53 protein-coding genes and 2 tRNA genes (2 of these 55 running past the window's edge) are annotated in these 55,857 nt (G+C 74.5%); 36 read left to right on the plus strand and 19 right to left on the minus strand.

The window, feature by feature from the left end; translation table 11 throughout:
* Both FJR00_RS02525 and FJR00_RS02530 read left to right on the plus strand, forming a co-directional pair.
* Positions 1 to 767, plus strand: partial view of a 4-(cytidine 5'-diphospho)-2-C-methyl-D-erythritol kinase gene (locus FJR00_RS02525; RefSeq protein WP_141337322.1) — the 3' portion only. 244 nt of this gene lie to the left of the window's left edge; the window shows 767 of its 1,011 coding nt (coding positions 245-1,011); its start codon lies off the left edge, out of view; its stop codon occupies positions 765 to 767.
* Entirely contained in the window at positions 767 to 2,632 is a 1,866-nt protein-coding gene (locus FJR00_RS02530) for an ABC-F family ATP-binding cassette domain-containing protein (protein ID WP_141337323.1), read from the plus strand. The genes FJR00_RS02525 and FJR00_RS02530 overlap by 1 nt, the downstream gene beginning before the upstream one ends.
* 24 nt (positions 2,633 to 2,656) lie before the next feature.
* Here the strand turns inward: FJR00_RS02530 and FJR00_RS02535 are convergent, their stop codons facing one another.
* The 6 genes from FJR00_RS02535 to FJR00_RS02560 all read right to left on the minus strand — a co-directional run bounded on the left by FJR00_RS02535 (position 2,657) and on the right by FJR00_RS02560 (position 7,239).
* Complete coding sequence (locus tag FJR00_RS02535) at positions 2,657 to 4,324, minus strand: ABC transporter permease (protein ID WP_141337324.1); 1,668 nt, start codon at positions 4,322 to 4,324, stop codon at positions 2,657 to 2,659.
* 1 nt (position 4,325) lies between these two features.
* A complete protein-coding gene (locus FJR00_RS02540; protein ID WP_141337325.1) occupies positions 4,326 to 5,246 on the minus strand; it encodes an ABC transporter ATP-binding protein in 921 nt (306 codons plus the stop codon).
* Positions 5,243 to 5,866: a TetR/AcrR family transcriptional regulator gene (locus FJR00_RS02545; protein ID WP_141337326.1), complete on the minus strand. Its 624-nt coding sequence runs from the start codon at positions 5,864 to 5,866 to the stop codon at positions 5,243 to 5,245. The genes FJR00_RS02540 and FJR00_RS02545 overlap by 4 nt, the downstream gene beginning before the upstream one ends.
* A gap of 88 nt (positions 5,867 to 5,954) precedes the next feature.
* Positions 5,955 to 6,473 (minus strand): MarR family winged helix-turn-helix transcriptional regulator, encoded by a 519-nt coding sequence (locus tag FJR00_RS02550; RefSeq protein ID WP_141337327.1) that lies wholly within the window; start codon positions 6,471 to 6,473, stop codon positions 5,955 to 5,957.
* Positions 6,474 to 6,502: 29 nt separating this feature from the next.
* Positions 6,503 to 6,581: transfer RNA gene (locus FJR00_RS02555), tRNA-Gln, on the minus strand.
* A gap of 43 nt (positions 6,582 to 6,624) precedes the next feature.
* Positions 6,625 to 7,239, minus strand: a complete 615-nt coding sequence (locus tag FJR00_RS02560) for a TetR/AcrR family transcriptional regulator (RefSeq protein WP_141337382.1) — start codon at positions 7,237 to 7,239, stop codon at positions 6,625 to 6,627.
* Between the two features lie 99 nt (positions 7,240 to 7,338).
* Here FJR00_RS02560 and glmU point away from each other — a divergent pair, with 99 nt between their 5' ends.
* From glmU to pth, 4 genes are all read left to right on the plus strand, one after another.
* Positions 7,339 to 8,892: a bifunctional UDP-N-acetylglucosamine diphosphorylase/glucosamine-1-phosphate N-acetyltransferase GlmU gene (gene glmU, locus FJR00_RS02565; RefSeq protein ID WP_141337328.1), complete on the plus strand. Its 1,554-nt coding sequence runs from the start codon at positions 7,339 to 7,341 to the stop codon at positions 8,890 to 8,892.
* Positions 8,892 to 9,875 carry a ribose-phosphate diphosphokinase gene (locus FJR00_RS02570; protein WP_141337329.1) on the plus strand — a complete coding sequence of 328 codons (984 nt, stop codon included), beginning with the start codon at positions 8,892 to 8,894 and terminating at the stop codon, positions 9,873 to 9,875. Before glmU ends, FJR00_RS02570 begins: the two co-directional genes overlap by 1 nt.
* A gap of 224 nt (positions 9,876 to 10,099) precedes the next feature.
* Positions 10,100 to 10,789, plus strand: a complete 690-nt coding sequence (locus FJR00_RS02575) for a 50S ribosomal protein L25/general stress protein Ctc (protein ID WP_141337330.1) — start codon at positions 10,100 to 10,102, stop codon at positions 10,787 to 10,789.
* A gap of 98 nt (positions 10,790 to 10,887) precedes the next feature.
* Positions 10,888 to 11,484, plus strand: coding sequence for an aminoacyl-tRNA hydrolase (gene pth / locus FJR00_RS02580; RefSeq protein WP_141337383.1), 597 nt, complete (start codon positions 10,888 to 10,890; stop codon positions 11,482 to 11,484).
* A 63-nt stretch (positions 11,485 to 11,547) separates the two neighbouring features.
* Here the strand turns inward: pth and FJR00_RS02585 are convergent, their stop codons facing one another.
* Positions 11,548 to 12,267: a PspA/IM30 family protein gene (locus FJR00_RS02585; RefSeq protein WP_075957481.1), complete on the minus strand. Its 720-nt coding sequence runs from the start codon at positions 12,265 to 12,267 to the stop codon at positions 11,548 to 11,550.
* 64 nt (positions 12,268 to 12,331) lie between these two features.
* Positions 12,332 to 14,407 carry a TPM domain-containing protein gene (locus tag FJR00_RS16480; protein WP_181409460.1) on the minus strand — a complete coding sequence of 692 codons (2,076 nt, stop codon included), beginning with the start codon at positions 14,405 to 14,407 and terminating at the stop codon, positions 12,332 to 12,334.
* Positions 14,408 to 14,546: 139 nt separating this feature from the next.
* Between FJR00_RS16480 and mfd the strand changes: the two genes are divergently transcribed.
* The 13 genes from mfd (at position 14,547) to FJR00_RS02655 (ending at position 27,418) form a co-directional block, all read left to right on the plus strand.
* Complete coding sequence (mfd, locus tag FJR00_RS02595) at positions 14,547 to 18,161, plus strand: transcription-repair coupling factor (protein ID WP_141337332.1); 3,615 nt, start codon at positions 14,547 to 14,549, stop codon at positions 18,159 to 18,161.
* Positions 18,162 to 18,204: 43 nt separating this feature from the next.
* Positions 18,205 to 18,741: a hypothetical protein gene (locus FJR00_RS02600; protein ID WP_141337333.1), complete on the plus strand. Its 537-nt coding sequence runs from the start codon at positions 18,205 to 18,207 to the stop codon at positions 18,739 to 18,741.
* Positions 18,714 to 19,763: a MazG family protein gene (locus FJR00_RS02605; protein ID WP_141337334.1), complete on the plus strand. Its 1,050-nt coding sequence runs from the start codon at positions 18,714 to 18,716 to the stop codon at positions 19,761 to 19,763. The genes FJR00_RS02600 and FJR00_RS02605 overlap by 28 nt, the downstream gene beginning before the upstream one ends.
* A 77-nt stretch (positions 19,764 to 19,840) precedes the next feature.
* Positions 19,841 to 21,127, plus strand: a complete 1,287-nt coding sequence (gene eno, locus FJR00_RS02610; protein WP_141337335.1) for a phosphopyruvate hydratase — start codon at positions 19,841 to 19,843, stop codon at positions 21,125 to 21,127.
* Between the two features lie 114 nt (positions 21,128 to 21,241).
* Positions 21,242 to 21,793, plus strand: a complete 552-nt coding sequence (locus FJR00_RS02615) for an FtsB family cell division protein (protein WP_141337336.1) — start codon at positions 21,242 to 21,244, stop codon at positions 21,791 to 21,793.
* Positions 21,790 to 22,509 (plus strand): DUF501 domain-containing protein, encoded by a 720-nt coding sequence (locus FJR00_RS02620; protein WP_141337337.1) that lies wholly within the window; start codon positions 21,790 to 21,792, stop codon positions 22,507 to 22,509. Before FJR00_RS02615 ends, FJR00_RS02620 begins: the two co-directional genes overlap by 4 nt.
* Complete coding sequence (locus FJR00_RS02625) at positions 22,506 to 23,459, plus strand: Ppx/GppA phosphatase family protein (protein ID WP_141337338.1); 954 nt, start codon at positions 22,506 to 22,508, stop codon at positions 23,457 to 23,459. The genes FJR00_RS02620 and FJR00_RS02625 overlap by 4 nt, the downstream gene beginning before the upstream one ends.
* A gap of 11 nt (positions 23,460 to 23,470) precedes the next feature.
* Positions 23,471 to 24,331 (plus strand): uracil-DNA glycosylase, encoded by an 861-nt coding sequence (locus FJR00_RS02630; protein ID WP_141337339.1) that lies wholly within the window; start codon positions 23,471 to 23,473, stop codon positions 24,329 to 24,331.
* A 4-nt stretch (positions 24,332 to 24,335) separates the two neighbouring features.
* Positions 24,336 to 24,412: transfer RNA gene (locus tag FJR00_RS02635), tRNA-Leu, on the plus strand.
* Positions 24,413 to 24,510: 98 nt separating this feature from the next.
* On the plus strand, positions 24,511 to 25,176 hold the full coding sequence (locus FJR00_RS02640; protein WP_075957473.1) for an ArsR/SmtB family transcription factor: 666 nt from the start codon (positions 24,511 to 24,513) through the stop codon (positions 25,174 to 25,176).
* 1 nt (position 25,177) lies between these two features.
* On the plus strand, positions 25,178 to 25,675 hold the full coding sequence (locus FJR00_RS02645) for a hypothetical protein (RefSeq protein ID WP_141337340.1): 498 nt from the start codon (positions 25,178 to 25,180) through the stop codon (positions 25,673 to 25,675).
* Complete coding sequence (locus FJR00_RS02650) at positions 25,668 to 26,468, plus strand: DsbA family protein (RefSeq protein ID WP_141337341.1); 801 nt, start codon at positions 25,668 to 25,670, stop codon at positions 26,466 to 26,468. Before FJR00_RS02645 ends, FJR00_RS02650 begins: the two co-directional genes overlap by 8 nt.
* Positions 26,468 to 27,418 (plus strand): cytochrome c biogenesis CcdA family protein, encoded by a 951-nt coding sequence (locus tag FJR00_RS02655; RefSeq protein WP_141337384.1) that lies wholly within the window; start codon positions 26,468 to 26,470, stop codon positions 27,416 to 27,418. The genes FJR00_RS02650 and FJR00_RS02655 overlap by 1 nt, the downstream gene beginning before the upstream one ends.
* On the opposite strand, the gene FJR00_RS02660 is transcribed toward FJR00_RS02655, so the two are convergent.
* Together FJR00_RS02660 and FJR00_RS02665 are read right to left on the minus strand one after the other, a co-directional pair.
* Positions 27,319 to 28,722 carry a UTP--glucose-1-phosphate uridylyltransferase gene (locus FJR00_RS02660; RefSeq protein ID WP_377465622.1) on the minus strand — a complete coding sequence of 468 codons (1,404 nt, stop codon included), beginning with the start codon at positions 28,720 to 28,722 and terminating at the stop codon, positions 27,319 to 27,321. The genes FJR00_RS02655 and FJR00_RS02660 overlap by 100 nt on opposite strands.
* Positions 28,719 to 31,223: a M14 family zinc carboxypeptidase gene (locus FJR00_RS02665; RefSeq protein WP_141337386.1), complete on the minus strand. Its 2,505-nt coding sequence runs from the start codon at positions 31,221 to 31,223 to the stop codon at positions 28,719 to 28,721. Before FJR00_RS02665 ends, FJR00_RS02660 begins: the two co-directional genes overlap by 4 nt.
* A gap of 250 nt (positions 31,224 to 31,473) precedes the next feature.
* Between FJR00_RS02665 and FJR00_RS02670 the strand changes: the two genes are divergently transcribed.
* Positions 31,474 to 32,355, plus strand: coding sequence for a Bax inhibitor-1/YccA family protein (locus FJR00_RS02670; protein ID WP_141337342.1), 882 nt, complete (start codon positions 31,474 to 31,476; stop codon positions 32,353 to 32,355).
* A 10-nt stretch (positions 32,356 to 32,365) separates the two neighbouring features.
* Positions 32,366 to 32,665 (plus strand): hypothetical protein, encoded by a 300-nt coding sequence (locus tag FJR00_RS02675; protein ID WP_141337343.1) that lies wholly within the window; start codon positions 32,366 to 32,368, stop codon positions 32,663 to 32,665.
* 6 nt (positions 32,666 to 32,671) lie between these two features.
* On the opposite strand, the gene FJR00_RS02680 is transcribed toward FJR00_RS02675, so the two are convergent.
* From FJR00_RS02680 to FJR00_RS02700, 5 genes are all read right to left on the minus strand, one after another.
* Positions 32,672 to 33,649, minus strand: coding sequence for a DUF808 domain-containing protein (locus FJR00_RS02680; RefSeq protein WP_141337344.1), 978 nt, complete (start codon positions 33,647 to 33,649; stop codon positions 32,672 to 32,674).
* A 92-nt stretch (positions 33,650 to 33,741) separates the two neighbouring features.
* A complete protein-coding gene (locus FJR00_RS02685) occupies positions 33,742 to 34,971 on the minus strand; it encodes an acetyl-CoA C-acetyltransferase (RefSeq protein WP_075957466.1) in 1,230 nt (409 codons plus the stop codon).
* A 104-nt stretch (positions 34,972 to 35,075) separates the two neighbouring features.
* Positions 35,076 to 36,062, minus strand: a complete 987-nt coding sequence (locus tag FJR00_RS02690) for an NAD-dependent epimerase/dehydratase family protein (protein WP_075957465.1) — start codon at positions 36,060 to 36,062, stop codon at positions 35,076 to 35,078.
* Positions 36,062 to 38,788 carry an alpha/beta fold hydrolase gene (locus FJR00_RS02695; protein WP_141337345.1) on the minus strand — a complete coding sequence of 909 codons (2,727 nt, stop codon included), beginning with the start codon at positions 38,786 to 38,788 and terminating at the stop codon, positions 36,062 to 36,064. Before FJR00_RS02695 ends, FJR00_RS02690 begins: the two co-directional genes overlap by 1 nt.
* Positions 38,789 to 38,825: 37 nt before the next feature.
* Positions 38,826 to 39,848, minus strand: a complete 1,023-nt coding sequence (locus tag FJR00_RS02700; protein ID WP_181409461.1) for a 3-oxoacyl-ACP synthase III — start codon at positions 39,846 to 39,848, stop codon at positions 38,826 to 38,828.
* 160 nt (positions 39,849 to 40,008) lie between these two features.
* On the opposite strand from FJR00_RS02700, the gene FJR00_RS02705 reads away from it, so the two are divergent.
* Complete coding sequence (locus FJR00_RS02705) at positions 40,009 to 40,914, plus strand: hypothetical protein (RefSeq protein ID WP_141337347.1); 906 nt, start codon at positions 40,009 to 40,011, stop codon at positions 40,912 to 40,914.
* Between the two features lie 25 nt (positions 40,915 to 40,939).
* On the opposite strand, the gene msrA is transcribed toward FJR00_RS02705, so the two are convergent.
* A complete protein-coding gene (gene msrA / locus FJR00_RS02710; RefSeq protein ID WP_075957462.1) occupies positions 40,940 to 41,611 on the minus strand; it encodes a peptide-methionine (S)-S-oxide reductase MsrA in 672 nt (223 codons plus the stop codon).
* Positions 41,612 to 41,667: 56 nt separating this feature from the next.
* Here msrA and FJR00_RS16190 point away from each other — a divergent pair, with 56 nt between their 5' ends.
* From FJR00_RS16190 to greA, 4 genes are all read left to right on the plus strand, one after another.
* Positions 41,668 to 42,000 (plus strand): hypothetical protein, encoded by a 333-nt coding sequence (locus FJR00_RS16190; RefSeq protein WP_075957461.1) that lies wholly within the window; start codon positions 41,668 to 41,670, stop codon positions 41,998 to 42,000.
* Positions 41,997 to 43,397 (plus strand): glutamate mutase L, encoded by a 1,401-nt coding sequence (locus FJR00_RS02720; RefSeq protein ID WP_141337348.1) that lies wholly within the window; start codon positions 41,997 to 41,999, stop codon positions 43,395 to 43,397. The genes FJR00_RS16190 and FJR00_RS02720 overlap by 4 nt, the downstream gene beginning before the upstream one ends.
* Before the next feature lie 4 nt (positions 43,398 to 43,401).
* A complete protein-coding gene (gene ilvA / locus FJR00_RS02725; protein ID WP_181409462.1) occupies positions 43,402 to 44,631 on the plus strand; it encodes a threonine ammonia-lyase in 1,230 nt (409 codons plus the stop codon).
* 140 nt (positions 44,632 to 44,771) lie between these two features.
* Positions 44,772 to 45,266 carry a transcription elongation factor GreA gene (gene greA / locus FJR00_RS02730; protein ID WP_075957460.1) on the plus strand — a complete coding sequence of 165 codons (495 nt, stop codon included), beginning with the start codon at positions 44,772 to 44,774 and terminating at the stop codon, positions 45,264 to 45,266.
* Between the two features lie 12 nt (positions 45,267 to 45,278).
* On the opposite strand, the gene FJR00_RS02735 is transcribed toward greA, so the two are convergent.
* A complete protein-coding gene (locus tag FJR00_RS02735) occupies positions 45,279 to 45,743 on the minus strand; it encodes a DUF4307 domain-containing protein (RefSeq protein WP_181409463.1) in 465 nt (154 codons plus the stop codon).
* A gap of 131 nt (positions 45,744 to 45,874) precedes the next feature.
* Here FJR00_RS02735 and mca point away from each other — a divergent pair, with 131 nt between their 5' ends.
* Positions 45,875 to 46,936, plus strand: a complete 1,062-nt coding sequence (mca, locus tag FJR00_RS02740) for a mycothiol conjugate amidase Mca (protein WP_238330263.1) — start codon at positions 45,875 to 45,877, stop codon at positions 46,934 to 46,936.
* Complete coding sequence (locus FJR00_RS02745) at positions 46,933 to 47,130, plus strand: hypothetical protein (RefSeq protein ID WP_141337350.1); 198 nt, start codon at positions 46,933 to 46,935, stop codon at positions 47,128 to 47,130. Before mca ends, FJR00_RS02745 begins: the two co-directional genes overlap by 4 nt.
* 5 nt (positions 47,131 to 47,135) lie before the next feature.
* On the opposite strand, the gene trhA is transcribed toward FJR00_RS02745, so the two are convergent.
* Positions 47,136 to 47,888, minus strand: a complete 753-nt coding sequence (gene trhA, locus FJR00_RS02750; RefSeq protein ID WP_141337351.1) for a PAQR family membrane homeostasis protein TrhA — start codon at positions 47,886 to 47,888, stop codon at positions 47,136 to 47,138.
* 89 nt (positions 47,889 to 47,977) lie between these two features.
* Here trhA and FJR00_RS02755 point away from each other — a divergent pair, with 89 nt between their 5' ends.
* From FJR00_RS02755 to FJR00_RS02785, 7 genes are all read left to right on the plus strand, one after another.
* Complete coding sequence (locus tag FJR00_RS02755) at positions 47,978 to 48,742, plus strand: isoprenyl transferase (protein WP_075957458.1); 765 nt, start codon at positions 47,978 to 47,980, stop codon at positions 48,740 to 48,742.
* Positions 48,743 to 48,796: 54 nt separating this feature from the next.
* Entirely contained in the window at positions 48,797 to 49,624 is an 828-nt protein-coding gene (locus tag FJR00_RS02760; RefSeq protein WP_141337352.1) for a transporter substrate-binding domain-containing protein, read from the plus strand.
* Between the two features lie 32 nt (positions 49,625 to 49,656).
* Positions 49,657 to 50,451 carry an amino acid ABC transporter permease gene (locus FJR00_RS02765; protein WP_237770039.1) on the plus strand — a complete coding sequence of 265 codons (795 nt, stop codon included), beginning with the start codon at positions 49,657 to 49,659 and terminating at the stop codon, positions 50,449 to 50,451.
* Positions 50,451 to 51,257 (plus strand): amino acid ABC transporter ATP-binding protein, encoded by an 807-nt coding sequence (locus tag FJR00_RS02770; RefSeq protein ID WP_141337353.1) that lies wholly within the window; start codon positions 50,451 to 50,453, stop codon positions 51,255 to 51,257. Before FJR00_RS02765 ends, FJR00_RS02770 begins: the two co-directional genes overlap by 1 nt.
* A 259-nt stretch (positions 51,258 to 51,516) precedes the next feature.
* A complete protein-coding gene (locus FJR00_RS02775; protein WP_141337354.1) occupies positions 51,517 to 52,890 on the plus strand; it encodes a PhoH family protein in 1,374 nt (457 codons plus the stop codon).
* Between the two features lie 179 nt (positions 52,891 to 53,069).
* The gene (locus FJR00_RS15655; protein WP_181409464.1) at positions 53,070 to 53,975 is read left to right on the plus strand and encodes an aggregation-promoting factor C-terminal-like domain-containing protein; all 906 of its coding nucleotides are present in this window, start codon (positions 53,070 to 53,072) and stop codon (positions 53,973 to 53,975) included.
* Between the two features lie 27 nt (positions 53,976 to 54,002).
* The gene (locus FJR00_RS02785; RefSeq protein ID WP_238330264.1) at positions 54,003 to 54,809 is read left to right on the plus strand and encodes a DUF1206 domain-containing protein; all 807 of its coding nucleotides are present in this window, start codon (positions 54,003 to 54,005) and stop codon (positions 54,807 to 54,809) included.
* 16 nt (positions 54,810 to 54,825) lie between these two features.
* Here FJR00_RS02785 and coaA read toward each other — a convergent pair whose 3' ends face one another.
* Positions 54,826 to 55,797, minus strand: a complete 972-nt coding sequence (coaA, locus tag FJR00_RS02790; protein ID WP_141337355.1) for a type I pantothenate kinase — start codon at positions 55,795 to 55,797, stop codon at positions 54,826 to 54,828.
* A 53-nt stretch (positions 55,798 to 55,850) separates the two neighbouring features.
* On the opposite strand from coaA, the gene glmS reads away from it, so the two are divergent.
* On the plus strand, positions 55,851 to 55,857 hold the beginning of the coding sequence (gene glmS / locus FJR00_RS02795; protein WP_141337356.1) for a glutamine--fructose-6-phosphate transaminase (isomerizing). Its footprint extends 1,853 nt past the window's final position; the window shows 7 of its 1,860 coding nt (coding positions 1-7); the start codon lies at positions 55,851 to 55,853; its stop codon lies off the right edge, out of view.

The following is a 55,857-nucleotide window of genomic DNA, read 5'->3' on the forward strand; positions in this document are numbered from 1 at the left end:
CGCTGGCGCGCCGTCGCAGCCGGCGGGCCGGCTCGGGCCCGGTGCGCATCGACATCGACAAGCAGATCCCCGTGGCCGGCGGGATGGCCGGCGGCAGCGCCGACGCCGCCGCCACCCTCGTGGCGTGCCGGGAGCTGTGGGCCATGGACCACGTCGACCAGGACACCCTCGAGGGCGTCGCCGCGGGGCTGGGCTCGGACGTGCCCTTCCTCCTGCGCGGCGGCACGGCCATCGGGTCGGGCCGCGGCGAGCAGGTCACCCCGGTGCTCGCCCGCGGCGAGCTGCACTGGGTGCTGTGGGTCGGGGAGGGGCTGGGCCTGTCCACCCCCGAGGTGTATGCCGAGTGCGACCGGTTGCGTGCGGAGGCGGGCAGCACGGACCTGCCCGTCCCGCAGCCGTCGGGCGAGCTGATGGCCGCGTTGCGGCGGATGGAGACCGACGAGGTGGCCGCCGCCCTGCGCAACGACCTGCAGGCGGCGGCCGTCTCCCTCCAGCCCCTGCTCGGCGAGGTCCTCGACACCGGCCTGGAGCTCGGGGCCCGCGCCGGCATCGTCTCCGGGTCCGGGCCGACCGTGGCCTTCCTCGTCGGGTCCCAGGCCGAGGCGATCGACCTGTCGGTGGGGCTGGCCGCCAACGGGCCGACGGGGGACATCACCAGGGTCGTCGGACCGGTCCCCGGGGCCCAGGTGGTGCAGCACCACCGCACGCCGTCGCCGCCCCCGCCAGGCCCCGTCCGCGGCGGCCCGCTGGGACCGGTGCACGGCTGATGGCACCTCCCGCCAGCCTGGTCGCCCTCGACCGGGCCCGTCTCGTCCTGGGCACCAGCGTGCTCCTCGACGACGTCTCCGTCGGTGTCTCCGACGGCGACCGCATCGGCGTCGTCGGCCGCAACGGCGGCGGCAAGAGCACCCTGCTGGGGGTGCTCACCGGCGCTCGTGAGCTCGACGCCGGCCGGGTCCTGCGGACCGGCGACGTCACCACCGGCCTGCTGGGGCAGACCGACACCCTGCCGCCGGGGGCGACCGTGCGGGAGGTCGTCCTGGGCGACCTCGCCGAGCACGAGTGGGCCGGTGACGCCCGCGTCCGGGAGGTCCTGGAGGGTCTCCTCGGCGGCATCGGCGCGGGCGCGGTCGGCGGCTGGGACGCCGTCGTCGGGCCGATGTCCGGCGGCGAGCGTCGTCGGCTCGCCCTGGCGGCGCTGCTCGTGGCCGACCCGGACCTGCTCGTGCTCGACGAGCCCACCAACCACCTGGACGTGGAAGGCGTCGCCTGGCTCGCGGCATACCTCGCCGGGCGCCGCCCCCGGTCCGGCAACGGCCTCGTCGTCGTCACCCACGACCGGTGGTTCCTCGACGAGGTGAGCACCCGCACGTGGGAGGTCGAGGACGGGCGGGTGCACACGTACGAGGGCGGCTACGCGGCGTACGTGCTGGCCAAGGTGGAGCGTCAGCGGGTGGCCCGGGTCACCGAGGACCGGCGCGCGAACCTGGCGCGCAAGGAGCTGGCCTGGCTGCGGCGGGGCGCCCCGGCACGCACGAGCAAGCCGAGGTTCCGGATCGAGGCCGCGACCGCGCTCATCGAGGGGGAGCCCCCGCCGCGGGACACCGTCGAGCTCGTCCGGTTCGCCACCACGCGGCTCGGCAAGGACGTGCTCGACCTGCTCGACGCCACGGTCACGGTGGGCGACCGGACCCTCCTCGAGGACGTGACCTGGCGGATCGGCCCCGGGGACCGGTACGGGCTCGTCGGGGTCAACGGGGCCGGCAAGTCGACCCTCCTGCGGGTGCTGCAGGGCCAGCACCCGCTGGCCCGGGGCAGGCTCAAGGTCGGCAAGACGGTGCGGATGGCCTGCCTGACCCAGGAGCTGCGCGAGCTGGACCGGGTGGCGGGATGGTCGGTGATCGACTCGATCACCGAGGTGCGCTCCTTCACGGTCATCGGCGGCAAGGAGGTGTCGGCCAGCTCCCTGGCCAAGCGGCTGGGCTTCAGCGGCGGCCGCCAGCAGTCCCGGGTCGGCGACCTGTCCGGCGGGGAGCGGCGCCGGCTCCAGTTCGTCCGGCTCCTCATGGACGAGCCCAACGTGCTGCTCCTGGACGAGCCGACCAACGACCTCGACATCGACACCCTCACCGCCATGGAGGACGTGCTCGACGGCTGGGCGGGCACGCTGGTCGTGGTCTCCCACGACCGCTACCTGCTGGAGCGGATGACCGACCGGCAGCTGGCCCTGCTCGGGGACGGGTCGCTGCGCGACCTGCCGGGCGGGGTGGAGGAGTACCTCCGCCTGCGCCGGCAGCTGCCCGGGCGGAGCGCGCGTCCGGGGGTCACCGCCCCGGCCGGACCGGCGGCCCCGACCGGCGCGGTCGCCGGGAGCGGGGGGACCGCGCCGGCACCGAGGGGCCCGCGCCCCGACGCGGCCGCGGAGCGGGAGGCCCGCAAGACGCTGGCCCGGGTGGAACGGGCGCTGGACCGCATCCACGCCCAGGAGGCCCGGCTCCACGAGCAGATGGCCCAGGCCGCCACCGATCCCGACCGGCTCGCGGCGCTCACCGCGGAGCTGGCCGACCTGACCGACCAGGAGGCCCGGCTCGAGGAGGAGTGGATGGAGGTCTCCGAGGTGCTCGAGGACTGATCCGGGACCGCCGGCGGGGATCGGTCAGGACCGTCCGGCGACCTCGCGGCGACGGAGGCCGACCAGCCCGAGGCCGACGCCGAGGGCGGCCAGCCCCAGCAGCACGAGCAGCGGCGTCAGCTCGACCGCCTCGACGGGCACCTGGGCCGGGTGGCTCAGCGGCGAGAGGTCCACGACCGCCTGCGGCACGTCGAGCAGGGCCGCGAAGGTGCCGGCGAAGACGACCAGGCCCACCATCGCCCAGCCGACCGGCGCCAGCAGCACCGGGGCCCATCCGTGCAGCAGGGCCACCAGGCCGAGGACGGCGAGCACGGCGGGGACGAGGTTGAGGTGCGCCAGGGTGCTGTCCCAGGTCAACGACTCGTCCCCGGTGACGGCCGCGGCCGCCGCGCCGGTCAGGAACCCCGTCACCAGCATGATCAGCGCCGCCCACAGCGCCACCACGGCCAGGTGGGCCCCGGCCCAGGCGGCCCGGCTCGTGGGCGTGGCCAGCACGAGCTCGGCGCGCCCGGCCGCCTCCTCCGCCCGCAGCGACTGCACCGCGTAGACGACGTAGGCGGAGGCGAGCATCGCGCTGAAGACGGACAGGAAGGCGATGTAGCCCAAGGTCATCTGCTCGGCGCCGAACATGGCCTGCATCTCGGCCGGGAGGGCGTCGGCGGAGTCGAGCATCACCTGGGTGAAGGCCCCGTCGATCACCCCGAGGAAGACCGCGGCCGAGCCCCAGGCGAGCAACGGACCCCGCTGCAGCCGCAGGGCCAGGCCCCACGGGGTGCCCAGGGACGGTCCGCCCCGCTCGTGCCCGCGCCGGGGCGGGAGCAGGCCCGCCCCGAGGTCCCGGCGGCCCTGGAGCGCGTAGGCCAGGACGGTCGTGGCCGCCGCGAGGGCGAGCAGGAGCAGCAGCGGCGCCCACCGGTCGAGCACGTAGGGCGCCGACTGGGCGGCCCAGCCGAGGGGGGAGGTCCAGGACAGGGCGCTGCCGCCGACGGCCACCATGTCGCCCAGGGCGCGCAGGGCGAACGCGGCACCGAGCACGAGACCGGCCAGCCCGGCCGCGCCCCGGGAGTAGGCGCTCAGCTGGGCCGCGGCCGCGGTGATCCCGGCGAAGGCCAGCCCGACCAGCGCGACGGCGGACGCCACGACGACCGACCCGGCGACCGGCCAGCCGTTGGCCACGGCCAGCGCGCCGACCACGACAGCCGCCAGCAGGTTGGTGACGACCGCCACGACGAGCGCCGCGGTGAGCGGCGCCTGACGGCCGACCACGTCGGCCCGCACCAGCTCCGAACGCCCGCTCTGCTCCTCGAGCCGGGTGTGCCTGGTGACCAGCATGATGTTCATCAGCGCGGCCAGGAGCAGCAGGTAGAGCAGGTAGCCGGCGGCGAAGAAGCTGGCGTGGGTGGGGTCCTCCATCCCGTAGGCGGGACCGGTGAAGAGCCGGCCCACCGGCTGCTGCACCATCGGGGTCACGGCGGCCAGGTCGGTCTCCGTCGGAGCCAGCTGGGGCAGGGCCGCCCCCAGGTAGACCATGAACAGCCCCAGCCCACCGACCCAGGCGGGCAGCTTGATGCGGTCCCGCCGCAGCATCAGCCGGACCAGCGTCCCGGTGCCCGTCGTGGGCCGGTCCGGTCGGTCCTCCAGGACCGGGTCGGCGGCGCGGTCCTGGCGGTGGCGGGTGGTCGTCGTCCCCATCTCAGGCCACCTCCGCGTCCTCGTCGACGGTGGGCCCGTCGCCGTAGTGCCGCATGAGCAGCTGCTCCAGGGTCGGGGGGTGCGCCACGATGGCGGTGACGCCGAGACCGGCCAGGGCCTGCAGGACCGGTTCGACCCGGTCGCCGTCGACGTCCAGCCTGACCTGGTCGCCGGAGCGCTCGAGCGCATGCACCCCGGGGAGGTCGGCGAGCCCGTCGGCGGGACGTCGCACGGTCGCCACGACCGTGGTGCGGGACAAGTGCCGCAGGTCCTGCAGGGTGCCGCTCTCGGCGACCCGGCCGGCGCGGATGATGGAGACCCGGTCGGCGAGGACCTCCACCTGGGCCAGGATGTGGCTGGAGAGCAGGACCGTGGTGCCCTGCGCCCGGGCCTCGCGGATGCACTCCTGGAAGACGACCTCCATGAGCGGGTCCAGCCCTGCCGTGGGTTCGTCGAGCAGGAGCAGGTCGACCGGGGAGGCGAGCGCGGCGACGAGCGCGACCTTCTGCCTGTTGCCCTTGGAGTAGGTGCGGGCCTTCTTGCCCGGGTCGAGGTCGAAGCGGTCGACGAGCTCGTCGCGACGGGCCCGGTCGGGGGTGCCGCGCAGCCGGGCGAACAGGTCGATGGCCTCGCCGCCGGTGAGGTTGGGCCACAGCTCGACGTCGCCCGGCACGTAGGCCAGCCGCCGGTGCAGCCCGACCGCCTCGTCCCACGGGTCCTGCCCGAAGAGCCGGGCGGTGCCGCCGTCGGCCTGCAGCAGGCCGAGGAGCACGCGGATGGTGGTGGACTTGCCGGCCCCGTTGGGGCCGAGGAAGCCGTGGACCTCGCCGGCCTCGACCTGCAGGTCGAGGCCGTCGAGCGCACGGGTGGAGCCGAAGGTCTTGACGAGTCCCTCGGTGCGGATGACGGGTGCGGAGCTCATGACGGGTCCTTCGGAGGGGTGGTGAGGGCCTCCGGCGTCAGCACGCCGGAGGTGAGAATCTCGGCGGCCGGACGCAGGTAGGGCAGCAGGTCGCCCCCGTCGTCCAGCAGGTCGGCGCCCAGGAGCCGGTGGAGCTGCTCGTGCAGGACCAGCGTCCCCAGGGACCACAGGGTCAGCACGACCATGCGGCCCCGGGGGTCGGCGGTCGGGCGGACCACGCCGCTGCGCTCGGCCTCGGCGGTGTACTCCAGGGCGTCGTCGACCAGGTCGTCCAGCAGGGCGTCCAGGTGGGGACTGCCCTCGACGAGCACCCGGGCCAGGTAGCGCAGCATGGGCCGGGCGTCGTCCATGCCGGCCACGAGCGTGACCAGGTCCATGCCCGGACCGTCGGCCATCGCCCCTGTCTTGGCCTCCCTGATCGTGCGGACCACGTGCTCGTCGCACGCCTCCCGCAGCCCGTCCTTGGTGCCGTAGTGATGGATCACCAGGGCGGGGGAGACCCCGGCGGCGGCCGCGATCACCTTGAGGCTCGTCGACCGGACGCCGTGGCGGCCGAACAGGTCGACGGCCGCCGTGAGGATGCGCTCCCGGGCCGAGGCGGGGGGAGGCTGACTGAACATGCAGTCAGCCTAGGACTGAACGTGCGTTCAGCGCAAGGGGGTGGGGCCGGTGGCTCGAGGGCGTGCTCGAGGGTGCCGGGAAGGGCCCTCAGCGGTCGTCGAAGGGCCGGAGCAGGCGCTTGAGCGCCGTGGCCACGTCGGCCTGCTCGGCCGGGGGAAGCGCGGCGAGGATCTCCCGCTCGCCGGCCACCAGCTCCTCCAAGGCCCCGTCGACGACGTCCCGCCCGGCGGGCGTCAGGCGGACGAGGACCGAGCGCAGGTCGGCCTCGGACGTGGTGCGCTCGACCAGGCCCCGCTCGGCCAGCCGGGCGATCCGGTTGGTCATGGTGCCGCTGGTCACGAGGGTCTGGCGGACCAGCTGGGTCGGGGTGAGCCGGTAGGGCTCCCCGGCGCGCCGCAGGGCGGAGAGCACGTCGAACTCCCACGACTCCAGCCCGCGGCCGGCGAAGGCCTCCCGGCGGGCGAGGTCGAGGTGCCGGGCCAGGCGGGAGACCCGGGAGAGCACCTCGAGCGGGGCGACGTCCAGGTCGGGCCGCTCGCGACGCCAGGCGGCGACGATGCGGTCGACCTCGTCCCGGTCGGGGCCGTCCCGCTCCGGTTCACCCATGGCGACCACTGTAGTAGGGCCGTGCACAGCTCCCCGGGCAGGAATCGAACCTGCGTCGCTAGTCCTGATTCAAAGTCAGGCGGCCCCTGCCAGCAGAGCAACCGGGGAACGTCCGCGAGGACCGCACCAGCCTAGTGGTCGTGCCGCAGGTCTACTCCCTCCGGTCCCTGACCGTCCGGAGCACGGGCCGGGCCTCCATGCCGGAGAGGCCGTTCCAGGCGAGGTTCACCAGGTGGGCGGCCACGTCCTCCTTCTTCATCCGACGGGAGTCCAGCCACCACCCGCCGGGGATGGCCACCATCCCGACGAGCATCTGGGCGTACAGGGGTGCGGTCTTGGGGTCGAGCCGCCGGCGCCTGAACTCGGCGGCCAGGATGTGCTCGACCTGGCTGGCGATGTCGCTGATGAGGCTGGCGAAGGACCCGGTCGACTGTCCGGGCGGGCTGTCGCGCACGAGGATCCGGAACCCGTCGGTGGAGTTCTCGATGTAGTCCAGCAGGGCCATCGCCGCCGCCTCCAGCAGCGCGCGGGCGTGCGCCCCCTCCTTCGTCAGGGCCTCGGTCATCTGCCCCAGCAGCGCCTGGATCTCCCGGTCCACGACGACCGCGTACAGCCCCTCCTTGCCGCCGAAGTGCTCGTAGAGGACCGGCTTGGACACCCCGGCGGTGGCGGCGATCTCCTCCACGGTCGTGCCCTCGAACCCCCGCTCGGCGAACAGCCGTCGCCCCACCTCGATGAGCTGCTGACGGCGCTGCGGCCCCGTCATCCGGTTGCGGGGGGCGTTCTTGGGAGCGGGGGAGGTCACCGGGCCATCATGCCAACAGCCGGATCGGGTCGTGCCGCAGCCACGGGTACAGTCGTGCCCGTGACCTCCCACGACCCCGCCGCCGTCATCGTCCTGGCCGCCGGTGAAGGCACACGGATGAAGTCAGCCACCCCCAAGGTCTTGCACCGCATCGGCGGTCGCACCCTGCTCGGGCACGCCCTGCACGCCGCCCGGCAGGCCGCCCCCCGCCACCTGGCCGTGGTGGTCCGGCACGAGCGGGACCGGGTGGCCGCCCACGTCGAGGAGCTCGACGCCGACGCCCTGGTCGCCGACCAGGACGAGGTCAAGGGCACCGGCCGGGCCTGCGAGTGCGGCCTGGAGGCCCTGCCCGAGGACCTCGAGGGGACCGTGCTGGTGACGATGGGCGACGTGCCCCTGCTCACCGGGTCCACCCTGCGGGAGCTCACCGAGCGGCACGAGCGCAGCGGCGCGGCGGTCACCGTCATCACCGCCGAGCTGCCCGACGCCAGGTCCTACGGCAGGGTCGTGCGGGACGACGCCGGGGACGTCGTGGCCATCATGGAGTTCAAGGACGCCCTCGCGCACCGGGAGGCCGGCGACGAGTGGTCCCACGTCGTCGACGTGCGGGAGATCAACTCCGGCATCTACGCCTTCGACGCCGCGCTGCTGCGGTCGGCGCTGGCCCGGGTGGGCACGGACAACGCCCAGGGGGAGAAGTACCTCACCGACGTCGTCGCGATCGCCCGGGACGAGGGTCGACGGGTCTCGGCCCACCTGGTCGAGGACCTCTGGCAGACCGAGGGCGTCAACGACCGGGTGCAGCTCGCCCACCTGGGCCGCGAGCTCAACCGGCGCACCGTCGAGCACTGGATGCGCGAGGGTGTCACCGTGGTGGACCCTGCCACCACCTGGATCGACGCCGACGTGACGATCGGCCGGGACACCGTGCTGCGGCCCGGCGTGCAGCTGCTCGGGGCCACCACGGTGGGCAGCGAGGCCGTCGTCGGCCCGGACACCACCCTGACCGACACCGTCGTGGGCGACCGGGCCAGCGTCGTGCGCACCCAGGCCGAGCTGGCCGTCGTCGGCGAGGGCGCCTCGGTCGGCCCGTTCTCCTACCTGCGTCCCGGCACCGAGCTGGGCGCCGACGGCAAGATCGGCGGCTTCGTGGAGACCAAGAACGCCCGGATCGGTGCCGGAGCGAAGGTGCCGCACCTCACCTACTGCGGGGACGCGACCATCGGCGAGGGCGCCAACATCGGCGCCGGCACGATCTTCGCCAACTACGACGGCGTGGCCAAGCACCGCACCACGGTCGGCCGGCACAGCTTCGTCGGGTCGGACTCGGTGCTCATCGCCCCCGTCGACATCGCCGACGGTGCCTACGTGGCGGCCGGCTCGGCCATCGAGGGCCGGGTGGGGCCGGGGCAGATCGCCGTGGCCCGCGGCCGGCAGCGCAACGTGGACGGGTGGGTCGCCCGCCGTCGGGCCGGCACCGCCACCGCCCGGGCCGCCGAGGACGCCCTCGCCCGGGAGCAGGGCGACGGGGACGTGCCGCCGCCGGAGGACTCACCGCATACCCGTCCCGACGGCACCGACGACCCCACCCCACCCAGGAGAGCTGAGAGCTGATGACCGGCATCCACCGCACCCCCGAGAAGAACCTCATGGTCTTCACCGGGCGGGCCCACCGCGCGCTGGCGGCGTCGATCGCCGAGGAGCTGGACACCTCGCTGGTGCCGACCCAGGCCTACGCCTTCGCCAACAGCGAGATCTACGTGCGCTTCGACGAGTCGGTGCGCGGGTGCGACGCGTTCGTCATCCAGAGCCACGCCGCCCCGGTCAACGAGTGGATCATGGAGCACCTGATCATGGTCGACGCGCTCAAGCGGGCCTCGGCCAAGCGGATCACCGTGGTGCTGCCCTTCTACGGCTACGCGCGCCAGGACAAGAAGCACCGCGGCCGCGAGCCGATCTCGGCCCGCCTCATGGCCGACCTGTTCAAGACCGCCGGGGCCGACCGGCTCATGGCCGTGGACCTGCACACCGCCCAGATCCAGGGGTTCTTCGACGGGCCCGTCGACCACCTCATGGCCCTGCCGATCCTGGCCGACTACGTCAAGGAGAAGTACGCTGGCGAGGACCTGGCCGTCGTCTCCCCGGACGCCGGCCGGATCAAGGTCGCGGAGTACTGGTCCAACCGCCTCGGCGGCGTGCCGCTGGCGTTCATCCACAAGACGCGCGACATCACCCGGCCCAACCAGTCGGTCGCCAAGCGGGTCGTCGGCGAGGTCGCCGGGCGGATGTGCGTCCTGGTGGACGACATGATCGACAGCGGCGGCACCATCACCCAGGCCGCCGACGCGCTCATGGCCGACGGGGCCAAGGGCGTCGTCGTCGCGGCCACCCACGCGATCTTCTCCCACCCGGCCGTCCAGCGCCTGCGGGACTCGGTGGCCACCGAGGTGATCGTCACCGACACCCTGCCGCTGTCGGAGGAGGCCCGGGCCCTGGACAAGGTCACCGAGCTGTCGATCGCCCCGCTGGTCGCCCGGGCCATCCGGGAGGTCTTCGAGGACGGGTCGGTCACCTCCATGTTCGACGGCCAGGCCTGAGCCCACCCGTCCTCCGCAGGGATTTCCCCCCTCTCCGGGCAGACGGTAGACTCCCGGGCGTTGCCTCGGCGAGGGACACCGCACGGTCTGCGGTGGCCGTGATTCGACGAAGCGTGTCGCACCGCCCGCACGACGGGCTGGTGCCGGCGCCTCCGCGATGCCCGTGCCGTGTCCCGCGTCGAGGCCCGTCCCACCCGCCTCCCTCATGGAAGAAGTCCTCCCGCATGGCTGACCAGATCCGCATCACCGCCGAGAAGCGCGCCGAGTTCGGCAAGGGCGCGGCCCGCCGCATCCGCCGGGCCGACAAGGTGCCCGCCGTCCTCTACGGCCACGGCACCGACCCCGTCCACCTCACCCTCCCGGGCCACGAGACGATGATGGCGCTCAAGCACAGCAACGCCGTGCTCAGCCTCGACATCGAGGGGCAGACGCAGCTCGCGCTGGCCAAAGACGTGCAGCGCGACCCGGTGAAGCGCTTCATCGAGCACGTCGACCTCGTCATCGTCCGCAAGGGCGAGAAGGTCACCGTCGACGTGGTCGTCCACGTCGAGGGCGAGGCCGCCCCGGAGACGATCGTCACCGTCGACCACGGCGAGCTGACCGTCGAGACCGAGGCGACCCACATCCCCGAGTCGTTCACCGTCTCCGTCGAGGGGCTGGAGGCCGGCACCCAGATCCACGCCGGCGAGGTCGAGCTGCCCGAGGGCGTCACCCTGGTCACCGACCCCGAGGCCCTCGTGGTCAACGTCTCCCAGGCCATGTCCGAGGAGGCCCTGGAGGCCGAGCTGGCCGAGGCCGAGGCCGAGGCCGGCATCGAGCAGGAGGAGTCCGACGAGGAGTCCGCCTCCGCGGAGGCCGCCGAGGCCCCGGCCGAGGGTGCCCAGGAGGGCGAGGGCGCCTCCTCCGAGGAGTGAGCCGACCGGCTCCCGCCCGCCCGTAGACCATGGCCACGTCGCCCGCCGAGCGCGGGGACGTGGCCATGGCCGTGCACGCACGAGAGGAGTTCCCCCCGATGGAGGCACCCTGGTTGGTCGTCGGCCTGGGCAACCCCGGTCCCGGGTATGCCGGCAACCGGCACAACGTCGGCGCCATGGTGGTCGACCGGCTGGCGCAGCAGGCCGGGGTCGGGCTGCGCCGGCACAAGGTGCCCGGTGCCACGGCCGCGGAGGTCAGGCTGGGCACGCTCCCGGGCGGGCTGCCCGGTCCGCGGGTGGTCCTCGCCCGGCCGACGACCTACATGAACCTCTCCGGGGGGCCGGTCGCCGGGCTGCGCAGCTTCTACAAGGTCCCGCTCGACCAGGTCGTCGTCGTGCACGACGAGCTGGACCTCGACCCCGGGGTGGTCCGGCTCAAGCGCGGCGGCGGCGAGGGCGGGCACAACGGCCTCCGCTCGGTGAGCGGGTCCCTGGGCAGCCGGGACTACCTGCGGGTGCGGCTGGGCATCGGCCGTCCCCCCGGGCGTCAGGACCCGGCCGACTTCGTGCTGTCCGACTTCCCGGCCCGGGACCGCGAGGAGGTCCAGCTGCTCGTGGGGGACGGGGAGGACGCGGTCACCGACCTGGTCCACCTCGGCCTCGAGGCCGCCCAGCAGCGCCACCACTCCCGCTGACGCGGCAGGACCCCGCAGCCGGTGGCTGCGGGGTCCTGCCTGCCGTGGCGGGGTGCGCCCCGCTCAGCCCTGCTGGTTCTTCAGCGCCTGGAGCCGGGCCTCGACCTCGGCGTCCGCGCCGTGGTCCTCCAGCTCGGCGAACTGGTCCTCCAGCCGGGTCGACTGGGCCTCCGCCCGCCCCTGGACGAGGGCCTCCTCGCGGCGGATGCTGTCCTCCCACCGGGCGAGGTCGCTCGAGGGGTCGAGCACGTCGATCGAGGACATCGCGTCCTGCACCTTGCTCTGCGCCTCGACGCTGCGGGCCCGGGCCACCAGCGTGCTCCGCCGCCCCTTGAGGTCCTCCAGCTTGGTCTTCATCGTGCGCAGGCCGTCCTTGAGCTGCTCGACGGTGGAGTTCTGCTGGGCGATGGCGGGCTCGGCGGCCTGGACGTCGTTCTCGTGCTGGATCTGCCGCTTGAGCGCCACCCGGGCCAGGTTGTCGAACTTGTAGGCACCGTCCGGGTCGCCGCCCGAGCGCATCTGCTCGGCCTTGGCCGCCGCGGCCGACGCCTTGCGGCCCCACTCGGCGGCGGCCTCACGGTCGGCCTGCAGGTCGGACTCGGCCATCCGGACGTTGGCGATGGTCTGGGCCACCGCCTCCTCGGCCTCGGCGATGCTGTTGGTGTAGTCGCGGATGAGCTGGTCCAGCATCTTCTCCGGGTCCTCCGCCCGGTCCAGCAGCGAGTTGATGTTCGCCCGCGCCAGCTGGCTGATCCGTCCGAGGATGGTCTGCTTCTGGGTCATGCTCGACTTCCTTTCCTCTCCGCCCTGCGGCGGTCGTGGTGAATCGTGTGGTCGTGCCGTGGTTCTAGAACCGGCCTCCGCTGAAAGTTCCTCCTCCGCCCCCGAAGCCGCCGCCCCCGAAGCTGCCGCCGCCGAACCCGCCGCCGCCGGAGAACCCGCCGCCGCCCCAGCCGCCGCTGTGCCGGTGGCCGCCTCCGCCTCCGCCGAGCAGGATGCCGCCGAGGATGACCGACAGGGGGTCGATCCCCCCGCGACGGGTGCCCGGGCCGCCGAAGCCGCCGGAGCCGCCCCAGCTGTCCAGGTCGTTGCGGGCCTCGGTCAGCGCCTGCTCCCCGAGCTGCTCGGCCCGGGTCAGCAGTCCCATCGCGGTCGCAGGGTCGTCCTGGGCGACGCGCTGGGCCTCGTCGAAGATCCGCAGCGCCTCGGAGATCCGGGTGCGCGCACCGCTGCTGACCGCCCCGCGACGGGTGGAGATGGTCTCGTCGATGCTGCGCAGCCGCGCTCCGACCCGGGCCACGCGCTGGGTGAAGTTCTCCCGCATCCGGCTCGTGTGGGCCTCGGCGTCCCGCAGCGGCGCCAGCAGGGTGTCCAGGTCGTTCTCCGCGGCGTCCAGCTCGGCCAGGGCCCGGAGGGGATCGCCGGAGGAGCGTGCCTCCTGCCCCTTCTCCACGGCCCTGCGCGCCCGGTCGGCCGCCTGGGCGACGACCGGCTCCCGGGGGGCGAGCCGGGACACGTCCTGCAGGTCCGCCGTGACCGAGGCGATCCGGCGGGAGAGCTCCTCGGCCGAGCCGGCCAGCTCCTCGTCGGCCCGGGCGATCTGGTCCAGCAGGACGCTGGCCTGCCCGATCGACTCCTCGGCGGCCCGGGCGGCCGCGACCGCGGAGGCCCGGTCGTCCCGCTCCAGCGCCTGCCGGCCAGAGCCGATGAAGCCGTCGGCGGACTCGAGCAGGCGACCGGCCTGCTGCCGGTGCTCGTGCACGGTCGAGAGGGCCTGCGCGGGATGCCGTGCGGCCAGGCCCCGGATCTCCTGGTCGGCCACCGGCAACCGGTCGCGGGTCTCGGCCAGCCGTCCGGCCAGCTCGTCCAGGAACTGCGGCGCCCGGTCCTGCAGCGAGCGCAGCGTGGCGAACTCCTGGGTGTGCTCGTCCAGCGCCCGGCGGGCCGTGCCCGTCAGCTCGAGAATGCGGGCGAGCATGCTGCGCTCGACGTCCTCCGGCTCCTTCTGGTCGTCGTCGAGCTGCTGCCGCAGCGAGAACGCCTCCTTGGCCGAGGCCCTCGCCTGCTCCAGCACCCCCCGGAACTGCTGGGTGCGCTGGGCGCCGAACTGGGCCTCGGCGAAGGCCAGCTCCTCCTCGGCCGAGCGCACGGCGTTGTCCGTCGAGACGAGCGCCTCGGCCGCCTGCCGCTGCAGGTCGGACAAGGAGACCTCCTGCGCCGACGCGGGGACGGGGACGCCCTGCGACGGTCGCCGCTTCTTCTTCCCCATCCGGGAGATCACGCCCGCGCCGGCGACCAGCAGGACCGGGGCCGCGAAGAAGAGCGTCCCGAGCCCGCTGCCCAGCCCGCCCGAGGTGGGCTGGTGGACCGGCTCGTCGTCGGGGACGACGACCCCACCGCCCCCGTCGGAGCCACCGCCGGCGTACTCCCGGGCGAAGCCGTCGACCGCGGCGCCGACGGCCCCGGCCCAGTCGTCCTGCGCCAGCCGGGGCTCGATGTCCTGCAGCTGCACCGTCTCGACGGTCTGCGGCGGCAGGGTGGACCCGACGTCGCCCACGGCGTACTGGCGCTGGTCCACGGCGACGGCCAGGACGAGGTCGCCGGTGCCCATGCCCGAGGCCGCGGACGTCAGCTCGGCCCAGGTCGGGCCGTCGACCTCCTGGCCGCCGTCGGTGAACCGGTCGACGAAGACGGCGAAGAGCTGCAGGCCGGTCTCCTCCCGCAGCCGGGAGATCTCCTCGGCCGCCGTCTCCTCCTCCGCCGCGGAGAGCACGTCGGCGGGGTCGTGCACCGGCCCCGGGAGGTTGACCGGCTCCTCGGCGCCCGCCGGGGCGGCCCCGGTCACCCCCAGGGCGAGCACGAGCGCCGCGAGCACGGCATACCAGGTCCGCCACCACCGGGCGGGCACGAGACGGGTCAGCACGTCGAAGATCCTCCCTGGCCCCTCCTGCCGGCGTCCACCGCGGACGCCCCGGGGCCCGGCCCCAGCATGCCACCTAGACTGGACGACCGCCGGGTCGTCCTCCCGGCCCCACACGCTCGCTCCCGGCGAAGGACCCACCATGCACCTGTCACCCGTCGTGGACCTGCTGTGCGCCGACCCGGCGACCGGGGAGGTCCTGGAGGCCGCCCGGGAGGGCGCCCCGGCCGTCGACGTCTCCCTCGCCGCCGGGGCCCACCCGGCGCTCGTGGCCGCGCTGGCACGCGCCGACCAGACCCCCGTCCTGGCCGTGACCGCCACCGGGCGCGAGGCCGACGACCTGGTGACCGCCCTGGGCGAGCTGCTCCCCGACGGCGGCACGTCGGTGGCCGGGTTCCCCAGCTGGGAGACCCTGCCGCACGAACGGCTCAGCCCGCGGTCGGACACGGTGGGCCGGCGGCTGGCGACCCTGCGGCGCCTGGCGCACCCGGACCCCACCGACCCGCAGGCCGGCCCGGTGCGGGTGGTCGTGGCCTCCGTGCGGGCCCTGCTCCAGCCGATCGTCAAGGGCCTGGGGGACCTGACCCCGGTCCGGCTGCAGGCCGGGGACGACCGACCCCTGGCGGAGGTGGTGGAGGCGCTGGCGGGCGCCGCCTACACCCGGACCGACATGGTCGAGCGCCGGGGCGAGTTCGCCGTCCGTGGCGGCATCCTCGACGTCTTCCCGCCCACCGAAGAGCATCCGGTCCGGGTGGAGTTCTGGGGGGACACGGTCGAGGAGATCCGGTGGTTCAAGGTCGCCGACCAGCGGTCCCTGGAGATCGCCCAGCACGGGCTGTACGCGCCCCCCTGCCGGGAGGTGCTGCTCACCGACGCGGTCCGCGAACGGGCCGCCGCCCTCGTCGGCAGCCTCCCGGGGGCTGCCGACCTGCTCGCCAAGGTGGCCGAGGGGATCGCCGTCGAGGGGATGGAGTCCCTCGCCCCCGTCCTCGTCGACGGGATGGAGACGCTCGTCGACGTGCTCCCGGCCGGGTCGCGCGTCGTGGTGCTGGGCCCCGAGCGGGTGCGCACCCGGGCCCACGACCTCGTGGCCACCAGCGAGGAGTTCCTCCAGGCCAGCTGGGCCGCGGCCGCCACCGCCGACGGAGCCGCCCCCATCGACCTGCAGCAGGCGCTGGGCACCGCCTCCTCCTGGTCGCTCGCCGAGATGCGGGGGCACGCCCTGACCAGCGGCCGCCCCTGGTGGTCCCTGACCGCGTTCGTCGCCGACGCCGAGCTGGCCGGGCTGGCGGACGACGGCGTCCGGACCCTGGTCGTGCCCAGCACGCCCGTGGACGCCTACCGCGGCGACCGGGAGGCCGTCGGGCGCGACCTGCGCGTCTGGCTGGAGCAGGGGCGCCGGGTCCTGCTGAGCCTGGACGGGGCGGGGATGGCCCGCCGGGTCGCCGAGGTGCTCGGCGAGCAGGACGTGCCGCACCGGCTCCTGCTCGAGCTGCCCGAGGACCACTCCGCCGCCGTCGTCGAGGACGTCGTCACCGTCACCTGCGGATGGGTCGGGCGGGGCTTCGCCCTCACCGGCAGCGGCGTCGTCGTGGTCGGGGAGGCCGACCTCACCGGGCAGAGCTCGGCGGCCGGCTCCACCAAGGACATGCGCCGGATGCCGTCCCGCCGGCGACAGCAGGTCGACCCGCTGGCCCTTCGCCCCGGGGACTTCGTGGTGCACGAGCAGCACGGGGTCGGCCGGTTCGTCGAGATGGCCCAGCGCACGGTCCAGGGAGCCACCCGCGAGTACGTCGTCCTCGAGTACGCCACGTCCAAGCCGCGCGGGCACGGCCAGCCGGACCGGCTCTTCCTGCCGACCGACCAGCTGGACCAGCTGACCAGGTACGTCGGGGGCGAGGCGCCCTCGCTGAACCGGCTCGGCGGCTCGGACTGGCAGAAGACCAAGGCCCGGGCCCGCAAGCACGTCAAGCAGATCGCCTCGGAGCTGATCCGGCTCTACTCCGCCCGGCAGGCGACCGTGGGCCACGCCTTCGCCCCGGACACCCCCTGGCAGCGCGAGCTCGAGGACGCCTTCGCCTTCACCGAGACGCCCGACCAGCTCTCCTCGATCGAGGAGGTCAAGGCGGACATGGAGAAGTCGGTGCCGATGGACCGGCTCATCTGCGGCGACGTGGGCTACGGCAAGACCGAGATCGCGGTGCGGGCGGCGTTCAAGGCGATCCAGGACGGCAAGCAGGTGGCGGTCCTCGTGCCGACCACCCTGCTCGTGCAGCAGCACTACGAGACCTTCGCCGAGCGGTACGCCCAGTTCCCCGTGACGGTCCGGGCGCTGTCGCGCTTCCAGTCCGACAAGGACGCCAAGGAGGTCGTCGCCGGCGTCGCGGACGGTTCGGTCGACCTCGTCATCGGCACCCACCGGCTCCTGGGCTCCTCGGTGCGCTTCAAGGACCTGGGGCTCGTCGTCGTCGACGAGGAGCAGCGCTTCGGCGTCGAGCACAAGGAGCAGCTCAAGGCCCTGCGGACCAACGTCGACGTCCTGGCGATGTCCGCCACGCCGATCCCGCGCACCCTGGAGATGGCGGTCACCGGCATCCGGGAGATGTCGACCCTGGCCACCCCGCCGGAGGAACGGCACCCGGTGCTCACCTTCGTCGGGGGCTACGACGAGAAGCAGATCGCCGCGGCCGTGCGTCGTGAGCTGCTGCGCGAGGGCCAGGTCTTCTACATCCACAACAAGGTCGGGACCATCGAGAAGGCGGCCGCCCGGCTGCGGGACCTCGTGCCCGAGGCGCGGATCGAGACCGCCCACGGCCAGATGGGCGAGCACAAGCTGGAGAAGGTGGTCGTCGACTTCTGGGAGCGTCGCTTCGACGTGCTCGTCTGCACCACGATCGTGGAGACCGGGCTGGACATCTCCAACGCCAACACCCTCATCGTCGAGCGGGCCGACCTGCTCGGGCTCTCCCAGCTGCACCAGCTGCGCGGACGGGTGGGCCGCGGCCGGGAACGCGCCTACGCCTACTTCCTCTACCCGCCGGAGAAGCCGTTGACCGAGACCGCCGTCGACCGCCTCCAGACGATCGCGGCCAACACCGACCTGGGGTCGGGGATCGCCGTGGCCATGAAGGACCTCGAGATCCGCGGGGCGGGCAACCTCCTCGGCGGGGAGCAGTCCGGCCACATCGAGGGTGTCGGCTTCGACCTCTACGTGCGGATGGTCGGCGAGGCGGTCGCCAGCTTCAAGGGCGAGGGCGAGGAGGCGCCCGCGGAGGTCAAGATCGAGCTGCCCGTCGACGCCCACCTGCCGCACGACTACGTGCCGGGGGAGCGCCTGCGCCTGGAGGCCTACCGCAAGCTCGCCCAGGTCAAGGACGAGGACGAGCTCGCCGAGATCCGGGCCGAGCTCGTGGACCGCTACGGCGAGCCGCCGGCCCCGGTGCAGACCCTGCTGGAGGTGGCCCGGCTGCGGACGGTCGCGCGGGCCACGGGGATCGCCGACATCGGCGTCCAGGGCAAGATGATCCGCCTGGCACCCGTCGAGGGCCTGCGCGACAGCCAGCAGCTGCGGCTCAACCGGCTCTACCCGGGGACGATCATCAAGCCCGCCCTGCGCCAGATCCTCGTCCCCGCCCCGACGACGGCCCGCGTCGGGGGCAGGCCGCTGCGCGACCGGGAGATCCTGGAGTGGGCCAGCCAGCTCGTGCGGGCGGTGCTCCTCGACGACGTCGCCGCCGCGGCCCGCCAGGGCGGGTGACGGGCTGGCCGGGCCCTGCGGTGCTCGTGCGATGATGGCGCGCGTGAAGCGTTCGCGTGCCCTTCCCGCCCTGGCCCTCACCGCCGCCCTGACCCTGGCCGGCTGCTCCGGCGTCGGCTCCGACCCCGGTGTCAGCGTCAACGGCCAGGAGTTCAGCGTGGCCGAGCTGCAGGAGGCCACCGCCCAGCTCAACGAGGCCGCCGAGCAGCCCGCCGGCCCCCAGCAGGTCGTCGCCGACCTGGCCCTGCTGCCCCTGCTCGAAGAGGTCTTCGCCGGGTCCCCGGCCGACCTGTCCGAGAACCAGGTCCGCAAGGTCCTCTCGGCCGGCGGCGTCGACGACCCCGGCCCGGCGACCCTCGCCGCGGCCACCTCGCGCCAGTACCAGCTGCGGCTCGGCGACCCCGCCATCATGCAGGACCCCGAGATGGCCGAGGTCGTCCAGCGTGCCCAGGCGGTCACCCAGGAGGACCTGGCGGCCGTCGACGTCGAGGTCAACCCGCGCTACGGCGACTGGGACGTCGACAACGGGGGCGTCGTGCCCGAGGTGCCCGAGTGGATCCGGTTCGACACCGCCGGCTGACCCTGCTGCTGGCCAGCCCGCGGGTCGCTCCCGGGCTGCTCTCGGCCGACGCCTGGGACGCGCTGCGCTCGGCCGACCACGTCGTGGCGGCCGACCCCACCGCCCCCCATCCGGCGGGGGTCGCCGCCGCCGGGGTCGACGTCCGCCCGGTCCGGCCCGACGGGTCCGGGGCGCCGCCCTCTCCCGGCGACCTCGCCGACCTGCTGCTCTCGCTCGTGGCCCGGCACGGCACGGTCGTCTGGCTCGGCTCCGCCGACGGTGACCCGGGGCTGTCCGAGGCGCTCGCCGTGGCGCTGCCGGAGGAGGATCCGCCCGTGCTCGAGCTGCTCGTGGCGTCCTGGGACGTCCCCGGGGCCCGGCTGCTCGACGCGGTCGCCGTGATGGACCGGCTCCGCGGCCCGGGCGGGTGCCCCTGGGACGCCCGGCAGACCCACGCCAGCCTCACGCCGTACCTCGTCGAGGAGGCCTTCGAGGCGGTGGAGGCCCTCGAACGGCTCGACGACGACGGCGCCGACCGGGACCACGCCCGCGAGGAGCTGGGCGACGTGCTGCTGCAGGTGCTCTTCCACGCCCGGGTCGCCGCGGAGCACGGGCAGGAGCCGTTCGACGTGGACGACGTGGCCGCCGGCCTCGTCGACAAGCTCGTGCACCGGCACCCGCACGTGTTCGCCCCCGGGGGCGGGGAGGACCTGGACGCCGCCCAGGTGGAGTCGCGCTGGGAGCAGCTCAAGGCCCAGGAGAACAGGACGAAGCCGGGCCGTCAGGGTGTCCTCGACGGGATCCCTGCGGGTATGCCCGAGCTCGCCCGCGCGACGAAGGTCACCTCCCGGCTGCGCCGGGCCGGGCACGCCTCCTGGCTGCGCGGGTGGACCGCGGCCCGGCTCGAAGGGCGTGACCCGGGGGCGCTGCTGCTGGAGGAGGTGCTCGACCTGCACGACGTCGACGTGGATGCCGCCGCCGCCCTGCGACGCACGCTGGCCGACCTGGTGGCCGAGGCGCCCGCCGCCCCCGACCGGGGATAGGCTCGGAGCGGGACCGCCGCCCGGTGACCCGCCCGGGCCCCCCACGACCGCTGGTCCGACGAAGCAAGGAGAGCCCCATGGCCGTCATCGACGCCATCATCGCCCGCGAGATCCTCGACTCCCGGGGCAACCCGACCGTGGAGGTCGAGGTCGGCCTGGACGACGGCACCGTCGCCCGCGCCGCCGTCCCCTCGGGTGCCTCGACCGGCGCCTTCGAGGCGGTGGAGCGCCGCGACGGCGACGAGAGCCGCTACCTGGGCAAGGGTGTCGAGGCTGCGGTGCAGGCCGTCATGGACGACCTCGAGCCCCGCCTCCTGGGGTTCGACGCGTCCGAGCAGCGGCTCGTCGACGCCGAGATGCTCGCCGCGGACGGCACCGACAACAAGGGCGAGATCGGCGCCAACGCGATCCTCGGCGTCTCCCTCGCCGTGGCCAAGGCCGCCGCCGACTCGGCCGGGCTGCCGCTGTTCCGCTACGTGGGCGGCCCCAACGCGCACGTGCTGCCGGTGCCGATGATGAACATCCTCAACGGCGGGTCGCACGCCGACTCCAACGTCGACATCCAGGAGTTCATGATCGCCCCGATCGGGGCCGGGTCCTTCCGGGAGGCGCTGCGCTGGGGCGCCGAGGTCTACCACGCCCTCAAGGCGGTGCTCAAGGAGCGCGGCCTGGCCACCGGCCTGGGCGACGAGGGCGGCTTCGCCCCGAACCTGGAGTCCAACCGGGCCGCCCTCGACCTCATCGTCGAGGCCATCGGCAAGGCCGGCTACGAGGTCGGTCCCGACATCGCCCTCGCGCTGGACGTGGCCGCCTCGGAGTTCCACGAGGACGGCTCCTACGCCTTCGAGGGGTCCACGCGCACCGCGGCCGAGATGACCGACTACTACGCCGAGCTCGTCGACGCCTACCCGCTCGTGTCCATCGAGGACCCGCTGCACGAGGACGACTGGGCGGGCTGGCAGCAGATCACCGAGCGGCTGGGCGAGCGGGTCCAGCTCGTCGGCGACGACCTGTTCGTCACCAACCCCACCCGGCTGCGCCGTGGCATCGAGGAGAAGGCCGGCAACGCCCTGCTCGTCAAGGTCAACCAGATCGGCTCGCTCACCGAGACCCTCGACGCGGTCGCGCTGGCGCAGTCCAACGGCTTCCGCTGCATGATGAGCCACCGCTCCGGGGAGACCGAGGACGTGACGATCGCCGACCTGGCGGTCGCCACCAACTGCGGGCAGATCAAGACCGGTGCGCCGGCCCGGTCCGAGCGCGTCGCGAAGTACAACCAGCTGCTGCGCATCGAGGAGGAGCTCGACGAGGCCGCCCTGTACGCCGGTGCGGGCGCCTTCCCGCGCTTCCGCCCCCAGGGCTGAGGGTCCGGGCCCGCGCCCCGGCGCACCGGCCCGCCCCACCTGCCCGTGATCCGGGCACGGACGGCCTACGCTGAACGACGACGACCCCACGCCGAGACGAGGAGAGCCCCCGCCATGAGCAGCGCGCGCGGTCCACGCGACCGGCGCTCACCGGCGCCCCGGCCCGGACGGGCCCCGGCGACCCGGCGCCCCGGCCACCGGCCGGGGGCACGGGCCGTCGCCGGGGCCGGTTCCTCGGCCGCGGCGTCCTACCGGCACACGCCGGCGCACGTGCGCCGGCTGCTGACGCTGGTCGTGCTGGTGGTGCTCATGGGGCTGGTCGTCGCCCCCGTGCTCTCGGGCTACCTGCGGCAGCGGGCGGAGATCAGCGCAGCCGAGCAGCAGATCGAGGCCGAGAAGCAGGAGATCACCGCCCTCGAGCGCGAGCTCGCCCTCTGGGACGACGAGGACTACGTGGAGCAGCAGGCGCGGCAACGGCTCCGGTTCGTCCGGGAGGGCGAGACCGCCTTCACCGTCGTCGACGACACCGGCACCGACTACACCGAGGCCCTGCCCGGCATGGCTCCCGTCAGCGACGAGGTCCTCGCGGACAGCCCGTGGTACGGCCAGGTCTGGGCGTCGGTGAGGATCGCGAACGAAGGCCTTCCGGAGACCAAGGAACCATGAGCAAGCCCGACCGCACCACCCTCGACGAGACCCCCACCGAGGAGGACCTGCGCGTCATCGAGCGACAGCTCGGACGCCCCGCCCGTGGGGTGGTCTCCATCGCGCAACGCTGCCCCTGCGGGTGCCCCACCGTGGTGCGCACCGAACCCCGCCTGCCGGACGGCACCCCCTTCCCCACGACCTACTACGCCACCTGCCCCTGCCTGACCGGGGCGATCTCCACGCTGGAGAGCAGCGGGCTGATGAAGGAGATGTCGCAGCGGCTGCAGGAGGACGACGCCCTGCGCTGGTCCTACGCCCAGGCGCACGACGACTACCTGCGCCGCCGCGAGGACCTGGCCGACGTGCCCGAGATCGCCGGCATCAGCGCGGGCGGCATGCCCAACCGGGTCAAGTGCCTGCACGTCCTCGTCGCGCACGCGCTGGCGGCCGGCCCGGGGGTCAACCCCCTGGGGGACGAGGCGATCGAGGCTCTGCCCGACTGGTGGGAGAACGGTTGCTGCGGCGCGCTGGTCAGCGACGAGGAGAGCGACGAGCGGCGGGCCGGCGTCGAGGACACCTGCCGGCGCCACCACCCCCTCGACCACGGGGACGGGGCGCACGCGTCCGAGGGGTCTCCGTCGGCGGGTGAGGACGAGACCCGCGGCGAGGAGGGGGACGACGACGGCGAGGATCCCACGGTGCCGCACCTGCCCGTCGAGGACGAGCCCCGGTGAGGCGGGTCGGTGCCGTCGACTGCGGCACCAACTCGATCCGACTGCTCGTGGCCGACCTCCACGAGGAGGCGGACGGGACGCCCGCGCTGCACGAGATCACCCGGCAGCTGCAGATCGTCCGCCTGGGCGAGGGGCTGGACGCGACCGGGCGCATCTCGGCCCCCGCGATGGCCCGGACGCTGGCCGCGGCGCGCGAGTATGCCGCGCTGTGCCGGGACGCGGGCTGCGAGAGCGTGCGGTTCGTGGCCACGTCCGCCTCGCGGGACGCGCGGAACGCCGACGAGTTCGTCGACGGCGTGCGGGAGGCCTTCGGCGACCTCGGCGTGCGTCCGGAGGTGGTCAGCGGGCAGGAGGAGGCGGTCCTGTCGTTCGCCGGGGCCACCGGGGACCTGCGCGCCGCGGGGGCCCCGGGCCCCTACCTGGTCGTCGACATCGGCGGAGGGTCGACCGAGCTGGTCCGGGGCACCACGGCCGTGGAGGCGGCCCGGTCGGTGGACCTGGGCTGCGTCCGGGTGACCGAGCGTCATCTGCACGACGACCCGCCGACCGAGGACCAGGTCTGGGCGGCGCTCTCGGAGATCGTGCGGGCCGTCCAGGACGTCGCCGAGGACGTCGACCTCGCAGACGTCGGCACGCTCGTCGGGCTGGCCGGGTCGGTCACCACCGTGACGGCGCACGCGCTGAACCTGCCGGCCTACCAGCGGGACCGGATCCACGGTGCCGAGGTGCCCGTGGATCAGGTCGTCGACGCGTGCACCGACCTGCTGCTGATGACCCGGGAACGGCGTCGGGCCCTGCCCTACATGCACGACGGCCGGGTCGACGTCATCGGTGCCGGGGCCCTGGTCTGGCGGACCGTGGTGCAGCGGGTCGCGCACGACGCCGGGCTGGCGACGGTGCGGGCCTCGGAGACGGACATCCTCGACGGCATCGCCCTCTCCCAGGCCTGAGGGTGGTGCCGGTGCCGCCGCCCCGCCCCGGGCCCCGTCCCCATCCCGTGACCGGGCAGCCGTTCACGTCCCCCGTCGCGCCGGGCACCGGCTGGCCGGGGGACCCGGCCACCGCGACGACGAGGTCGGCCCGCTCGGCCGGCGGCGTGCGACGGCTGGCCGCGGGGGCCCGGGACGTGGCCGAGCTGGACGCCCGGGTCTCGGTCTGCCGGGCCTGCCCGCGGCTGGTGGCCTGGCGCGAGCAGGTGGCCACCGTGGGTCGGCGGGCCTCCTTCGCCGACCAGCCCTACTGGGGCCGCCCCGCCCCGGGCCTGGGTCCGGCCGCGGCCCCCGTGCTCGTCGTCGGGCTGGCGCCGGCGGCCCACGGCGCCAACCGGACGGGGCGGATGTTCACCGGTGACCGCTCCGGCGACTGGATCTTCGCCGCCCTCCACCGGGCGGGTTTCGCCAGCCGTCCGGACAGCACGCACGCCGGTGACGGACTGCAGCTGACCGACCTGCGCATGGTGGCCGCCGTGCACTGCGCACCCCCGGGCAACGCGCCCACGCCCCCGGAGAGGGCCACCTGCGCGGGCTGGTTGGAGCGGGAGCTGCAGCTGGCCGGACCCACGGTCCGGGCCGTCATGGCGCTGGGCGGGATCGGCTGGGAGGCCTTCCTCCGCGCGGCGCTGGCCGTGGGGTGGCAGGTGCCCCGTCCCCGTCCACGGTTCGGGCACGGCGCCGAGGTGCTCCTGCGCACCCCGGAGGGGCGGGAGGTCCGCCTCCTCGGCAGCTACCACGTCAGCCAGCAGAACACCTTCACCGGCACCCTGACCGAGGACATGCTCGACGACGTCCTGGCCCGGGTGCGGCGGGCCGCGGGGCTATCCTGACGGCGCCCCCGTAGCCCAACCGGCAGAGGCAGCCCACTTAAAATGGGCCCAGTGCGGGTTCGAGTCCCGTCGGGGGTACCAGCGTCCGTCCTCCCACCGCCCGTCCTCCCACCGTTCTCCCAGACTTGGGTGGCGGTCCGGCCGTTGGTACGGTCTTCCAAAGATCTTTGGAGGAACGGATGGATGAGAAGAAGCAGGACCTCTTCGACCGCCTGGCCGTGGTGGGCAAGGCCTTCGCCAGCGCCAAGCGGCTCGAGCTGGTCGACCTGCTCTCCCAGGGCGAACGCACCGTGGAGGCCCTGGCCCGGGAGGCCGGGCTCGGGGTGAGCACGGCCTCGGCCCACCTGCAGGTGCTCAAGCTCTCCAGCCTGGTCCGCACCCGCAAGGACGGGCCGCGCGTCCACTACCGCCTGGCCGGCGACGACGTGCTCGACCTCTACGCCTCGCTGCGGACGGTGGCCCAGGAGCACTCGGCCGACGTCGACCGCGCCCTGTCCGCCTACCTGGGGGACGACGTGCAGGGGGACGTCGACGAGGTGGACCGGGACGAGCTGCTGCGACGGCTCGCGGCCGACGAGGTCGTCCTGCTCGACGTCCGTCCGGCCGAGGAGTTCCGCGCCGGCCACATCGAGGGCGCCCGGTCGGTCCCGTTCGATCAGGTCGAGGCCGTCCTGGCGGACCTGGGACCGGACCGGGAGGTCGTGGCCTACTGCCGCGGGGCCTGGTGCGTCATGGCCTCCGACGCCGTGCGGCTGCTGCGCGCCTCCGGCCGGGCCGCCCGGCGGCTCGAGGGCGGGATGCTGGAGTGGCGCCAGGCCGGGCTGCCCGTCGAGGTGGGGGTCTGAGATGGGCCTGCTCACCACACTCGGCACCCTGCGTTCGTGGAGCGCCCGTCGGTGGCTCGTGGCCGCGGCCACGGCCGTGGCCACCGCCGTCTTCATCGGCGTCCCCACCGACCTCATCCCCAACCCGGTGTTCGGCCGGGACGTCCCGGTCACCTGGTGGGCCTGGCCGTCGCTGGCCGTCTCCTCCGTGCTCGCCGGCCTGCTGACCGCGACCTACGTGCGGTCGCCCGTCGACCCCGAGGCGCCCGGGGCCGAGTCCTCCCGCCGACGCGGGCTGGCGGGCGGGCTGCTCACCTTCTTCGCCGTGGGCTGCCCGGTGTGCAACAAGCTCGTCCTGCTGGCGCTCGGGTACGCCGGGGCGATGACCTGGTTCCAGCCCGTCCAGCCCGTGCTGCAGGTGATCGCCGTGGCCCTCCTGGGCCTGGCGCTCGTCCAGCGGCTCCGCGGGGAGCTCGCCTGCGGCCTCCCGTCCACCTCCGAGAGGACCATCCGTGCCTGAGCAGAACACCACCAGCACCGGCTCCCGCGCCCGTCGGCTGCTCCTCCCGGCGGCGGTGCTGCTGGCGCTGCTCGCGGTGACCGCCTTCCTGCTGCTCGGCGGGCAGGGCGGCGACGGCGGGGACGACACCACCGCCGGCTCGTCCGGGCAGTCCACCGGCACCGGCGGGGAGCAGGACGGCGGCGTCGACATGCCGGCCGCCGACGCCTCCGAGGAGGAGATCGTCTCGGCCCTGGAGTCGCTCGCCCGTCGCGAGGAGGGCGACCCCATGGCCCTGGGCGACGTCGACGCCCCCGTCGTCATGATCTCCTACTCGGAGTTCCAGTGCCCGTTCTGCGGACGCTTCGCCCGGGAGACCGAGCCGGTGCTCGTCGAGGAGTACGTCGAGGACGGCAGCCTGCGGATCGAGTGGCGCGACTTCCCCTACCTGGGTGAGGAGTCCCGCACGGCGGCGCTCGCCGGTCGGGCCGCCGCCGCCCAGGACGGCTTCTGGGAGTTCGAGGAGGCCATGTTCGAGAACCAGCAGCCGCCCAACAGCGGCCGGGTCACCCCCGACTTCCTGGCCGACGTGGCCGAGCAGGTCGGCCTCGACCGGCAGCAGTTCCTCACCGACCTGGAGTCCGAGGAGGCGGCCGCCGCGGTCGACCGGGACTTCCAGGAGGGCCAATCGATCGGGGTGACCGGGACCCCCGCGTTCCTCGTCAACGGGCAGCCCGTCATGGGGGCCCAGCCGACCGACGTCTTCGTCGAGGTCGTCGAGGAGGCCCTGGCGGAGGCGGAGGCGGGCCGGTGATGGAGGTCGGGCTGCTCGCGGCGGTCGTCGCGGGGGTGCTCAGCCTGCTCTCCCCGTGCAGCGCGCTGCTGCTGCCGTCCTTCTTCGCCTACGCCTTCGCCTCGCCGGCCGCCCAGCTGGTGCGCACGACCGCCTTCTACCTCGGCCTGCTCATCACGCTGGTGCCGCTCGGGGTGGGGGCCGCCGCGGCCTCCCGCCTGTTCTACGGCCACCGCGAGCTGCTCGTGACCACCGCCGGCTGGCTCGTGGTGGCGATGGGGGTGCTCATGATCCTCGGCCGGGGGCTGAGCGTCCCCTTCGCCGGACGGCTGCAGAACCTCGCGGCCCGGCGGACCAGCCCCGGTGCCGGTCTGTTCTCGACCGTGCTGCTCGGCGCCGTCTACGGGCTGGCCGGGTTCTGCTCCGGCCCGGTGCTGGGGGCCATCCTCACGATGGCCGCCACCCAGGAGACGCCCGTCGCCGGGGGCGTGCTGCTCGCGGCCTACGCGTTCGGGATGGCGTTGCCGCTGTTCCTGCTGGCCCTGGCCTGGGACCGGTTCGACCTGGGCCGTCGGCGCTGGCTGCGCGGACGGATGCTCACGCTCGGCCCGCTGCAGGTGCACTCGACCACGCTCGTGTCGGGCGTCCTGCTCATCGTCATCGGTCTGCTGTTCCTGCGCTTCGACGGCACGGCCGGCATCACCGGGGTCCTCGGCCCCGGCGACACCACCGAGCTGGAGTTCACCCTGCAGGAGCGGATCACCGCGGCGCTGGCGACCGTGCCTGCCTGGGCCTACACGGGGACAGGTGCGCTGGTGGCGGGCCTGTGGCTGCTCCGCCGGATGCGCCGGCCCGCCGACGACGGGACGGCTCAGCCGACGCCGGACGGGCCCACCGTGGACCCGTCGGGAACGGGGCGTGCCCCCGAGGTCGCGGAGAGCACCGCGTCGCCGACGACCCGGACGTCCTGACCGAAGGTCCAGTCACCCTCGACCGTCAGGGACGAGGCGCCGCGCAGCGAGGGCACCCCGTGCGGGAACCGGGACTCGAACGCCGCCAGGGTGGTGTAGTGCTCGCCCAGGGTGACCAGCGGCAGCGGCTCCCTGGTGGGGCTCAGCTCGGCCCCGTCGGTCAGCTCGAAGGCGTCGGAACGGAGCAGGAGCAGGTCGTCGGTCGTCTTGACCGGGCGGAACCTGCTCCGCGGCACCTCGATGGCGGTGGCGCCCTCGAACACCTCGATCGCCGAACCCATGGCGGTCTCGATCTGGACCACCCGGGGCGACCCCGGGTCGGTCGGGTCCACGTGCTTCTCGTTGCGGATGAGCGGCAGGCCCAGGACCCCGCCGGTCCGGTCGAGGACGGCGGCCAGCTGGTCCAGGTCGAGCCACAGCGTGTTGGTGTTGAAGTACCGGTGCCGGTCCACGTCGGCGAAGGCGTCGGCGTCCTCGGACGCGGTCTGCGCCTTCTCCCGCAGGACGAGCTGCCCGTCGGCCCGCCGGACCGCCAGGTGCCCGCCCTTGCGGTCCGCCGCCGTGCGACGGCACACCTCCATGGCCAGCGGGGCCCCGCTGGCGGCGAACCAGTCGGCGATCGCCGCCGAGGGCGCGGCGCCGACGTTGTCGGAGTTGCTCACCATGGCGTACCGGAACCCGGCGGACCGCAGCTGGTCGAGCATCCCCGAGGAGAGCAAGGAGGGGTAGAGGTCGCCGTGGCCGGGGGGGCACCACTCCAGCTCCGGGTCCGCGGGCCAGGAGACGGGGGAGAGGTCCTCGGCGAGGAGCTTGGGCTCCTGACTCTGCAGGAAGTCCGGGTCGACCCCGTCCACGGGCAGGTCCGGATGGCGACGGAGCACCTCGAGGCTGTCCTCGCGGGTGCGGAAGGAGTTCATCAGCACGAGCGGCAGCCGCGCCCGGGACCGCTCCCGGGCGTGCCGGAGCTGCTCGATCGTCAGCTCCAGGAAGCTGTGGCCCTCCCGGACCGGCACGAGGGACTTGGCCCGGTCCATCCCCATCGAGGTGCCCAGCCCGCCGTTGAGCTTGACGACCGCCGTCCGGGCCAGGGCGTCGGTGTCGGCGTCCGGGTCGAGGTCGGCCAGCCGGTCCAGCTCCTCGACGGGCGCGATGTCGGCCTCGGGGAGGGTTCCGGTGCGTCCCTCCGCCAGGTCGGTCCAGGCGCGGCGGAAGACGTCGACGGCGACGTCCGCCACACCGGCCTCCTGCATCTTCGTGACGGCGGCGTCCAGGGCGGCGGGGGTGCTCGGGCTCACGGTGCTCATGGTGGCAGAAGGCCGGTCCACAGCAGCGCCCGGGCGACGACGGCGTGCTGGCCGAGCGGGTGGGCGCGGAACAACGGCTCGGAACCGATGAGCACGACCCGGCCGCCGGAGTCCGTGGTGCCGCGCACCAGGACGGCCTCCCCGGCGGCGGCGTCGGGGCCGGTCCCGCCCGGACGCCAGTGCCCGGAGACGAGCGGGTCGTCGGCGAACCGCTGCTCGACGTGCACGTCGTCGGGCAGGTCGGTGAACCAGCGCGGCCCGTAGACGAAGGTGTGCCCGGGGCCGTCGCCGGCGACGGGGCCGTCCTCGTCGGTGACGGCCACGACGCCGTTGGCGTCGCCCGGCCCGGCGACGACGGTGACGTCGAGCAGGTCCAGGGCGTCCTCGAGGTGGTTCGCCGCCGCGCCCCGGGCCACCAGCCCACCCCCCTCGGCGAGGAAGGAGCGCACCTCCGCGCGCGCCTCCTCGTCCAGCTGGTCCAGCGCCAGCCCGGTCGAGACGTAGAGGGTGTCCAGGTCGCTCAGGTCGAGGCCCTCGTTGAGCTCGTCCGTGCCGACGGGCCGGACCGTCAGCCCCATGTCCGTCAGCACCCACCGCTCCTCGGCGGTCGCGGCCACGCCCACCACCGGTGGTCGCGCCAGCACGGCGGCCTCCTCCGTCCCGGCCGCCTCCGCCTGGGCGGCCGAGGCGCCGGCCAGGTGCACGCCGTGGTCGTCGGCCACCTGCTCCACGGCCCAGGCGGCCGACACGGGCAGGTGCACCGTCCCGTCCGGCAGCAGGGTGGCGCCCACCTCCCAGGAGAGCAGCTGACCCAGCGCCCGGACGTCGGCCGGGTCGGCCAGCTCGAGCACCCATCCCCGCGAGGACGGGGCGACCTGCCCCTGGCCGGGCACCGTGCCGACCGGTGCGCGGGGCACGTCCCACCCGTCCCCGGACCCGGGGCGGACCGGGACGACGTCGGCGCCCCAGAGCAGGCCCAGGCTCCAGCCGGAGATGTCGTACATCGTCTCGACCCGGTCGGACAGGTCGGTGCCCTGGCCCAGCAGCGCGTGGGCCACCCCCCGTCGAGCCTGGTGCAGGTCGACCACCCAGCTGCCCTCGGGGTAGGTGGTGCCGTCCACGACGACCGGGGCCTCGGCCCGCTCCACCTGCACACCGTGGTCGAGGAGGTGGCGCACCAGCCGTGCGGCCGCCGGCGCCGAGCGCTGCCGGCCCCCCGCCGGCACGACGTACGCCCGGGGGTACTCGGTCACGGAGACGTCCTCGGGCCCGACGACGCCGAAGAGCCCCTCGGGCACCGGGCGCTGCGCCTCGCCGGCCGTGCCCCGGCGGAAGATCTCCACCTGGTCGGCGATCAGCTCCTCCCGGTGGTCGCGGACGTAGTCGAGGGTGGCGCCCATGGCCGCCCGGGCGACGTCCACGTTGACGGCCGCCCGGCGGCGCAGCTCCTCCTCTGGCAGGTCGTAGCTGGCGTTGTTCACGCGCAGCGGCACCTCGACGGTGTGCGCGACCGCCCCGTGCAGCGCCGCGTACTGGGGCAGGAAGATCGGCGGCCAGTCGTCCCAGCCCTCGTCCCAGTCGCGCAGCGGGACCTGGGGCGGGCGGACCCCGTCGCCGTCGTCCAGCCCCAGCTCCAGGATCGCCTCCTCGATGCCGAGCGCGTTGGGCCAGGCGTGCTTGAGGAACAGGTCGTACTCGTAGTTCTCCCCGTGCGGCGGGGTCGTCGGCTCCACGAGGGGTCCGTTGACGTAGCCGTGGACGTCCAGGACCATCGCCGGCTGCGTGCGCACGACGACGTCGCGCAGGGCGCGGGTCTCGGGCTGGGACACCGTGAGCAGGTCCCGGTTGAGGTCGAAGCCGGCGGCGTTGCGCCGGGAGTTGCCCACCCGACCGTCCGGGTTGGCCGAGACCATCAGGTGCACCCGGGTGCTCTCCAGGGTCTGCAGGACGTCCGGGTCGTCGCTGGTGGCCCACTCCTCGACCAGCCGCAGGGCGGCGTCGGTGCCCTCCCACTCGTTGCCGTGCAGGTTCGCGGTGATCAGCACGGGCACCTTGTAGCGCTCCCGGAGCTCCTGGTCCCGGGCGGCCCGGACAGGGTCGACCAGGATGCGGTCGCGCAGCCGGTCCTGCTCGCGGGCCTCGTCGGGCCCCTCCGGGGCGGTCAGGGTCACCAGGACCAGGTCACGGCCCTCGACGCTGGACCCGACCACCTGCGTGGACACCCGGTCGGAGGTGGCCACCAGCGCGTTCAGCCGCCGGGCGAGGTCGTGGTGGGGCGCCAGGCCCAGGCGCAGCGAGGCGTCGTCGGGGTCCGTCACCGGCTCCGGGAGCAAGGTCCCCAGCGGGTATGCGGGGGCCGGCACGTGCGGATGGGTGCCGGTCGTCGACGCCGGGGCGGCGGTCGGTGCGACGGCGGGGGACGCCGCCGAGGAGGCGGCGGTCAGGGCGCCCGCGGCGAGCAGCGCGACGACGGGACGTGCAGGGTGGCGGCGCGACCGCATACCCACCTCCTCGTCGTGGCCGGGGACGCGCGGGAGCACGTCAGGTGCCGTCCGGGCGTCGGCGCCCCGGGTCACGGGGCCGGGGCGCCTCCCAGCCTAGCGCCGGACGTCGCGTCAGGGACAGGCGCTGTGGACCGGGCCCGCAGCGGTCCGGTTTCCCGGAATGGTGGGGGCCACCACGGACGTTCTACCCTGGGAAGGAGACACGTCGGGGGACTTTCCCGCCGTGCCGCACGACAACGGAGGTTCCATGGCCGTCAACCCGGTCTTCAACCGCATCGACAAGGAGGCGTCCCAGGGCGGCTACGCCGGCTTCGGCTCGCAGCCGGGCGGCTACGCCCCGCCGCAGGGCGCCCCGACCATCCCCGGCCCGACCGGCTACCAGCCCGGTCCCAGCGAGACCCTGACCGACCAGCAGCTGCGCGACATGTACGGCCAGGCTCCCGCCGGCCCGGCGCAGACCGGCCGGTTGACGCTGGACGACGTGGTCGTCAAGACCATGCTGCTGTTCGGGCTGACGCTGGCCGTCACCGGCGCCACCTGGTTCTTCGTCGGCGCCCAGCCGCAGATCGCCATGCCGGTGTGGCTGCTGGGCATGTTCGGCTCGCTGGCGCTGTCCTTCGCGATCGGCTTCAGCAAGAAGGTCAACGTCCCCCTCATCCTCGTGCACGCGGGGCTGCAGGGGCTGTTCCTCGGCGCGGTCAGCGTGACCTTCAACGCGGCCTACCCGGGCGTCGTGACGACCGCCGTGGTGGCCACGATGGCGACCTTCGCCGGGATGTTCATCGCCTGGAAGGCGGGTTTCATCAAGGTCACCAGCAAGTCCCGCCGCATCTTCGGGATGATGGCGATGGGCTACCTGGTCTTCCTGCTCGTCAACATCGGCGCCGGCTTCCTCGGTTTCGGCGACGGCTGGGGCGTCTACGGCGGCCCGCTGGGCATCCTCATCTCGCTGTTCGGCGTGGGGATGGCGTCCTACAGCCTCGCGGTCGACTTCGACTCCGTGGACCGGGCCGTGCGCGGCGGGGCCCCGGAGAAGTACTCCTGGCTGCTCGGCCACGGCCTGGTCGCCAGCCTGGTCTGGCTCTACATCGAGTTCCTGCGGCTCTTCTCGATCCTGCAGCGCGACTGACCGACCCAGGATGGACGCCGACGACCACGACGACGTCGTCCGTGCCGAGCTGGAGCGCGTGGTCCGACGGTGGCAGCAGCTGCCGCTGGACCACGCGCTTCCTGCTGTCCCGGCCGTGGCCGCCGCGGTGCAGGGGCTGGCCGACGACGTCTCGGACGTCTGCGGCGTGCCCAGGGCGCCCGTCCCGGACCTGGGGCCGGCCGTGCTCATGGACCAGCTGCGGGTGATGGTCTTCGACTGGCGGGCCGCGGGCCTGCCGTCGGCCGAGCTCGGGGAGCGGCTGACGGGGCTGCGGCGCGCCCTGCCCTGACGGCGGTCAGTGCCGCGCGTCGGCGTGGTCGTCGGCGTGCTCGTCGTTCGAGCCGAACGGCAGGAGCGAGACGATGCCGACGACCACGGTCCCCACGAGGAGCCCGAGCACGGCCGAGAAGAAGGTGTTCGTCAGCCAGGACACGACGCCGGCCGCGCCCGGGACCCACCCGGCGACGATCTCCTCCATGTGGTGCACGAAGGCGTAGAGCGGGTGGAAGCCCAGGTCGTCGGTGCCGACCAGCAGGATGTGCCCGCCGACCCACAGCATGGCGACGACGCCGACGATGGAGAGCGTCTTCAGGACCACGGGCATGGCCTTGACGAGGAAGCGGCCGATCCGCTGGGCCCCCTCCTGGGGACGCTCGGCCAGGTGCAGCCCGACGTCGTCCATCTTCACGATGAGGGCGACCACCCCGTAGATGAGCAGCGTGATGCCGATCGCGACGGCGATGAGGATGACCGCCCGGTTGAGGAACGGCTCGTCGGTCACCTCGTTGAGGGCGATGACCATGATCTCGGAGGAGAGGATGAAGTCGGTGCGGATCGCACCGGAGACCATCTTCTTCTCCTCCTCGGGCCCCTGCTCCACGACCGGCGCGTCCTTCGCGCCGTCGTGGTGGCCTCCGACGCCGAGCCACTCGAGCACCTTGTGCGCGCCCTCGTAGGACAGGTAGGTACCACCGAGCATGAGGAGCGGGGTGAGCACCCAGGGCGCGAACTGGCTCAGCAGGAGCGCCGCGGGGACGATGAAGAGCAGCTTGTTGCGCAGCGAGCCGAGGCCGATCTTCTTGATGATCGGCAGCTCCCGGCTGGGGTCGAAGCCGGTGACGTACCGTGGCGTGACGGCGGCGTCGTCGACGACGACGCCGGCCGCCTTCATGCTCGCGCGCCCCGCGGCGGCGCTGATGTCGTCGACCGAGGCGGCCGCGACCCGGGCGATCGCGGCGATGTCGTCGAGCAGGGCGGCCAGACCAGCAGCCATGGGGGCACCTCACCGGGGGAAGGGAACGGATCGGCCGTCAGGCTACCCCCGGCCGCCGGTGCGCGCCGCACCGACGGCCGGCCCCGGGCGGGTCAGCTCAGGCGCTCGAGGACGATCGCCATGCCCTGGCCCCCGCCGACGCACATCGTCTCCAGGCCGAACTGCTTGTCCTGCGTCTGCAGCGCGTTGATGAGCGTGGTCGAGATGCGGGCGCCGGTGGAGCCGAACGGGTGCCCCAGGGCGATCGCGCCGCCGTGCACGTTGAGCCGGTCGTAGTCCATCCCCAGCGCGTCGGCGGAGCCGAGCACCTGCACGGCGAAGGCCTCGTTGATCTCGTAGAGGTCCATGTCCTCCATCGTCATCCCGGCCCGGGCCAGCGCCTGGCGGGACGCGTCGACCGGTCCCAGGCCCATGATCTCCGGGGACAGGGCGGAGACGCCGGTGGAGACGATCCTGGCCAGCGGGGTCAGGCCGAGCTCCTTGGCCCGGGTGTCGCTCATCACGACGAGGGCGGCGGCGCCGTCGTTGAGCGGGCAGCAGTTGCCGGCCGTCACGGTGCCGTCCTCGCGGAAGACGGGCTGCAGCTGGGAGACCTTCTCCAGGGTGACACCGGCGCGTGGCCCGTCGTCGGTGCTGACCACGGTGCCGTCCGCCAGGGTGACCGGGGCGATCTCGCGCTCGAAGACTCCGGCCCTGATCGCCGCCTCCGCGCGGTTCTGGGAGGTCACGCCCCACTCGTCCTGCCGCTGTCGGGAGATGCCCAGCGAGGTGGCCACGTTCTCGGCCGTCTGCCCCATGGAGATGTAGACGTCCGGGAGCAGACCCTCCTCCCGCGGGTCGGTCCAGGTGGCGTTGGTCCGCGCGGTCTCCTCGGTGCGGGCCATCGCGTCGGCGAACCGGGGGTTCTTCACGCTCTCGTCGCCCCCGCCGGCGCCGGCGAAGTTCTGGTAGCGGGAGACCGCCTCGACCCCCGCGCTGACGAACACGTCCCCCTCGCCGGCGCGGATGGCGTGGAAGGCCTGCCGGGTCGTCTGCACCGAGGACGCGCAGAAGCGGTTCACGGTGGCGCCCGGGAGCCCGTCGAGCCCCAGCAGCACGCTGACGACGCGCGCCATGTTGAACCCGTGCTCCGCGGACGGCTCGGCGCACCCAAGGTAGAGGTCGTCGATGGTCGTGGGGTCCAGGCCGGGCACCTGGTCGAGGGCGGCCTGGATCACGCCGGCGGCCAGGTCGTCGGGGCGGACGCTGGTGAGCGAGCCCTTGAACGCCCGTCCGATCGGGGTGCGGGCGGCGGCGACGATGACGGCCTGGGGCGCTGACATGGGGGTCCTCCTTGACGCGGTCGGGCGGTATGCGGGCAGTCTAGGTCGCCGTCCCGCGCGGCCGGGCGGGGGTCGGGCAGGCCACGGGCGCCGAGGCGGAGCGCTCAGGTGGCTGCGGCCAGCCGGGCCAGGCCGGTGTCGACGTCGACGGACGGTCGCCAGTGCAGCAGCTCCCGGGTGCGGCGCTGGTCGAACCAGTGCGCCGTGCTGAGCTGCTCGACGAGGAACCGGGTCAGCGGCGGCTGCGTGATGGCCGGCACCAGGGGAAGCCGTTCGGAGAGCGCGACCGCCCCCTCGACCCCGGCCCCCAGCCCCCAGGCCAGCGGGACGGGCACGTGCAGGCGCGGCGGCGGGGCCCCCACCGCGCGGCAGATCCCGGCCACGAGCTCGCCGACCGGCCGCGGTTCGCCGTTGGTCACCACGAGGGCCTGGCCGTGCGCCTCCTCGGCGTGCTCCAGCGCGGCCACCAGCGCCTCGGCGGCGTTGTCCACGTAGGTGGTGTCCACCAGGGCGGTGCCGGCGCCCACGAGGGCGAGCCGCCCCTGCCGGGCCCGTGCGGCGATGCGCCCGACGAGCTGGGTGTCGCCCGGTCCCCAGACCAGGTGCGGCCGCACGGCCACGACCGCCAGGTCCGGCCCGTCCGCGGCCAGCGCGAACAGCTCGGCGGCCGCCTTGGTCCGGGCGTAGTGCCCCCGGGCCCGCATCGGGCTGGCGGCCCCGGCCGGCGCTCCGGCCAGGGAACGGCCGGTGTGGGCCACGGACGGGGAGGACACCTGGACCAGCCGACCCGTCCCGTGCATCCGCGCCGCCTCCACGACGTGCCGGGTGCCGGTCACGTTGGTCCGGACGTAGTCCATCCACGGTCCGACCACGTCGACCTTGGCCGCCAGGTGGACCACCGCGTCCTGCCCGGCGACCGCGCGGCGGACCGCCTCCCGGTCGCGCACGTCCCCGAGCACCTCCCGGTGCGGCCCGCCGGCGGTCCGGCGCTGCATGACGGTGACGTCCCAGCCGCGGACGGCGGCGAGGTCGGCGACCGCCCGGCCCAGCATCCCGCTGGCGCCGGTGACCAGGACCCGGCCGGAGCCCATCAGCGGCTCCTCGTCCGTGGGGCCCGTGGCCGCAGGGCGCGTCGCACGAGGGCGGCCGGTCCGGCGGGGCCCGCAGGGGAGTGCAGCACGTCGTCGGCCCAGGCGGCCAGGGCGGTGCGGTCGACCTTGCTGGCGTGCCGGACGTCCACCGGCAGCCAGTCGCGGACGAGGACGGCCGCCACCGGGACGCCGGCGCGGTCCCGCACGGCGTCGCGGACCTCGGGCGGGGCGAGCCGGTCGGGGCCGCCGGGGGCGCCCGTGAGCCGGGCGCGCCGCCCGCCGCGGCCGACCGGCACGACGACGACCACGACCTGCTGGACGCCGGCGGGTCCCACCCCGACCACGGCCACGTCCGCGAGCCCGGGCACGTCCCGCAGCCGGTCCTCCACCGGGTAGGGGGGCACCGGCCCGTCGGCGGTCAGGACCACGTGGGCCAGCCGGCCCTCGACCCACAGCCGGCCGTCGCCGTCGAGCCGACCCACGTCGCCGGTGCGGTGCCAGCCGGCCGGCAGCGCGGTGGCCTGCTGGGTCGCCCACAGCCGGTCGTACCGGTCCTTGACGTGCGGGCCGCGCACGACGATCTCCCCGACGGTCCCGGGCGTGGTGGCGAGCTCGTCGGCCGGGACGCCGTGGGCGTCCAACGGGGCCACCGCGACGTCCACCCCGTGCACGGGCCGCCCGACGCAGACCCCGGCGCCGCTCGCGGCACCGGGCGCGAGCTCCGTGGGGTCGAGCGTGGCGACCGGCAGGACCTCGGTCATGCCGTAGGGGGTGTGGGTGGCGGCCGAGGGCAGCAGCTCGCGCACCCGGTGCAGCAGGTCCACGGGGACCGGCGCACCGGCCGACAGCACCAGCCGTGGCCCGGCCAGGGCGGCGCGCTGCCCGGCCGTGAGCCGGTCCGCCGTGGACACCACGTTGCGCAGCGCGGCGGGCGAGGCGAAGACGGCGTCGGCCCCGACGGCGGCCACCGCGTCGGCCAGTGCCGGGGCGGTCAGGGTGTGCGGGGCGGTCACGTCCATGTCCGGGACCGCGCTGCGCAGCCCCAGGGCGGGGCCGTAGAGGGCGAACGGGGCGAAGGCGGCGACCAGCCCCTGTCCCGGGGCGAGGTCGAAGGTGTCCCGCAGCAGGGCGACCTGGGCGCCCAGCTGGTCCCGGGTGTAGACGACCCCCTTGGGAGGGCCGGTGGCCCCGGACGTGAAGAGCACCGCGCCGTCGGCGTCGCCGGGAGGCCCGCCGAGGTCGGCCAGGACCGTCGGGCCCACCTCACGGCCCCGCGCGGCGAGCCGGTCCAGCTCCTCCCCGCCCGGCTCGACCCGCCACCGGCGACCGGGGACGCGGGTCGCGCGGGCGAGCGCCAGGGCCCGGCCGATCCCGACCACGTGCCGGGGCCCGGCCGAGCGCAGGGCCGCGCCCAGGCGGCCCAGCCCGAGACCGGCGTCCGCCACGACGACGACCGCCCCGACGCGCCACAGCGCGTAGACCACGGTCGTCAGGTCGATCCCCGGTGGCACGAGCACGGCGACCCGGTCGCCCGGCCGCACCCCGCCGTCCGCCAGCGCGGCCGCGACCTCCTCCACCCGCTCGGCCAGCTGCCCGAAGGTCACCTGCCGTCCGGTCCCGCCCAGCTCGGCCACGGCGGTCGCCCCGGGCCGGGAGACGTCGACGCGGACCGGCACCCGGGGGACGTCGACCCCGGGACCGGAGGGACGGCCGGCACCGTCCGCCGCTGCGGTGCCCACCCGCTCGGCCAGCCAGTCCCAGATCACGGGCACGCTCGCGGGCCGGTCCTCCAGGACGAGGTGGGAGGCGCCGGTCCACCGCTGCACGTCGGCGTGCGGCAGCCGGGTCAGCAGGTCGTCGAGGTAGCGCTGGCCGAACACCGGGTCCCGCGGGCCCCACACCATGAGCGCGGGCACGACGCCGAGGGTGCGCAGGTCCTCCGCGACGGCGTCGAGCGCGGGGCGGCTGGGGTGGTCGGGCTCGAAGGGGATGTCGGCCACGAAGTCGGCGACGGCCGCGCGGCGCCCGGGCGTCGCGTAGGGCGCGGCGAAGGCCCGCCGGACCTCCGCCGGCAGCGGCGGGACCGACAGGGCGGTGGTGGCCCGCACGAACAGCGGGGTCCGGCGGCACACCTGCGCCAGCAGCCCCGGCGAGCGGGCGAGCCGGATGACGGCCGGCGGCGCGGACGTCGTCGGCTGGTGCACGGCCGTGTTGGTGAGCACGAGGCCGGCCAGCTGGTGGCGGTGGCGCAGGGCCCAGCCCAGACCCACCGGGCCGCCCCAGTCGTGCACCGCGACCGCGACCGGGCCGGTGAGGCCGAGGGTCTCGGTCAGCGCCGACAGGTCCGCGATCCGTTGCGGCAGGGTGCGGGGACGGTCGGGACGCTCCGACCAGCCCATCCCGAGCTGGTCCACCGCGACCACCCGCCATCCCTCGGGCGCCTGCTCCAGCACCCGCCGCCACAGGTAGGACCAGGTGGGGTTGCCGTGCACGCACAGGAGGGTGGGGCGGACGCCCCCGTCGGTCCCGGAGGCGTCCCCGGCACCGGTGTCCAGCAGGTGCCAGCGCCGGGGGGTGCCCTCGGCGTCGGGGGCGACGACGACGCGCGACCACGCGGGGTCCACCCCCGGGAACTCCCGCGCGCCCGGCCCGGCCGGGTCCTGAACGGCACGTCCCGCCGGCCCGTGGATGCGCTGCGGGAGGGCAGGACCGGTCCGGGCGCTCACCGGAGCACCCCCGACGGCCGGACCGTCGCGCCCACGGTCACCAGGTGAGCTCGAGGCAGGTCATGTTCAGGCCCGACCCGATGCCCATCATGAGCACCCGGTCGCCCCGCTGCAGCGACTCGGCCTCCTTGGCCAGCGTGATCGCCACCGCGGCGGGGCCCACGTTGCCCAGGGTGGGGAAGGTGAGGGGGATCCTCGACGGGTCCAGCCCGAGCGCCTCCGCGGTCCGCCCGGTGTGCACCTTGCTCACCTGGTGCACCACGTAGCGGTCCATCTCGTCCCAGTCGAACTCCCCGCGGGCGGCCTCCCACAGGGCGGTGGCCAGGCCCATCCCGCCCTCCAGCAGACCCTGGGTGTCGGTGCGCATCTCGGTGAAGTCGCCGACGCAGAGGTCGTGGTGCTCGGTGGCGGCCCGGGTGGCGCCGCCCACCACCCGGTGTCCCTCCGGGTGCCGGGACGCCCGTCCCAGGACCATGGCCGCGGCACCCGACCCCAGGGTCAGGGTGGCGAACTGGGACAGGATGTCCTCGGCGGTGGTCCCGTCGCCGGCGAGCCGCTCCAGCGTCCGCTCCTGCGGCTCCCGGGAGCCCTCGCCGTCCACGATCAGCGCGTAGTCGATCTGACCGGCGTCGATCATCGTCGCCGCCATCTGGATGCCGTTGACGAAGCCGAGGCAGGCGTTGGTCAGGTCGAAGTTGAGGCAGTGGGTCGGCAGGCCGAGGTCGGCGTGCACCTTGACCGCGATCGAGGGCTCCAGGTGGCTGCGGCTCACCGAGGTGTTGATGAGCAGGCCCACCTGGTCGGGGGAGACGTCGGCCTGCTCCAGGGCCAGCCGCCCGGCCTCGGTCGCGCCGTCGACGAAGTGCTGGTCCTCGGCCCACCAGCGACGCTCCTCGATGCCGGCCAGCGCGGCGAGCATCCCCGGGCGCAGGCCGTTGCGGCGGTAGGAGTCGCCGATGACGGCGTCGAAGTCGGCCGAGGTCTTGACCACCGGCGCGTCGACGGCCGTGACGGACAGGACGGCGGTGTCGTGGTGCCGGAAGTGGGCGTTGCCGTTCAACGTTGGGGAACCTTGCTGCGAGAAGGGCAGGGGGCAAGCCATTGGAGCACAGCACCGGCCTGGGGACCGAACCAGCGGTCCTCCAGGGTGCCTGTGCCACGATGGTCGGGTCATCCGGCCGGCGCCCCGGGCGCCGACCCTCGAGGGAGGTAGGACCATCATGCGCACCACCACCACGGGGACCCGACGGGTCGCCCTGCTCGCCGCCGGGGCCCTGTCCTTCTCCCTCGTCGCGTGCGGCGGCGGGGACGACGCGGACGGGGGAGGCGGCCCGACGACGGGCACCGTCGACGGGGCCGCCGGCACCGGCTCCACCCAGGACGTGGCCGCCTCCACGGCCGGCGCCGACGGCTCCGACGGGTCCGCGGGCGACGACGGCGGGGTCACGACGGCCGCCGAGGGCGAGGAGGTCCCGGTCGAGGACTTCCTGGCGATGCTGCGCTCCCCCGGGGAGGAGGTCATGTCCAGCTACGAGCTCGCCATGGTCGTCACCACGGGGGGCCAGACGATGGAGATGGTCGGCGAGGTCGACCTGGGTGACGGTCAGCCCGCCGTGGACGCCGACCTGACGATGCCGGGCCTGGGGGCGACCCGGATGATCGTCGTCGACGGGTCCACCTACATCTCGATGCCCGGGGTCACGGACGAGGGCATGTTCCTCCAGGTCCCGCAGGAGGAGCTGGCGGACAGCGGGGCCGGCCTGGAGGACATCGACGTCTCCTCCACCTGGGAGGACTGGGGCGAGGGGTCCGGCCAGGTCGTCCTCGCCGGCACCGAGGACGTCGACGGCGAGGAGCTGCGGCGCTACGAGGTCGTGGTGGACGTCGAGGCGGCGCTCGACGCCAGCGGGCAGACCGGCAGCGACGCCGCGGAGGCCTCGGCCGCCCTCGGCGACGAGATCACCTACGACCTGTGGGTCGACGAGGACGACCTCGTGCGTCGGATCGCCTACACGGCGGCCGGGGCCGTCACCGAGATGACCATCGACCGCTGGGGCGAGCCGATGGACATCGAGGCGCCCCGGCCCGAGGACGTGCAGACCGTGCCCTCCGGGTCCGGGGGCTGACGGGAGGGCCGGCCCGCCCCGGGCCTCAGCGGGGCGGCAGGACGTCCTGCTGGGCGGGGACCTCGTCCTGCCGCAGCAGGCCCACCGGGCAGGTGTAGCCGTTGGGCCCGTGGTTGCAGTAGCCCCCGGGGTTCTTGTGCAGGTACTGCTGGTGGTAGGCCTCGGCGGGGTAGAACGGCCCGGCCTCCTCGGCGGGGCGCAGCTCGGTGACGACCGGGCCGTGGCCGGCCCGGGCCAGGACCTCGCCGAAGGCCTCGGCGGTGGCCCTCGCGGCGGCCTCCTGCTGCGGCGTGGTCCAGTAGACCGCCGACCGGTACTGCGTCCCGACGTCGTTGCCCTGGCGGTTCCTCGTCGTGGGGTCGTGGTTCTCCCAGAACGCCTTGAGCAGCTGCTCCGGGTCGGTGACCGACGGGTCGTAGGCCACGAGGACGGCCTCGGCGTGCCCGGTGCGGCCGGAGCACACCTCCTCGTAGGTGGGGTTGGGCGTCGTCCCGCCCTGGTAGCCGGCGGCGGTCGCCACCACCCCGGGCAGCTGCCAGAAGATGCGCTCGGCGCCCCAGAAGCACCCCATGGCCACGGTGATGACCTCGGTGCCCTCGGGCCAGGGTCCCTGCAGCGGGGTCCCGAGGACCTCGTGCGTCGCGGGGATGCCGGGCAGGGGCTGCGGACGGCCGGGAAGCGTGTCGAAGAACGGCATACCCCTCAGTGTCCCACGGGTGGCGTCGGTGGTCCCGGTGTGGCACCTTGCCTCCCATGCCGCTCGTGCCCGCACCCCTGCCCCTCCTGGCGACCGAGGCGTGGTCCACCGGCGACTGGCTGCTGCGCGTCGCCGTCCCGCTCCTCCTCCTGGTCGTCGGCGTGCTGCTGCTCGTGCGGGGGCGCGCGGCCCTGGCCCGGACCCGGGAGGTCAGGGCGGGCTTCGGCGGGCCGCCCGGGTCCACCGACGTGGGCGGGCCGGAGGGGTTCGGGACCCAGGAGCGGCGGACGGCCGAGCTGTCAGCCCGTCGGACGGTGCTGTGGGGCGGCCTCCTCGGCGGAGTCGGGGCCGTCTGGCTGCTCGTCACCCTGCTGACCGCGCTCCTGTGAGGGGCGGCACCACCCTCCTCGTCGACGTCGGGTCGACGTTCACCAAGGCCGCGCTGGTCGACGACGACGGCGTCCTGGTGGGGCGCACGTCCGCGCCGACGACGGCCGGTCCCGGGCGGGACGTGCTGGACGGGGTGGCCGCGGCGCACCACGCACTGACGGAGGTCGCCCGGGCACCCGTCCCCGACCCGCTCTCCCGGCAGGCGGCCGAGGAGGGCCGTGTCCTCGTCTGCTCCAGCGCCGGCGGGGGGCTGCGGCTGGCCGTGGTCGGCTACGAGCGGTCGGTGACGGCAGAGGCGGGTCACCGGGTCGGGCTCTCGGCCGGTGCCCGGGTGGTGCACGTCGCGGCGGGGGCGCTCACCTCCGCCGGGACGGCCGCGCTGCGGGCCGACCGGCCGGACGTCGTGCTGCTCGTCGGCGGGACCGACGGGGGCAACGCCGAGGTCCTGGTCCACAACGCCCGGCGGCTGGCCCGCTCCCGCCTGCCGGCGCCGGTCGTGGTCGCCGGCAACGTCGAGGCCCAGGACGAGGTGGTGGCGGAGCTGGCCGCCACCGGACGGCGGGTCACCGCCACCGAGAACGTGCTGCCCCGGATCGGCGTGGTCCACCCCGGGCCGGCCCGGCGCGCGATCCGCGAGGTCTTCCTCCGGCACGTCATCGGCGGCAAGGGCCTCTCCCGCGGCCCCCGCTTCGCCCGGCTCGTCCGCGCCGCCACCCCGGACGCGGTGCTGGCCGGCGTGGAGGTGCTGGCCGACGTCCGCGACGAGGACGTCCTCGTCGTGGACGTGGGGGGAGCCACCACCGACGTCTACTCGGTCGTCACTCCCCAGGGGGAGGACGCCTCCCTCCGCAAGCAGGTCGTGGCCCCGCTCTGGCACGCGCGCACCGTGGAGGGCGACCTCGGCATGCGGTGGGGCGCACCGGGGGTGCTGGCGGCCGCCGCCACCGAGGGCCTGCCCGGCGCCGACGACCCCGCCCTCGCCGCCTGGGCGGAGCGGGCGCACGCCGACCCCGGGGTCCTGCCGGCCGACGACCACGGCCGCACCCTCGACCTGCGGCTGGCCACCCTGGCCGCGCTCGTGGCGGCCCGTCGCCACGGCCGACCCGGCGCGCCCGGCGAGGCTCCCCGGCCGCTGAAGGAGGTGGGTCTGCTGCTCGGCTCCGGCGGGGTCCTGCGGCACGCCGCGCCGGACGAGGCCGGGGCGGTGCTGCGGACGGTCCTGTCCGACCACGGCGGCGGATGGACCCCGCCGGCGGCGGCGCAGGCCCGGGTGGACACCGCATACCTGCTCTTCGCGGCTGGTCTGCTCGCCGGCCCCCGGCCGGACCTCGCCCGGGCCGTCGCCGGGCAGCTGGCTCCGGACCGGGACGGGACGGGCCCTGGGTCGCTAGGCTGACCGGGTGCCGGACCACATCGACGTGACCCTGGAGGACATCCTCGCGGCCCGCGAGGTCCTCGCCGACGTGCTGACCCCGACCCCGGTGGAGTTCAGCCAGGCGCTGACCGACCGGACCGGGGTCCCCGTCCACCTCAAGTGCGAGAACCTGCAGCGCGCGGGCTCGTTCAAGATGCGGGGCGCCTACACCCGGATGGCGCGGCTGACGGCCGCGGAGAAGGACCGGGGCGTGGTGGCCGCCAGCGCGGGCAACCACGCCCAGGGGGTCGCCCTGGCCGCCCGGCTGCTCGGGATCGAGGCGACGGTCTACATGCCGCACGGGGCCTCGATGCCCAAGCTGGCCGCCACCAAGGGGTACGGGGCCACCGTCCACCAGGTGGGCAGCACGATCGACGACTGCATCGAGGCGGCACGCGCGCACGAGCAGGAGCACGGCGCCGTGTTCATCCCGCCCTTCGACCACCCCGACATCGTCGCCGGCCAGGGCACCTGCGGGCTGGAGATCCTCGAGCAGGTCCCCGACGTGCGTACGGTGCTGGTGTGCACCGGCGGCGGCGGCCTGCTGGCGGGCATCGCGCGGGCGGTCAAGGCGCAGCGGCCCGACGTCCGCGTCGTCGGCGTCCAGGCCGAGGAGGCCGCCGCCTGGCCGGGGTCGCTGTCGGCCGGTCACCCCGTGCCGGTCGAGCGGATGACCACGATGGCCGACGGGATCGCCGTCGGACGGCCCGGCGACGTCCCCTTCCAGCTGGTCTCGGAGCTGGTCGACGGCATGGAGACCGTCAGCGAGAGCGCCCTGGCCCGGGCGGTGCTGCTCCTCGCCGAGCGGGCCAAGCTCGTCGTGGAGCCGGCCGGCGCCGCCGCGACGGCCCACCTGATGGAGCTGGGGCAGGAGGCGGCCGCGCGCTACGAGGGGCCGGTGGTGGCCCTGCTCTCCGGCGGCAACATCGACCCGGTCCTCCTGCTGCGCATCCTGCGGCAGGGACTGACGGTCGCCGGCCGATACCTGCAGCTGCGCGTCCGCGTGCCCGACCGCCCGGGCGCCCTGGCCGGGGTGCTCACGATGCTCGCCGAGATGACCTGCAACGTGCTCGAGGTCCAGCACCACCGCCGCGACCCCCACCTGAAGATCGACGAGGTGGCCATCTCGCTGACCCTCGAGACCCGGGGGCACGAACACTCCGCCCAGGTGCGGCAGGCGCTGCTCGACCGCGGCTACAGCGTCGACCCGGGCTGAGGCGGAAGTCGTCGCCTCGACCAGGCCGCCGCGGGCGACTACAGTAGGAGGTTGACCACGGTCCGGGCAGAACGTGCCCGGACCTTGTGTTTGGGTCGCTCCCAGGGGGCGCGGCCCACCAGACGAGGAGTGGAACAGACGTGACCGAGACCGCCAAGGACGCCAGCTACCTGACGCAGGACGCCTACGACCGCCTGCGCGCCGAGCTGACCCAGCTCACGGACGAGGGTCGGACCGAGATCGCCCGCCGGATCGAGGCGGCCCGCGAGGAGGGCGACCTCAAGGAGAACGGCGGCTACCACGCCGCCAAGGAGGAGCAGGGCAAGATGGAGGCCCGCATCCGCCAGCTCGAGCACCTGCTCCAGAACGCCGTGGTGGGCACGGCGCCGGCCGACGACGGCATCGTCGAGCCCGGGATGGTCGTCACGGTCGAGATGTTCGGCGACACCGAGACCTTCCTGCTCGGCTCCCGCGAGATCATCGACGAGGACGAGAAGCTCGACGTCTACAGCGAGAAGTCCCCGATGGGTGCGGCCCTCATGGGTGCCAAGCCCGGCGACACCGTGACCTACGACGCGCCCAACGGCAAGCAGATCGAGGTCAAGGTCGTCGAGGCCAAGCCCTACCAGGCCTGAGGGCCAGCGGCCTCAGCCGCGACCGGGAGGGGCCTCGTCGGCGTACCAGCAGCGCTCGACGTAGCCGGTGATGGCTGGCGAGGCCGTCCGCACCGTCTCGACGTGCCGGCTGGGCGACTCCGGCGACGGGCCGACCGTCACCTCGGTCCGGCCCACCACCGCGTGGCTGGCGTCCTGCGCCTCGAGCTGGCAGACCACCGCCCGGCCGGGGTCGCGGCGCAGGTCGAAGCGCACGTCGACCTGCGCGTCGGAGACCACCTGGTGACCGGTCGTCACCCAGTGCACGCGGCCGACGGTCGCGGAGAGGCCGAACCAGACGGCGAGCGCCACCATGACGGCCACCGCCAGGCCGCCGACCAGCCACCACCGTCGACGCTGCGCCGGCGTCGACCGGGGCGGCAGCCCGTCCAGCTCCTCCTCGGAGGGCTCGAGGCGGAGGCGGCGGGGACGGCCGGGGCCGGGGGAGCTGCTCGTCACGTGGGGTCGGTCCTGCCGTGCGCGGGTGAGAAGATGGAGGCTGACGGCCCGGCCGACGCCGGGCGCCTCCCCATTGTCCGTCATGACGTCGGCCGGGCCCCGCCCGGCCCGACCATCCCCGAAGGAGCCCGATGACCACGCCGCAGGGACTGCGCCTGATGGCCGTGCACGCCCATCCCGACGACGAGTCGTCCAAGGGGGCGGCGACGTCGGCCCGCTACGCGTCCGAGGGGGTGGACGTGCGCGTGGTGTCGTGCACCGGGGGCGAGCGCGGCGACATCCTCAACGACAAGCTCAAGGACGACGCCGACATCCTGCGGGACATCTCCGGGGTGCGCCGGCGCGAGATGGCCAGGGCGGCCGAGGTCCTGGGCGTGAGCCACACCTGGCTCGGCTTCGCCGACTCGGGCCTGCCGGAGGGCGACCCGCTGCCGCCCCTGCCGGAGGGGTGCTTCGCGCTGGAGCCCCTGACCGTGACCACCGAGGCGCTGGTGCGCGTCATCCGGGAGTTCCGCCCGCACGTGCTGACGACCTACGACGAGAACGGCGGCTACCCCCACCCCGACCACATCCAGACCCACGTGGTGACGATGGCGGCGTTCCGCGCCGCCGGGGACCCCGCGGCATACCCGCACGCGGGCGAGCCGTGGCAGCCCCTGAAGGTCTACTACAACGGCTGGTCGCCGGAGCGGATGGAACGGCTGGACGAGGCGATGGTGGAGGCCGGCCACGAGCCGCCCTACGCCGACTGGCGGGCCAACCTCCGGCGGCGGCCGCGGCGGGTGCTGACCACCCGGATCCGGTGCGCCGAGCACTTCCCGCAGCGGGACGACGCCCTGCGTGCCCACGCCACCCAGGTGGACCCGGACGGGCACTGGTTCGCCGTCCCCCTGGAGGTCCAGCAGCGGGTCTGGCCGACCGAGGAGTTCGAGCTGGCCCGCTCGCTCGTGCCGGTGGACCTGCCCGAGGACGACCTGTTCGCCGGCATCCGCGAGCTGGCGGACCCGGACGAGGTATGCCGTCGCGCCCCCGAGCGGGACGCGGACGGCGAGCTCGTGCTCGCCTACGAGGGGCAGCCCCCGCTGCCCGTCGACGAGGACGCTCCGGACGTGGCCGCGCGCTCGACCGAGCCGCAGGACGCGGACGGCGACGGCCAGGACGACATGCGCAGCGAGGAGGGGCACGCCGGATGAACACGACGTCGGTGGAGATCACCGCGGGGATGGGCGGCTTCCTCGTCCTCTTCGGGCTGATGATCGCGATCTGGCTGCTGGGCCGGGACCTGACCCGTCGGCTGCGTCGCATGCGGCTGCGCGAGGAGGAGCGGGTCGCCGCCCTGCGGCAGGAGCGCCCCGAGGAGGCCCAGGAGCGCGACCCGCTCGCCTGAGGTCCTCAGGCGGCCGCGGCGCGCACGCCCAGGACGGCCAGCAACGCCGCCGTCCAGTGCGAGGAGAAGGCCGCCACCGTGAACGCGTGGAAGACCTCGTGGAAGCCGAACCACCGCGGGGAGGGGTCGGGCCGCCGGGCCGCGTAGACCACCGCCCCCGCGGTGTAGAGCAGCCCGCCGGCGGCGATGAGGCCGACGATGAGCGGGCCGCCGGTGCGCCAGAACGGGACCAGGTAGAACACCGCCACCCAGCCCATCGCCACGTAGACCATCGTGTAGAGCCACCGGGGGGCGTCGGTCCAGAAGACCCGGAAGATCACGCCGGCCACCGCGCCGCTCCACACGACGAGCAGCAGGGTGCGGGCCTGCCCGGGCGGGAGCAGCATGACCGCGAAGGGGGTGTGCGTGCCGGCGATGATGAGGAAGATGTTGGCGTGGTCCAGCCGCTTGAGCACGGCGGCCGTGCGGGCGGACCACCGGCCGCGGTGGTAGGTGGCCGAGGTCGCGAACAGGGCCACCGCCGTGATGCCGAAGGCGGCCGTGGCCGCCCGCTCGGCCGGGGTCCGCGCCAGGACGACGAGGACGACGGCGGCCACCACGCTGACGGGGACCATGCCCAGGTGCAGCCACCCGCGCAGATGGGGCTTGAGCTGCCCGACGAGGGTCTCGACCCGGTGCTCGGCGGCGTCCACCGCCTCCTGCGCGTGCCGGGCGACGTCGTGCGCCGCGCGCCGGGCGGGGCTCGCATCGCGTGTCATGGCTCCAGGCTAACCTACGGTGGCGTAGGTTACGAAGACGTAGGTTCGGCTCCCCGCGACGTCCCAGGGGCGCCGAGTAGGTTTGCCCCATGCAGACGCCGCGGGACCTGGTCTACAAGGCCTACACCTCCTCCCTGCGGCGTCAGCTGCCGGCCCAGCGGCTGCCGCGGCACATCGGCGTCATGCTCGACGGCAACCGACGCTGGGCCCGGGAGCGGGGGGCCGGGTCGGCCGAGGGGCACCGGGCCGGCGCGGAGAACATCGCGCCCTTCCTCGGCTGGTGCGAGGAGGCCGGGGTGGAGGTGGTCACCCTGTGGCTGCTGTCCACCGACAACCTCAACCGGCCGGAGGAGGAGCTGGCGCCCCTCCTGGAGATCATCGAGGGGGTCGTCGACGAGCTGGCCGCCGCGGGCCGCTGGCGGATCCACCTCGTCGGTGCGCTGGACCTGCTGCCGGACCGCACCGTGCGGGCCCTCACCGAGGCCGCGGGGCGCACGTCCGCGGTCGAGGGTCTGCTCGTCAACGTCGCGATCGGCTACGGAGGACGACGGGAGATCGCCGACGCCGTCCGCTCCCTGCTGCGCTCCGCCGCCGACCGGGGGATGACGCTCGCCGAGCTGGCCGACCGGGTCACCGTGGAGGACATCGCCGAGCACCTCTACACCAAGGGTCAGCCCGACCCCGACCTGGTCATCCGCACCTCGGGGGAGCAGCGCCTGGGAGGTTTCCTGCTCTGGCAGAGCGCGCACAGCGAGTTCTACTTCTGCGAGGCCTACTGGCCGGACTTCCGCAAGGTGGACTTCCTGCGGGCCCTGCGGGTCTACGCCGAGCGTGAGCGGCGCTTCGGCACCTGAGGTCGCTGCGTGGCGTGGTGGTCCGGGGTGCCGGGGGTGCCCTACAGTGCCAGCATGAACCTCCGATCCCTGAGCGCGGCCGCAGCGGCCGCCGGCCTCGCCCTGACCCTGACCGCGTGCGGATCCGACGAGGGCGGCGGGACCGGGGACGACGGGGCGGAGGGCACCGCTGCCGCCGGCGGCGGCGAGGAGCTCGACCTGGTCACCGACGGCACGCTCACGGTGTGCTCGGACGTGCCCTACCCGCCCTTCGAGGACTTCGACGAGAGCACCGAGTCCGGCTACACCGGGTTCGACATGGATCTCGTCCAGGCGATCGCCGACGGCCTGGAGCTGGAGCTGGAGGTCAAGGACTCCTCCTTCGACGCGCTGCAGTCGGGCCTGGCGCTCAACGCCGGCCAGTGCGACCTCGTCGCCAGCGCGATGACGATCACCGAGGACCGCAAGGAGAACCTCGACTTCACCGAGGGCTACTACGACTCCAAGCAGTCGCTGCTGGTCGCCGAGGACTCCGACATCGCCTCGATCGAGGACCTGGCCGGCCGTTCCGTGGGCGTCCAGCAGGGCACGACCGGCAAGGCCTACACCGAGGAGAACGCCCCCGAGGCGGACATCACCACCTTCCCCGGCGACGCCGAGATGTGGCAGGCCATGCAGGCCGGCCAGGTGGACGCCCTGCTGCAGGACCTGCCGGTGAACCTCGAGCACACCCGTGAGGGCGACTTCACCATCGTCGAGGAGTACTCCACCGACGAGCAGTACGGCTTCGCCGTGAAGAAGGGCAACACGGCCCTGGTCGAGGCGGTCGACGAGCAGTTGCAGACGCTGCGCGACGAGGGCACCTACGACGAGATCTACGACACCTACTTCAGCGAGGGCTGAGCGACCCCGACCACGAGAAGGGGGTCCCTCCCGTGAAGAGGACCACCAGGCGCCGCCTGACCCACCTGGCGATGTATGCCGTGCTCCTGGCGGCCGCGGTCGTCGTGGCCCTCGTCCTGGACTGGGGACGGCTGCAGGCCAACTTCTTCAGCCTGGACGGCCTCGGCGACAACCTCACCGCGCTCATCCTCACCGGGGTGCGCAACACCCTGGGCTACACCGTCGTGGCGTTCGGAGGCGGCCTGGTGCTGGCCTTCGGGCTGGCGCTGATGAAGCTCTCGCCGGTGCTGCCCTACCGTTGGCTGGCCACGGTGTGGGTGGAGTTCTTCCGGGGCGTGCCCTCCCTCATCGTCATCCTCGGGATGGCCTTCGGCGTCCCGATCGCCACCGGCTGGACCCCTCCCGGGGGTCCGGTCGGCGCCGGCCTGCTCGGCCTGGTCTTCGTGGCCAGCGCCTACATCGCCGAGACCCTGCGGGCGGGCATCCAGGCCGTGCCGAAGGGTCAGGCGGAGGCGGCCCGGTCCCTGGGCATGTCCTCGGGATGGACCATGACCTCGATCGTCATGCCGCAGGCGCTGCGGATCGTGGTCCCGCCGCTGACCAACGAGTTCGTCCTGCTCATCAAGGACACGGCGCTGCTGTTCGTCATCGGGCTGGCCGCCAGCCAGCGCGAGCTGACGACCCTGGGCCGGGACCTGATGACGAGCGGGCCCACGGCGGGCACCGCCACCAGCCTCACCCTCGCCGCCCTCCTCTACCTGGCCATCACCCTCCCGCTCACCCGGCTGGTGGCGTGGATGGAGACCCGACAGAACAGGTCCCGCTGATGGCCGACATCCACGAGCTCTCCCACGTCCCCGGCGACGACGGCCCCGGCGACTCCGTGCGCCGTCCCGACCCCGACGCGCCCGCGATCGCGGTGCGCGACCTGCACAAGTCGTTCGGGGACGTCGAGGTGCTCAAGGGCATCGACTTCCACGTCGACCACGGCCAGGTCGTGTGCGTCATCGGTCCCTCCGGGTCGGGCAAGTCCACGCTGCTGCGCTGCGTGAACCGCCTGGAGGAGCCCTCCTCGGGGCAGATCCTCGTCGAGGGGATCGACATCACCGACCCCGAGACGAACCTCGACGCGGTCCGTGCCCGGATCGGCATGGTCTTCCAGCAGTTCAACCTCTTCCCCCACATGACGGTCCTGCGGAACCTGACCATCGCCCAGCAGCGCTCGCTCAAGCGCGACCGGGCGGAGGCCGACCGGATCGCCCGCGCCAACCTGGCCAAGGTCGGGCTGGCCGACCGCGAGGACGCCTACCCGGCCCACCTCTCCGGCGGTCAGCAGCAGCGGGTGGCCATCGCCCGGGCCCTGTCCATGGAGCCGGACATGATGCTCTTCGACGAGCCGACCTCCGCGCTCGACCCCGAGCTCGTCGGCGACGTCCTCGAGGTCATGAAGACGCTGGCGGCGGAGGGGATGACGATGATGGTCGTCACCCACGAGATGGGCTTCGCCCGGGAGGTGGGCGACAAGCTCGTCTTCATGGACGGCGGCGTCATCGTCGAGGAGGGCGACCCCGCCGAGGTGCTGGCCGCGCCGCAGCACGAACGCACCCGGTCCTTCCTGTCCAAGGTGCTCTGAGCCGCCGGCGCCGGTCGGCCACCTGCCGTTCATCCGCTCCTCGTCGACACGCCGCCCTGCGTTCGACGTGGCCCCCGTCACACCGCATACCGTCGGAGGTGGAGGAGGGGCACCCGTCCCACCTCACGGGAGGCCCATCCATGGAGCTCAGGCTCGCGGCGGAGGGCCGGCACCGGCCCACCGTCGGCGGAGGGCCCGGTCCCGGTCCGACCACCGACGGGACGCGTGGCAGCCGGTGCGCGTCCGCAGGGAGCCCGCCATGACCATTCCGACCCGCACCTCCGTCCCGACGCGCACGACCGTCCCCGTGCCGGCGCCCGCGGACGACCTGCCCGGCACCGGGCGCAAGACCTACGTCCTGGACACCTCGGTCCTGCTGTCCGACCCCGGGGCGCTGCTGCGCTTCGCCGAGCACGCCGTGGTGCTGCCGGTCGTGGTGATCACCGAGCTGGAGGCCAAGCGTCAGCACCCCGAGCTGGGCTACTTCGCCCGGCAGGCGCTGCGCACCCTGGACGACCTGCGGGTCACCCACGGGACCCTCAGCGAGCCGGTCCCGGTCGGGCAGGCCGGGGGGTCCTTGCACGTGGAGCTGAACCACAGCGACACCGCCGCGCTGCCGCACGGGTTCCGGCTGGGGGACAACGACAGCCGGATCCTGGCGGTGGCGGCCAACCTCGCCGCCGAGGGGCACGACGTGACGGTGGTCTCCAAGGACCTGCCCATGCGGGTGAAGGCCTCGGCGGTCGGGCTGGACGCCCAGGAGTACCGCGCCGAGCTCGCGGTCGACAGCGGGTGGTCGGGCATGGCCGAGCTCGAGGTCGACGACGCGCAGATGCAGGAGCTCTACGAGCACGCCCGGCTGGAGACCCCGGAGGCGGCCGAGCTGCCCGTGCACACCGGGCTGACCGTGCTGGGCCCCTCGGGCAGCGCCCTCGGCCGGGTCGGCGCCGATCACGCCGTCCGGCTCGTGCGCGGCGACCGGGACGCCTTCGGGCTGCACGGCCGCAGCGCCGAGCAGCGGATCGCCCTCGACCTGCTGCTGGACCCCGACGTGGGGATCGTCAGCCTCGGCGGCCGGGCCGGCACCGGCAAGTCGGCCCTCGCCCTGTGCGCCGGGCTCGAGGCGGTCATGGAGCGCCGCCAGCACCGCCGGGTCGTGGTCTTCCGCCCGCTGTACGCCGTGGGCGGCCAGGAGCTGGGCTACCTGCCCGGCAGCGAGAACGACAAGATGGGCCCCTGGGCCCAGGCGGTGTTCGACACCCTGGGGGCCGTGGTCTCCGCCGAGGTCGTCGAGGAGGTGCTGGCCCGGGACATGCTCGAGGTGCTGCCGCTGACCCACATCCGGGGACGGTCGCTGCACGACGCGTTCGTCATCGTCGACGAGGCCCAGAGCCTGGAGCGCAACGTGCTGCTCACCGTGCTGTCCCGGATCGGCCAGGGCTCCCGGGTGGTGCTCACCCACGACGTGGCGCAGCGGGACAACCTGCGGGTCGGTCGGCACGACGGCGTGGCCGCGGTCATCGAGGCGCTCAAGGGCCACCCGCTGTTCGCCCACGTCACGCTCTCGCGCAGCGAGCGCTCGCCGATCGCGGCCCTGGTCACCGAGATGCTGGAGGGGCACCACCTGGGCTGACCACGGTGTGACCTTCGTCACGGCAGGGGCCGTCAGTTTGACGTGGCGGCGCCTCGGCGGGCACCGTAGAACGGTCAGATCACGATTTGGTAACGCCGCCAGTCCCATCCGGTCCCGTGTCGAACGCGCCCCTGCGTCCCTTCCGGCGGCGGCGTACCGGTCTGCGAAAGGTCCCCCCTGTGAAGAGCTCCTCCCTGCCCTCCCGGCGTGCCCACGGCACCCACCGTCCCCGCCGCCTTTGCGGCCCGGCCGCGGCCGTCACCGCCGGCATCGCCGCGGGCTCGCTCGCCCTGGCCGCCTACGCGACCACCGCGACCGTCCCGGCCTCCTCCACGGCGACCGCCGTGGGCGAGTCCGAGCCGTCCGTCGGCGGCACCGTGTCCGGCCTGTCGGCCGACGCCGGCCAGGACCTCGGGGCCCTCGCCGCCGCCGACCGGCTCGAGAAGGGGTCGGCCGCCCTGGGCCTGTCCTCCGGGCTGACCGGTGAGGGCGTCGAGGCCGCCCGCACCGCCGCCGAGCGCATCTCCGACCGCAAGGCCCAGGAGCGCGCCGCCGAGCGGAAGGCCGCCGAGGAGGCCGCCGCCGCCGAGCGGGCCGCGCAGGGGGCCGCGGCCGCCGAGCAGGCCGCGGAGGAGCAGGCGGCCGCCGAGGCCGCGGCCCGCACGGAGTCGCAGGCCGCCTCCCGGTCCGCCGCCCGCCAGCCGGCGCCGGAGCCCACCCGGGAGCCCGCGCCGCAGCCGACGCAGCAGCCGGCCCCGCAGCCGTCCCCCCAGCCGGTGAGCAGCGGCGACGCCCGCTCCATCGCCCGGTCCATGCTGTCCGGCTACGGGTGGGGCGAGGACCAGTTCGGCTGCCTGGACTCGCTGTGGATGAAGGAGTCGGGCTGGAACCACACCGCGATGAACCCCTCCTCCGGCGCCTACGGCATCCCCCAGTCGTTGCCCGGCAGCAAGATGGCCTCCGCCGGGACCGACTGGCAGACCAACCCGGCGACCCAGATCGCCTGGGGCCTGGGCTACATCTCCGAGCGCTACGGCTCGCCCTGCAACGCCTGGGCCCACTCCCAGGCCGTCAACTGGTACTGAGCCGCCCGACCGTGCCATCGTGACGGGGTGAACCTCGCCTCGGCGCCCGCGACCGCGGGACGCACGGCCCGCCGGCTGGCCGACCACCCCTGGCTGCGTCGGCTCGCCCGCGCCGGCTTCGTCGCCAGCGGGCTGATCCACCTGATGATCGGCTGGATCGCCGGGCGGGTGGCGCTCGGCGGCGGCGGGGAGGCGGACCAGGACGGGGCGTTGACCGCGCTGCGGTCGGCGCCCGCCGGACCGGTGCTCCTGTGGGCCTGCGTCGTGGGCTTCCTGGCCCTGGCGCTCTGGCAGGTGCTGGACGGCCTGCTGGGCGGAGGCGAGCCCGTCGACCGGGCCCGCGCGGTGGGACGGGCGCTCCTCTACGGGGCGCTGGGCGTGACCACCCTCCCGTTCGCCACCGGGGCCGGTACCGGCGGCGGGGAGGCGAGCGCCGACCTCACCGCGGCCCTGCTCCATGCGCCGTTCGGACGCGTCCTCGTCGGGCTGGTCGGGCTCGCGGTGGTCGGAGCCGGGGTCTACCACGTCTACAAGGGGCTGAGCCGCCGGTTCCTCGAGGACCTGCGCGGCGCCCGGTCCGAGGGCCTGGGCAGGGGGGTGGAGCTCACCGGCACGGTCGGGTATGCCGCCAAGGGGGTGGCGCTCACCGTCGTGGGCGGGCTCTTCGGCCTGGCGGCGGTCGAGGCGGACCCCGAGGAGTCCTCCGGGCTCGACGGGGCCCTGAAGATGCTGGCGGCCCAGCCGCTGGGCACCGCCCTCCTGCTCGCCGTGGCCGTCGGCCTGGCGCTCTACGGGGTCTACAGCATCGTCCGGGCCCGCTACGCGGACCTGTAGGCGGCCGGCGTCGACGTCAGAGCCGGCGCAGCCGCACCCGGTCCACCGTGTGCTCGGGGCCCTTGAGCAGCACGAGCGTGGCCCGGCTGCGGGTCGGCAGGATGTTCTCCATGAGGTTCGGCGCGTTGATCGAGTCCCAGATGTCGACCGCGACGTCCACGGCGGCCTCGTCGCTGAGCGAGGCGTACCGGTGGAAGTGGGACTCGGGATCGGCGAAGGCCGTCCGGCGCAACGACAGGAACCGCTCGACGTACCACCGCTTGATGTCCCCCACGTGGGCGTCGACGTAGACCGAGAAGTCGAAGAAGTCGCTGACGGCCAGCCCGGGACCGCGGCCGTTGGGGTGCGCGCGCGGCGGCTGCAGGACGTTGAGCCCCTCGACGACGAGGACGTCGGGCCGGCGCACGACGATCTGCTCGTCCGGCACGATGTCGTAGACCAGGTGGCTGTACACCGGTGCCCGCACCTCCGCGCGCCCGGCCTTGACCTCGCTGACGAAGCGCAGCAGCGCCCGCCGGTCGTAGGACTCGGGGAACCCCTTGCGGCCCATGAGACCGCGCCGCTCCAGCACCGCGTTGGCGTGCAGGAAGCCGTCGGTGGTGACCAGCTCGACCGAGGGGCGGGTGTCCCACCGGCGGATCAGCTCGGCCAGGATGCGTGCCGTCGTCGACTTGCCGACGGCGACCGAGCCGGCCACCCCGATGAGGAACGGGGTGCGGGCCGCCCGCTCGTCGAGGAAGTCGGTGGTCACCTGGTGCAGCCGGGCGGTGGCGCGCTCGTAGAACGACAGCAGCCGGCTGATGGGCAGGTAGACCTGCTCGACCTCGGCCATGTCCAGCCGGTCGCCCAGCCCCCGGAGCCGCTCGATGTCGGCCGCGTCGAGGTGCATCGGGTGCTGGTCCCGCAGCCGTGCCCAGTCGTCGCGGTCGAGCTCGACGTAGGGGGAGGGGATGGGCGGGCCGGAGGGCGATGAGGCCATGGGCGGCATTTTCGCACCCGGCCTCGGCGTGGCCCGGCAGGCCAGGACGTACGCTTGGGCGCATGTGTG

It is taken from the genome of Ornithinimicrobium kibberense, assembly GCF_006519705.1.
GTDB lineage: Bacteria > Actinomycetota > Actinomycetes > Actinomycetales > Dermatophilaceae > Ornithinicoccus > Ornithinicoccus kibberensis.

Excerpts from the sequence above, each read along its gene's own strand:
- FJR00_RS02530 (WP_141337323.1), top strand. The coding sequence starts at position 767 with ATGGCACCTCCCGCCAGCCTGGTCGCCCTCGACCGGGCCCGTCTCGTC.
- FJR00_RS02535 (WP_141337324.1), bottom strand. The coding sequence starts at position 4,324 with ATGGGGACGACGACCACCCGCCACCGCCAGGACCGCGCCGCCGACCCG.
- FJR00_RS02540 (WP_141337325.1), bottom strand. The coding sequence starts at position 5,246 with ATGAGCTCCGCACCCGTCATCCGCACCGAGGGACTCGTCAAGACCTTC.
- FJR00_RS02545 (WP_141337326.1), bottom strand. The coding sequence starts at position 5,866 with ATGTTCAGTCAGCCTCCCCCCGCCTCGGCCCGGGAGCGCATCCTCACG.
- FJR00_RS02550 (WP_141337327.1), bottom strand. The coding sequence starts at position 6,473 with ATGGGTGAACCGGAGCGGGACGGCCCCGACCGGGACGAGGTCGACCGC.
- FJR00_RS02560 (WP_141337382.1), bottom strand. The coding sequence starts at position 7,239 with ATGACGGGGCCGCAGCGCCGTCAGCAGCTCATCGAGGTGGGGCGACGG.
- FJR00_RS02570 (WP_141337329.1), top strand. The coding sequence starts at position 8,892 with ATGACCGGCATCCACCGCACCCCCGAGAAGAACCTCATGGTCTTCACC.
- FJR00_RS02575 (WP_141337330.1), top strand. The coding sequence starts at position 10,100 with ATGGCTGACCAGATCCGCATCACCGCCGAGAAGCGCGCCGAGTTCGGC.
- pth (WP_141337383.1), top strand. The coding sequence starts at position 10,888 with ATGGAGGCACCCTGGTTGGTCGTCGGCCTGGGCAACCCCGGTCCCGGG.
- FJR00_RS02585 (WP_075957481.1), bottom strand. The coding sequence starts at position 12,267 with ATGACCCAGAAGCAGACCATCCTCGGACGGATCAGCCAGCTGGCGCGG.
- mfd (WP_141337332.1), top strand. The coding sequence starts at position 14,547 with ATGCACCTGTCACCCGTCGTGGACCTGCTGTGCGCCGACCCGGCGACC.
- eno (WP_141337335.1), top strand. The coding sequence starts at position 19,841 with ATGGCCGTCATCGACGCCATCATCGCCCGCGAGATCCTCGACTCCCGG.
- FJR00_RS02615 (WP_141337336.1), top strand. The coding sequence starts at position 21,242 with ATGAGCAGCGCGCGCGGTCCACGCGACCGGCGCTCACCGGCGCCCCGG.
- FJR00_RS02620 (WP_141337337.1), top strand. The coding sequence starts at position 21,790 with ATGAGCAAGCCCGACCGCACCACCCTCGACGAGACCCCCACCGAGGAG.
- FJR00_RS02640 (WP_075957473.1), top strand. The coding sequence starts at position 24,511 with ATGGATGAGAAGAAGCAGGACCTCTTCGACCGCCTGGCCGTGGTGGGC.
- FJR00_RS02645 (WP_141337340.1), top strand. The coding sequence starts at position 25,178 with ATGGGCCTGCTCACCACACTCGGCACCCTGCGTTCGTGGAGCGCCCGT.
- FJR00_RS02655 (WP_141337384.1), top strand. The coding sequence starts at position 26,468 with ATGGAGGTCGGGCTGCTCGCGGCGGTCGTCGCGGGGGTGCTCAGCCTG.
- FJR00_RS02660 (WP_377465622.1), bottom strand. The coding sequence starts at position 28,722 with ATGAGCACCGTGAGCCCGAGCACCCCCGCCGCCCTGGACGCCGCCGTC.
- FJR00_RS02665 (WP_141337386.1), bottom strand. The coding sequence starts at position 31,223 with ATGCGGTCGCGCCGCCACCCTGCACGTCCCGTCGTCGCGCTGCTCGCC.
- FJR00_RS02670 (WP_141337342.1), top strand. The coding sequence starts at position 31,474 with ATGGCCGTCAACCCGGTCTTCAACCGCATCGACAAGGAGGCGTCCCAG.
- FJR00_RS02675 (WP_141337343.1), top strand. The coding sequence starts at position 32,366 with ATGGACGCCGACGACCACGACGACGTCGTCCGTGCCGAGCTGGAGCGC.
- FJR00_RS02680 (WP_141337344.1), bottom strand. The coding sequence starts at position 33,649 with ATGGCTGCTGGTCTGGCCGCCCTGCTCGACGACATCGCCGCGATCGCC.
- FJR00_RS02685 (WP_075957466.1), bottom strand. The coding sequence starts at position 34,971 with ATGTCAGCGCCCCAGGCCGTCATCGTCGCCGCCGCCCGCACCCCGATC.
- FJR00_RS02690 (WP_075957465.1), bottom strand. The coding sequence starts at position 36,062 with ATGGGCTCCGGCCGGGTCCTGGTCACCGGCGCCAGCGGGATGCTGGGC.
- FJR00_RS02705 (WP_141337347.1), top strand. The coding sequence starts at position 40,009 with ATGCGCACCACCACCACGGGGACCCGACGGGTCGCCCTGCTCGCCGCC.
- msrA (WP_075957462.1), bottom strand. The coding sequence starts at position 41,611 with ATGCCGTTCTTCGACACGCTTCCCGGCCGTCCGCAGCCCCTGCCCGGC.
- FJR00_RS16190 (WP_075957461.1), top strand. The coding sequence starts at position 41,668 with ATGCCGCTCGTGCCCGCACCCCTGCCCCTCCTGGCGACCGAGGCGTGG.
- mca (WP_238330263.1), top strand. The coding sequence starts at position 45,875 with ATGACCACGCCGCAGGGACTGCGCCTGATGGCCGTGCACGCCCATCCC.
- FJR00_RS02745 (WP_141337350.1), top strand. The coding sequence starts at position 46,933 with ATGAACACGACGTCGGTGGAGATCACCGCGGGGATGGGCGGCTTCCTC.
- trhA (WP_141337351.1), bottom strand. The coding sequence starts at position 47,888 with ATGACACGCGATGCGAGCCCCGCCCGGCGCGCGGCGCACGACGTCGCC.
- FJR00_RS02755 (WP_075957458.1), top strand. The coding sequence starts at position 47,978 with ATGCAGACGCCGCGGGACCTGGTCTACAAGGCCTACACCTCCTCCCTG.
- FJR00_RS02760 (WP_141337352.1), top strand. The coding sequence starts at position 48,797 with ATGAACCTCCGATCCCTGAGCGCGGCCGCAGCGGCCGCCGGCCTCGCC.
- FJR00_RS02770 (WP_141337353.1), top strand. The coding sequence starts at position 50,451 with ATGGCCGACATCCACGAGCTCTCCCACGTCCCCGGCGACGACGGCCCC.
- FJR00_RS02775 (WP_141337354.1), top strand. The coding sequence starts at position 51,517 with ATGACCATTCCGACCCGCACCTCCGTCCCGACGCGCACGACCGTCCCC.
- coaA (WP_141337355.1), bottom strand. The coding sequence starts at position 55,797 with ATGCCGCCCATGGCCTCATCGCCCTCCGGCCCGCCCATCCCCTCCCCC.